The sequence below is a fragment of the Phocaeicola sp. RTP21198st1_B8_RTP21198_201120 genome, from assembly GCF_040929485.1.
GTDB lineage: Bacteria > Bacteroidota > Bacteroidia > Bacteroidales > Bacteroidaceae > Phocaeicola > Phocaeicola dorei.
On the sequence record NZ_JBCOCI010000015.1, the window covers coordinates 1 to 57,671 of the forward strand.

A 57,671-nucleotide genomic window follows, 5' to 3' on the forward strand; every position below is an offset into this window, starting at 1 on the left:
TCTCAAAAAGAAAAATTGTATTTAAAAGTCTATAGAAGGGCTTTTAAATACAATTTTCTATCTATTTTCTACCGAAAAGAGTACTAATATAGAAAACCGAACAACCATAATGGTATTTTATTATTTATTCCATACTCTATATCATCAGCAACAATATATGCATCAGAAAGTCCATTTATTTGTTGTTTACCTTTGTTTCTACCACCGACTTCAAAAGTATAGCGTCCATCAATAAAGAAATCACTCTCTTTAGAAACGTTTATTTTGTGGCAATAACGCAATTGGTTGGCAAAAAAAGTTTCCCTGACATTTCCAATATCAATTTGACTGGCAGACAATGCATACATTAAATTAGGATTCTCTAAAAACAGTTTATCAGGTTTCTGCAAGCGGCTTATGCCGGAGCCTTCTTTTTGGAGATTCATAGTCAGACAGCTGTCATGGAGGGCATCCAGATAGGCCAGCAATGAATTACGCGAGATTCCTATCCGTTCGCTTAGTTTACTGACATTAGGAATAAAAGGCGCCGACTCTGCAATGATATATAGTAACTGCTTAATTTTAGTTGTATATGAAATATCAACCCCTCTTAACTGTGGAATTTCCAATTCCACAATCAGATTGACCACTTCATTTATTCTTGAATAATAAAGAGCGGGTAATTCATTGTAATAAGGATAATACCCATGTTTCAAATAATCAGGAAAATGTTTCAGAACTTTAACTTTGTCTACTATCCCGACAGATAATGACAGATGATTATCCAATATATTATTTAAAGTTAATATCGGCAATGATAGTTTTTCATTCCAGTTTAAATACTCGCGAAAAGAAAAACCTTGCATTTCATAAACAATTGCCCGCCGGCTCAAATCCGATTTGGCATTTAAGATTTCAAGCAAGGACGAACCTGTAAAGACTACATGAAGTTCAGGTAAGTCATCATAAATATTTTTCAGTTCTTGAGACCAGTTGGGGTATTTGTGTACTTCATCCAGAAATAGATATTTTCCTCCCCGCTTTACAAAATCGGAAGCTAAATCATAAAGTTTATGTTCACTGAACCAGATATTATCCACACTGGCATAAAGTACGGTTTTATCCATTGGAAGGTTCAGTTTGATATACTGCAACAATAAAGTTGTTTTTCCAACTCCCCGGGCCCCCTTTATACCTATAAGACGAGCTTTCCATTCTATCTCATTTATCAGGCTACGTACAAAAGAAGTATTTGTTATAGCCAGTTTCTTGATAAAGGACTCAAATAATCGTTCCATTTCTTCTTTTTGTTTATCACACATTACAAAAATAGTAATAAATTGTTCATCATGATAAACAAAATGAGTTTTTTTTTTAAAGTTGCAGCAATAAAATGCTCACATTACCATTTGTTTAAATAAAGTTCAGACCTTCGCCCAAGTGTACTGCCCTTTTTTATTTGGCTTATGTTAAGTGGCTCTATGACCTATGCATAATATGCTTTGCCGATATCAGAATATCAAATGATTTTGGGTATAATAAAAAAGGAAGAGAATATATCACATAACCTCTTCCTTTTTTATTAATAAACTTGGACTAGCGTCATATTTCAGACTGTTTTTCCATTAATTCAAATTAGGTCCTTCACCAAATTGCGGAGCTTTTTTATCATACCAAACTCGTTCTGTATTTAGTATTGTAGGTTCCGGACCATAGGAATATCCTTGATCTTGATATGCTTTTCTCTTGATATCTCCCATTTTATCATCTACAGTTGGTTGCGTCACTTGAAATCTACGAGGTAATGGATAGTTGCTTACTTTAGGATTTAAGTTCAGCATGGGATATAAATCACTTTCTTTCATAGGACATCCGGAACGACGCATCATGATATATTGATCAGCCGGGAAGAAAATAAAGTGAATATACTGTTGCAAGTATACTTTTTCCAGATTCTCTGTAGTAGATCCATCTAAAGTCAAGATAGGATCATTTAGTAATCTAGTGACTTCATTTTCCTGCAACTTAATGGTTACATCAAATTTGTCTTGCCCAAATGTATTGTCATAATAGGGGATATGATTTAAACCTGCTAACTTGTCATAAGCACGCATTGAATATTCTACTCCCTTTTTCAGATAGGATTCTGCGCTTCCTGAAAAACCGATATCTTGTCCTTGGCTTAGTAACTTAAGTTCTGCCAGATACAAGTTTACTTCTGCTGTGGATAGATACAATCCATACCATGCGTATAAATCTGTAATCTGAACTTTTGGCGCACCTGGAGCAACCGGATAATCTATAATGACTTTTTTGTCAAACATATATTGATTTAATGGAGAATATGGATAATAAGTTGTTTCTCCATTGCCGTCCTTATCTGAAACTTTCCACAGCTTACCAGCTTTGTCAAAATAATCAACATATTCTGGGTGCTGGTCGGCTAAACCGGCTTCTACTTCTGTCGGTAAACCGTAATAACGTACCCAAGGTTCACCAGGAGCTTTCCAGCCTTTGAAAACCTTTTTGCCGTTAACTTCTTCTGATATGACATTTTCCTCTACAAATGAAGGTAGTCTTTGTCCTTTGTCATAGAATGCTTGTACGACGATTGAATTATAATCATTCTTTTCGAAAAAGACACGGATACGTGGATCAAAATGTTCAAGCATGAAGTTGATTAATTGCATTGATCCTGCACCACGGTTATCCATAGAATTTCCACCAGGCATATGACGGTCTGTAGCACTTTTATTATAGAAGAAATCATCTTCCAAACCATCCATAATAGGATACTTGGCAGCGTCTCTTACAATATTCAGTGCCCGATTCTTATCCTCGTTAATTAAACGAACTGCTAGCTTTAAACGGAGAGAGTTGGCAAATTTCAACCATTTGGTATAATCGCCTTGGTAGATGATATCCTGTGAGCCTAAAGACTGCTGTGTTACTTTATTTCCATCAATAGTTACATCATTGGCTAATGTTTCAACAGTTTCTTTCAATTGTTTTTCCCACAAATCAAACAATTCAGCTTGTGTGTCATATTTTGGAGTGAGGGTTCCTCCGTAACGTGCTTGATAGGCTTCTGTGTATGCCATGGAGCCATACATATCAGTATCCCACATAGCCAAGTAAATCATTAAAGGTTGACAAAGTGCTTTTAGATAAGTATATTTTGCTTGTTCTTCTCCCTCTAAAGTTGTATTTACAATATAAGTCAGTTCATTTACTTGGTTCATTACATTGTAAACTTGTGATCCCATTTTGCCTGAATTGGACATAGTAGTCATCAGGTTTTCATTACCTCCTGTTGAAGCTACTGTTTGAGACCATCTCAGCATATTATTGTAATCGTAATACCAAGCAAAATAGTCATGACCATCAAAATTTGCTAATGCTTGAGTAAATAAATAGCGAGGGTCTGGTTTTGAAACGATAGTTGGATTGGTATTGATATCGGCAAAATCATCTTTGCAGCTGCTTATAAAAGTACAGCTGCCAATTAAAAAGCTTGCCATTATATATTTTAATTTCATAATCTTCAATTTTTTATAAGTTTAGAATCCTACATTTATAGTCATTGTGTAATTAGCTGTATATGGGTCGAAACTACGAATACGGAATTCACCGCTCAAATTACCACGCACACCTTCAGGATTTACGTCGTTAGGTAGTGAGTTATATAGATATCCTAGATTACGTGCAGAGAAACTTACTCCCAATCTTTTTGCTCCAATTTTGCCGGCAATATTTGATGGGAATGTATACCCAACGGTAATTTCACGTAAAGCAATATATTTCAAATCATGTATCCATCCGTCATTTGTTACACCTGTTGCCCATTGGTTGGCATAATTATAATACGATGCAGCATGCATTGGTTCAAGAATTCCATTTTCATAAGCTTGTTGATAGGACATACCTCCTACATCATGAGTTTTACCATCTATACCTGTAACTTGAGTCCCCGAAGCAAATATTCCTTGAGGGATCATACCATCATGATAAGTAACACCGTAACTTCCTGATTGACTTCCATCCGCATTTAAATATTGGCTGGTCCATGTCATACCGCCATGAGCCTCATCTCGGAATTTTAAAGAAGATTCTGTCCATCCATAAGCTGTACCATAACGATTACCATAAACAGCTACTTTACCACCAAAACGCATATCCAAGGCCATTCTGAAACTTAAGTTTTTCCAAGTTAATCCGGTCGAAACAGAACCTAAGAAGTCTGGATTCATATCACCGATCACTTCATTTTTCAAGCTTCTATCAGCATAGGCAGAACGGTCAGAATCACTCCATTTCAGAATGATATTGCCGTTGTCATCTCTTTTAGGAGTTATATCGGAAATCAATACGCCATAAGGTCCGCCAACTCTGGCTGCCGATTGGATACGCATGTTACCCCATCCTGTAGAACCACGTAAGCCAATGTATTCGGCAGCGTCAGGGTGTAATTCGATAATCTTGTTATTATTCTTTGTAAAGGTGAAATCTAAGTTCCATTCCCAATCTTTATTACGGAAAGGAATCGTATTTAAAGCTATTTCTACACCACTGTTTTGAATATTACCAGCGTTAATTAACTGATTGCTAACACCAGAAATAGATGGTGTAGAGATGTTCATAATCTGATCTCTTGTATTTTCTTTATAGTAAGTTGCATCTAGGTTGATACGATTGTCTAGGAAACGTAAATCCAGACCAACTTCCCAAGCGTTTTTCCGTTCTGGTTTTAAGTTAGGTGAAATGGCTGTGCTTGAGAATGAATTTGTATATACATAGCTACCATCTATTAACTGTAAATTACCTACATTGTAACCGGAATTAATAGTGTAAGCACCTGTATCATTACCTACTTGTGCCCATGAACCACGAATTTTTGCAAACGAAATCCATGAAGGCATTTTGTCTTTGAATGTTTCACTGATCAGCCAAGAACCGGAAACTGAAGGATAGAAGTATGAGTAATTACCGTTCTTATTAGCATAAACTAATGCTGAAGACCAGTCATTACGCCCGGTTACATCTAAATATAATTGATTTTTCCAAGAAGCATTGAAAGCAAATACTGCAGATAACATCCGTTTAGTTCCTTCTATTTTTCCGCTTGCTTTGACCTGTCGTTTACTGTTGCCTATGAAAAATTGCCCAGGTACAATCAAACCATCAGTTTCTACAGAATAAGCAGTCTGATAGTTGTTGTAATATTCACCACGAATAAAACCACCCAAATTGAAATCTTTTACTGCTTTATCAAAAGTAAAAGTTCCTGCAAAGGTGGTTTGTTCTTTAGTTTGTTGTGCTAATTTATAGTTACCTCCTTCGTAAGCAACTCCGGTACCAAGTTCTTTATTTTCTTCACGAATGTATACATAGTTCATATTGCCTTCTCCTTTGAAACGGACCCAATCGGCAATTTTTACATTGACTTCTAAAATAGGACGTACTACGGTTTCTTTACGGTTGTAGTCCATATTGTCAATATTAAACCAATAACTTTTGCTGGATTCGGGTACATTGGCATAAGTATCTCCAGAACGTGCAATACCACCTTGTTCACTTAAATATTTATCACGATAGTACTTAGCATCATATAATGGGGTTAATCCTTGGTAGAAATATTCACCTACGGCACGAGCAGCATTGCGTGGCTTAGAATTGGCGAAACTGACAGATGCGGCAACATCTACTCTATCACTGATTTTATGGCTACCTTTTACCAAGAAAGCGTAACGTTCAAATGTATTATTAGGAGTGGTGGCATTCACTTTCTTGTAAGAAACAGAACTATAGAATGATGTTTTTTCATTACCGCCACGTACTGATACATTAGTATTAGTGTTAAAGCCTAATTGATACATATCTAACATATTATTTTTGATTGGAGAATAAGGTACTTTACGGCCATCATAATCTTCAATCATTACCGAACTGTCGTAGGGGAGTCCCCATCCTAAAGTAGACGCTCCGATTAATGAAGGTTCTCCCTTTGCGTTGGTATAATAAGTAGGAATCCAAGTATTACCATTTTCTCCATATCCGATTCTACCTGGACGGGCTCCAGGTCCATATACAGTTTGAATACTGGGTTGTTTGTAGGCGTGGTCGATACCTAATGTTTGAGTAACATCTACACCGAATCCTTTGAACTTTCCTCCACCTTTGGTGGTAATAACTACGGCGCCGTTCAAACCTCTAGAACCATAAAGCGCTGTGGCTGCGGCACCTTTCAGTACAGATACTGTTTCAAAGTCATCCGGGTTCAAGTTTTTCAATTCATTACCATAATCAATTGCATCAATTTCTTCACCATCCATATCACGTCCTTGAGTGGAATTATCAAGAATGACACCATCGACAACGTATATAGGCTGGTTATTGCTTCCTAAGGTTGACGCACCACGAATTTGGATTTTAGCAGAACCAAAGATACCACCGTCTGAATTAGATATCTCTACACCAGCTACTTTTCCTTGTAATGATGCAACCGGATTGACTGTATTGGTATATAACTCTTCACTTTTTAATTCGGTTACTGCATAACCCAAAGCTTTTTCTTCACGCTTCATTCCTAAAGCGGTTACAACTACCTCACCCAACAATTGAGTATCATCTTTCAAAAGAACATCTAGAGGTTTTCCGGTCCATTTTATTTCTTGAGTAGCATAACCAACGAAAGAGATAACAATGATATCCCCTTCCTTTACATTACTTAAAGAGAAGTCACCGTCAAGCCCTGTGATAGTACCATTCGTAGTCCCTTTCACTACTACAGATGCACCGATAACACCTTCTCCCGTAGCATCCTTGACGATACCCGTACATGTCCCTGTCTGTTGTGTGATTTTCACATCGGTAACGCCGGGATTGGCGACCGCGTATGCTGCTCCGGTAGAGGCACCCATTAGGAACAGCAACATACTGACTGATTTTAGTCGTTTTAACATAGCTGTGATTTTTTTTAAGTTTATTGAAAATCAAGTAATTCCGTTTCATTAGTTCCTTCAGAACTACTCTTACAGCTATGTGTCTGATAATCAGAACATATTTACTTTAGTGGTTTTAAGATGATCTTTGTCCTTGAATTTACAAACAGGAAATAAATTTGTGATTTCTACCTGTTTTCTACTAGCTATTATCCCGTTATCATAGTCAAATTTAAATCAGGATAGGGTTAATGAATACTGCATTGCAATACTTTTTGTTCTATCACCACATATCGCTGGGCTTCAATATTATACGGTGACAGAACTTTCAGCATTCCCTCGAAATGGTTTATCAGTTAGAGCCGGTTCAGCAGATACTGGTCGCCATAGTGGGTACGTAATTTTTTCACTCCCATCAGGGCTAAATGTTTTCCGAAGACTCTCATCTTGACATCACGCATGGTTTCGGGACTGGCCCTTTTCATCACTTCATAAATCTGTCCGATAGTCCATCTTTGAAACTTCTCCCCATCCTGGGGCAGACTGAAGCAGCTATAAAAAAGGCTTTCCTCTATGGGGCGGCGCAAAAATGCGTCATTACGTAAACTGACAGCCTGTTCTTCTGTGGGTGAGAGCCAATAGCGGCGGTTATGTTTTAGTTCATCTCTTAACTGAGCATAAAGTTGTTTATAATTGATGCGAGGCAAACGGATACTCCCTTTGGTCATCACCGGATAAAAACGGCGGTTACCGGAGGAATCGGTCAGCAGATCGCAAAAATTGGAAGTGCCAATAAATGAACTAAGGCGCGGTTGCTGGCTATAGCTGCTTTGAAACGGACGGCGCATACTAAGACCGCTCATTTGGACTAGATTCTTCAGCCGTGCCAGTTTACCTTCTTCCATCCGATTGAATTCGTCTATATTGATAAGAGCCAAAGAGCGCATTTTGCGCAGGGCATCCCCCTCGCGAGTTACATCGAAGTCATCGGTATAATATCCACGTAACGCTGGTGGAAGGAGCGACCGGCAAAAGGTAGACTTCTTCAGTCCCTGAAGGGGATTAACCAAAATGGGAATCAAGCAGTTGCCATGCATCCGGTTTTTACCGCTCCATTGCATCACCATGCCCAGCATCCAGATATGAAACACCTCCACCCATTGCGTTTCATCGCTTACCGAGCGTGCCAGCTCGCTTACTCTGTCGTGTCCGTCCCAGTGTGGCAGATGTTCCAAATAGGCTGTCACGGGGTGAAAAGAAGGAATGCGTGACGAACCCAAATAACGGCGCATATCACGGTCCATACAGTTCACACCTTCTTCTATTGCATTAATAACCAATGTATTGAATTCTCGCTCATCCACCACACGGTATTTATCGAACTTGTGCTTGTCATGAAATTCGCATTGTTCTGTTATTTGGTTGTAACGAAAGGAATAATGAGTGGTGAGGAACGAATCAAGCCCTTTCATGGCTTGTTTCAGTTTTGAGTCTTTTTCTTTTTCCATTAAATCTGTTTTTTATTGATTTGAGGTGTGAAGATAGTTCTGCAAAACAGAGTTTTGCAAGAACTTTGCCCGACAATTTAAAATAAATCCAACGTGTGAAACATTTACGGCAGAATCTTTGCAAGAGGACGAAAGAATCCGTATCTTCGTCCGGAAGAATCTGGGTTCTCACTGACGTGAATATGCCTTCTCACTTTAGTGAAGAGCCGTTGCCACACAGGTGAAACTGCCGCTTCACTAAGGTGAAGCAACGGAATGTTTTGTAAGTTTTGTAAGTTTGCACGATAACATCCTATAAATAAAACAAATACATAGTACATTATGTCAGACATTAAATTTGATATCTATGAATCTCCGGCAAATGACGGGGAAAAGAAAAAATACCATGTGAGAAATACCAACAAGCAGACGATTCACTCGAAGGACTTGATACACGAAACTACACTTTATACTTCAGTAAGCCGCTCGGACTGGGCGGCAGTGGTAGAGGGACTGATAGATATTCTGTCCGAGAAATTAGGTGACGGCAAGCGAATCCATATCAACGGATTAGGGTATTTCTCTGTCAGCATCGGCTCCACAGAGAGTGAAAATCCTAAGAAAATGACCCGTGGCACAGTACAGATAACAGGAATCAACTTTCAGCCCGAAAAAAGTTTCAAGAAGAGTATTATAAACCGGGCGCATTTTGTAAGAGAACGATACAAGGTGCACACGGTGGACTTGTCGCCTATCGAAGTAGACGGGTTGCTGAGTGAATATTTTAAAGATCATCGCAGCATCACCTGCGCCCGGATGCAGCAGGTCTGCGGAATGACTCGTTCTACCGCTTACCGTCGCCTGCAAACATTGACTCAAGGAGAGCATCCGTCATTACAACGCGAGGGCTACAAAAATGCCACTGCCTACATACCGGTTAAAGGGCATTACGGACGTTCCTACACCGCAGATCGCTGGTAACGAGTCGGATAGGGTGAAGGGAGGATTTTGTGTTTCATGTAAAACGAATTGTTATATCATACTTTAAAATAAGAAAAAATGAAAAGAACCATCTTGAAAGACGTAGGAATCGGCTTGTGCTTCCTGCTTAGCACCGGAACGATCTACGCGCAGAACTACCCTAGAAAAGTGAAGAATGCGCAAGGTATCGAGGTGACCTACCAATCGAATTACAAAGGGAGAGTCCGGCCGGGACATTTGTTGATGACCGTGTCCGGTGACCGCGTATCATTGACCAACGTATGGCCGGAGCAAAATGACCGTCCCGATCCCCGCCCGGAAGACAAGACACCTGTAACCGACAGTTACATCGACTACACCACCCGGCAGGCATACCGCAGGGCTGAACTCCCCAACGGACAAGTGATATCTGCGGTCACTCCCTTCGAATTCGGCAAAGGCTTCACGCAAACGGGCGAAGGAAAACACTTAGGGATGAACTGCAAAATTTTGCGAACATCCATCAATTCCAACACTATCGAGGTATGGTATACCAACGACATCCCTTTTCGTGGTACTCCGCAAGCCAATGTGGGTGTACCTGACGGATTGGTACTGAGGGTCGTGCGAAACGGTGACATGATTCAAGAGGCTACCCATATTACCCCACTGAAGAAAGGAAAGGATGTATTGCCACAGTCGTGGGGGAAAAGCATGGATGCGGCCGACTACCAATATACCATCAACCAAAGTGGAGTTATCACAATTCCGGTCTTCGACCAACAGAGCATCTGCTTCAACAACACTAAATTGCCCGAAGTACTGAAAGAAGGTGTACAATACAGTGCTGGAGGCGGCACCATTCTGTTAAAGAAAGTGAAGTTACCCGACTATGTGAAGAATCGCACCGTCTTTGCGGAAGTTGTTCAATACTCGGACGGCGATGCTTACGACCGCATCGGTTCTGTCTTTCTGATACCGGAAAGCAAGCGGCTGTCTTTTCTTGATGCCATGCGTGATTTGAAAAAAGTTCCCTCTTTTCACTCGGAAAATATGGATTACCACGGGCTGATTTCTACAGCGGAGTATGATGTGCCTTTAGAATTGATGCGTTTCTTCACCGGTTTCGGTGTGCGCAAGTTCAATTATAATAAGGTGAAGGGGCAGGACTGGGTGGACTCCGTACTTTACAAAATGGAGGTAACCCCACTGGCCGAAAAGTTGGAAGGAGAAGCTTGGATTGGCGCTTACATCGGCAACTGGGATGCCAAAGGGCATCGTCTGTCGTTGAAACTGAAGTATTATCCTGATGAAGAACATCGGGTTTATAACACTCTTCCGCTGTTCAATACAGTGAATTATCTAGAGCAGGCAGGACAGCCTTATCCGATTTTCATGCGTCAGGATTCTCTGATCGTAAAATTCACCTTGAAGGAGCCTGCCAAGAATGCCCGTCTGTACTACCTCACCACGGGACATGGCGGTTGGGGAGGCGGTGATGAGTTCAACCAGAAACCTAACACCCTCTATTTGGACGGTGAAAAAGTGATCTCTTTCGTACCTTGGCGAGATGACTGTGGAACTTATCGTAACTGGAATCCTTGTTCGGGTAATTTCTCCAATGGGCTGAGTTCTTCCGACCTGAGCCGTTCCAACTGGTGCCCGGGTACGGTGACCAATCCCGAATACATTTATTTAGGTGATCTGGAGGCGGGTGAACACAGCATCACCGTAAAAATACCACAGGGTGCTCCTGAAGGGGAAAGTAATAGTTATTGGTGTATCTCGGGTACACTTATTTATTAATGTAAATTCTTTTGTCCTGCGGTAACAGAAATGTTTCTGTTATCGCAGGACAAGGAGTGTTCCAACTTTTCTATCTCCTCAAGGGACAACTTTGTGCCCTATGCAATTTGCCCCATAGCAAGTTCAAGGACTTAAGATTACGACTACGGCTTATTGGGACTTCTTTCTCTCTTTCGCTATTCCTTTCTATGTTCTTCTATTCCTTCTTCCAACTTGGCAGAATCCAACATATCATTCTGAACCATCAAGACGTTCATATACTCGTCGTATGTATGGCATTCCTAAGGAAAGCATATAGCACAGCAGCCAAACACAGGTTCAATCAAAGCGAATATACCCTTCCTGCAATTCTTTCACATTTTATAGATAAAAGGTATATTTTCTCTAGCAATAGACAAACAGCATGAACTGACATCACCTGTTTTCTTTTGGTTCTTATCTCAATAAACGTTACCTGTTTTCTACCAACTACCAAACAAACGGTAAATATTCAATGAAAAAACAATATAAATCATTTCAAGAAAGTTCCGTAAAAGTTACCAGTTCTCTCTTTAAATAAGATGCTTTGAACATCTCAAACGTTAAAAATCAGAGCATATTAAAAATATTTTTCAAGAGACCCTTTATATATATTAAAATTGTTATATATTTGCATCGTTAATCTAAATTAAATTGAAAAACATAGTTCTGAAGGAACTAATGAAACGGAATTACTTGATTTTCAATAAACTTTAAAAAATCACAGCTATGTTAAAACGACTAAAATCAGTCAGTATGTTGCTGTTCCTAATGGGTGCCTCTACCGGAGCAGCATACGCGGTCGCCAATCCCGGCGTTACCGACGTGAAAATCACACAACAAAGTGGTACATGTACAGGAGTTGTCAAGGATGCTACGGGTGAAACTGTCATTGGTGCATCTGTAGTAGTGAAAGGTACGACTAATGGTACTATTACCGGACTTGACGGTGACTTTTCTTTGTCAAATGTAAAAAAAGGAGATATCATTCAGATCTCTTTTGTCGGTTACATTACTCAAGAGGTTCTTTGGAATGGTACCCCTTTGAATGTTATTTTAAAAGATGATACCCAGACTTTGGATGAAGTGGTAGTCGTTGCATTTGGAACGCAGAAGAAAGTGAATGTGACCGGTGCTGTATCTACTGTCGGAGCGAAAGAGATTGCGGCACGTCCTGTTAGTTCTACGGTTGAAGCTCTGCAAGGAGTTGTTCCTGGCATGAATATTTCAACAAGTAGTGATGGTGGTTCATTGAAAGGTAACAAAGAATTCAATATTCGTGGTACAGGAACTATTGGTAAAGGCTCATCAGTATCTCCTTTGGTGCTGATTGATGGAATGGAAGGGGATATTAATGCTATTAATCCACAGGATATTGAGAATATTTCTGTTTTGAAAGATGCTGCTGCGTCTTCTATTTATGGTTCACGTGCGCCGGGAGGTGTCATTTTGATTACTACTAAAAAAGGTAAGTCAGGAAAACCATCTATTAATTATAATAATAATTTCCGATTTAACTCTCCATTGAATATGCCTCATATGGCAGATTCATACAGTTTTGCATTAGCTATCAACGACCAGCTGACCAATGGAGGACAGTCGCCAATGTATAGTGAGAAGAAATTGCAACAAATTTTGGATTATCAGCATGGTAAATCTACACAATATATGTGGGCTACGGATGCTGGACGTTGGAATGCATTTGATGACCCAAATCGTCAGGATGTTATGCCAACCGCTAATACTGATTGGTTGCATGAGTTGTTTGGTGATAGTTTTACTCAGGAGCATTCAATTAGTGTAAATGGTGGTACGGATGTAATGCAGTATTATATGTCTGCCAATTATCTGGATGAAGGAGGATTATTGAAATATGGGGATGATGGCAGACAACGCTATTCATTTACTGGTAAAATCAATGCGGATTTGGCAAAATGGTTGAAAGTAGGGTATAGTGTTCGTTTTAATCGTATTGATTATAGTTCCCCTTCCTTTGCAAGTGCCGGCGAGAATAAGGAAAATGTATTTTATTTTGATGTATGCCGTTATTGGCCTGTAATTCCTGTTGTAGATCCTAACGGTTTTTATACCGCAGAGTCTAAAATTTACCAATTGACTGAAGGGGGACGTTATAATACTCAGAATGACGTTGTGGCACAACAACTCCAGTTTCTTATTGAACCAATTAAAAATTGGAAAACCACTATTGAATTAAATTATCGTAGTAATTATAATTTCTCGCATACGGATTATCAAACGGTTTATGCTTATGATGTAAACAAGAACCCATATGCTATTGCCAACACAACTTCGGGAGTAACAGAATATGCATATAAAAGCAATTTCTTTAATCCGAATATCTTTACAGAGTATTCATTGGAGTTAGAAAACGGGCATAATATGAAAGCAATGGTCGGTTTTCAAAGTGAGTTGTTTAAACAACGTGATATTACTGCAAAACAAAATAACATAATGTCTGGCATTCCTACTTTAAATACAACTACGGATAATGCACGTGCCAGTGGTGGCTATCAGGAATGGGCAACAGCCGGTTTTTTTGGTCGTATCAATTATGATTACAAAGGTCGCTATCTGGTTGAGGCGAATCTGCGTTATGACGGTTCTTCACGTTTTTTACGCGATCAACGTTGGAATTGGTTCCCTTCTTTCTCTTTAGGCTGGAATGTGGCACGTGAGGCCTTTTTTGAGAAGTATACTAATATTGTCAATACATTGAAAGTTCGTGGCTCATGGGGTGAACTTGGTAATCAAAATACAGATAATTGGTATCCTTTTTATCGCATTATTGATTATAAACAAAATAATGGCGGTTGGTTGGTCAATGGCTTGAAACCTAATACTGCAGCCGAGTCCAGTCTCGTTTCGGCATTGTTAGGTTGGGAAAAGACCCAAACTTTAAATATTGGTTTTGATCTTGGTATGCTGGACAATCGTTTTAATTTGAATTTTGATTATTTCCAGCGTAAGTCAATTGATATGGTTGGGCCGGGACAGGAATTACCAACAATCTTAGGTATTGCCGTTCCAAATGTGAATAATCTGAATATGACTTCGAAAGGTTGGGAATTACAAGTAAGCTGGCGTGATCAGATACGTGATTTCAGATATGGTGTCACATTGGCTTTATCCGACAACCAGGTTGTAATTGATAAATATCCTAATCCGTCAAAAGATTTAGGCCAAACATATTATGATGGGGCACATTTGGGAGATCTTTGGGGATATCAGACAATAGGAATAGCTAAGACTCAGGCGGAAATGGATGCGCATCTGGCGAAGGTGGACCAATCTTCTATGGGTTCCAACTGGGGAGCAGGTGATATAATGTATGCCGATTTGGATGGTGACGGTGTGATAAGTGCAAAAGATAATACAGCAGACAATCATGGAGATAAAGTTTTGCTGGGTAATAAGACACCACGATATAACTTTGGCTTGAATTTGGATGCGGCTTATAAAGGCTTTGACTTGAAAGTGTTCTTCCAAGGAACATTGAAACGTGACTATATGCCGGGATCGGGTGCTGAAAGTATGATGTTTTGGGGAGCTGTAGGGTATTGGCAGACCAATTTTTTTGAGCCTCACTTAGACTATTTCCGTCCTGCTGATACAACGAGCCCGCTAGGAGCGAATGTCGACGGGTATTATCCACGTCCTTTAGAAAGCGACAAGAATCGTAAAGCACAAAGTCGCTATATGCAAAATGCTGCTTATTGTCGTTTGAAAAACGTAACGTTGGGATATACTTTACCGGCAGATTTGACTAAAAAATTCTACGTGAATAATTTACGTTTCTTTGTGTCTGCAGAGAATTTGTTTACTATAACCAATCTGTGTGATACTTTTGATCCTGAAACAATAGGTGTAGGCAATTGGGAAGGATGTACTTACCCATTGTCAAAGACTATTTCATTCGGATTAAGTGCAACCTTTTAATAAAATAAGATCTATATGAAAAATTATATTCAATATTTAACTATCGGAGCTTTGCTGATGGGCAGCCTGACAAGTTGTAATGACTTCTTGGATAGAGAACCATTGGATAAGGTTACTCCTGAAAAATTCTTTTCTGCAGAAGCGGATTTAGCAGCTTATGCCATAAATAACTATAAGTTTGTTACTGTGGATGATAAGTATGGCATTAATCTTTTTGGAAAAGATAATGATACAGATAATCAGGCAAGCGGAACAAGTAATTCGTTTTGGATTCCTGGTGAGAAAAAAGTTGCTGCCGACCGTGGCGAGTGGAAATGGGAGGATATTCGTTCATGCAACTACTTTTTTGACCAAGTATTACCAAGATATGAGGAGGGAGCTATAACTGGTAACCAAGATAATGTGAAACATTACATTGGAGAAATGTACGTGAACCGTGCATATAGCTATTTTCAACTTTTTACAAAATTTGGTGATCTGCCTATTGTCACAACGGCACTTCCCGATATTCAAGGTGAATTGGTGGAAGCTAGCAAGCGCCAACCGCGTCATAAGGTTGCTCGTTTTATTATTGAAGATTTAAAAAAGGCGGAAGACATGTTGTTGAATAATCCTCCGGGTGGTAAAAATCGTATTTCTAAAAATGTAGCTTATTTGCTTCATGCTCGTGTAGCTTTATATGAAGCTACTTGGGAAAAATATCATCGTGGTACAGCTTTTGTACCGGGAGGAAGCGGATGGCCGGGTAAAGATGCGCAAGGTTATGATGCTGATGTGGAAATTAATTATTTCCTTGATGAAGCGATTGCTGCTTCGAAGTTTGTTGCAGACCAAATGGTAGGCAATTTAGCAGAGAATACAGATACTCCGGAAGGAATGAATGCTTCATTGGTTTCTATCAATCCATATTATACCATGTTCTGTGATGAGAATATGGAAGGGTATAAGGAGATTCTAATGTGGAAAAAATTTGATGAATCATTGGGGGTAACCAGTAATTTGCAGATGGAACTTTGTCGTAATGGTGGTGGATCAGGCTGGACACGTGGTATGGTCAATTCATTCCTTATGCGTAATGGTTTGCCTGTTTATGCCAGTGGTTCGGGGTATAATCCCGATTGGGAGAAGGAAGGTGTAGTTGCTACGGTACAGAATCGTGACTCTCGTCTTGGTATATTCACTAAAAAGCCGGGAGATGTGAATTATTATGGTGATGATGGTACACCCAGTATTTGTCAAATCAGTTTGATATTCGGTGATGCGGGCAGTTTAGCAACAACAGGTTATATTGTAAAGAAGGGTAAACATTATTCAACTCATATGGCGAATGACCATTCTGCCGGTACCTCTGGAGGTATTGTTTTCCGTGGTGCGGAAGCTATGCTTATCTATATGGAAGCTTCATACGAGAAGAATGGAACTGTTGACGGAACGGCAGATGGATATTGGAGAGCGTTACGTACACGTGCAAAAGTAGATCCGGATTATAATAAGACAATTGCCGCAACTAATATGCTGGAAGAAGCAAAAGGGGATTTTGCCGCTTATTCACATGGAACTATGATTGATCCGACTTTGTATAATATTCGTCGTGAGCGCCGTAATGAACTTTGTGCTGAAGCTTTCCGATGGGATGATTTGAAACGCTGGAGGGCACTTGATCAGTTTAAAACGACTCCTTATCGCACGGAAGGTATGCGTTATTGGGGTAGTGTATATGAGGAACAATTAAAAGATCTTTGTATAGTAAATCCGTCAACAGGAAATATGTCTTCTCCTGAATCAAGTGTGTATATACTTCCATACGAAAAAATATTGGAAAATAATACCATTGCAAAACAAAAGGGATTCCTCTTTACTCCTGCCCATTATTTAGAGCCCATTGGGGTGGCTGTATTCCGTCAGACTGCATCAGATCCCAATGACTTCACCTCATCTTCGGTTTATCAAAATCCAGGATGGAAATATGAGGCTAGTACAGGGGCTGTTTCGGTCGAATAAGAATATATATTGATATTATTTTGTAGGGAAGTCTTTTTGGGCTTCCCTGCTTTTATTTAAGGCATTTATTTCTTAAGCGTGTATTTTGCCTTTTGAAGGTAGGCATCGCTTATCTGTCTGAAGGTGTGATGAAACATTATAGTGAAGAGTATCATGAATAAAGAACTTCATAGTCGAGGGCATATGTGATGCGGTGATCTATTGTTATATTAATGCATAAAATAAACTATTTTCAAGTGAATATAAATAAAATAAAGGTGAATGATAATGTGTGATGATTTAATGTTTTATTAAATAACGGAGGTTATAATAAAATATTTTTGTTTATGTTCTTAAATATATCAAATATATTATATATTTGCAGCGTCAATCTTGGTTTAGTTTAAGAATAATATCTTAAACTGGTTGATTTTTAATAAATATTTAAAGAATCACAGCTATGTTAAAACGACTAAAATCAGTCAGCATGATGCTGTTCCTAATGGGTGCCTCTACCGGAGCAGCATACGCGGTTGCCAGTCCCGGCGTTACCGATTTGAAAATCACACAACAGAGTGGAACTTGTACAGGTGTTGTCAAAGATGCTACAGGGGAAACTGTTATTGGTGCATCTGTGGTAGTAAAAGGAACTACCAATGGTACCATCACAGATTTTGATGGTAATTTCACTTTAAATGATGTAAAGAATGGAGATGTTATTCAGATTTCTTTCGTTGGTTATATCACTCAAGAAATGAAATGGAATGGAACTCCGCTGAATGTTATTTTGAAAGATGATACTCAAACTTTGGATGAAGTTGTTGTTGTCGGCTATGGTGGTTCTCAAAAACGTGCAGCTTTGACTACTGCTATTACTAAAATGGATGACCAGGTCTTAAAGAAGGCGGCTTATAGTAATGTGGGACAGTCATTACAAGGATCTGTATCGGGATTACGTGTTGTCAATACTACAGGGCAGCCAGGTAGCTCACCTAATATAACTTTGCGTGGGGGAGCAACAATTACGGGGGATAATAGTGCCGCATTAATTATTGTTGATGGAATAGTGCGTAATAATATGGCAGATATTAACTCCTCGGATATAGAATCTATCCAGGTTTTGAAGGATGCTGCATCGACGGCTATCTATGGTGCTCGTGCTAATGGGGGTGTTATCTTGATTGAAACGAAAAAAGGTAAAGAGGGAAAAGTAGATGTTAATTATAAATTCAAGATGGGTATGAACTTTGCCCGCAAAGGATATGAATATCTGAATGCTGGTGATTATTTGTATTATACTCGACTAGGATTTAAAAATGCTAACCAAGCGGTAGCAGGATATAGTGATGGATGGAATCCTGATACTCAGAATGGTTGTGGTACAACTAAAAATAACTATGATGTACGTTATTTGGAAGGCAATGAGGATTTGGTGAATCAAGGATGGCAGACGATGACTGATCCTTACTCTGGTAAACAGTTGGTTTATAAAGATTATCATGGAGCTATGGATGATGAGATTTTTAATTCACCTGCGTTGATGCAAGATCATTATATCAGTATCAATGGTGGAAATGATAAAGGAACTTTTGCTGCCAGTTTAGGGTATTATGATGAGGATGGTCAGGTCGTTGGAACTGGTTATCAACGTTTTAATGGCTCCTTGAACGGCTCCTATAAGCTCTTCCCATTTTTGACAATAAATGCAGGAACTACTTATTCCTGGTCTACACAGCCTACATTGTCATGGACAGGTACTTATGAGTTCTTTTATCGTACACGTGGTATGCGTCCTACTTGGAATCCTTGGAATGAGGATGGTAGTCCTAATTCGGCTGATACTAATATTTCCGATGGTAATCCCGCTTATTTCAGAGATAAATTACTGTATTCTGACGGAACGAATAAAAGCACTTATAATATAGGATTTAAATTGGATATTCTTCCAAAGAAATTAGTGTTAAACGGTAACGCTTCTTTGTATCGTTATGATTACATGGTGGAAAAATTTAATAAAGCGTACCAATTGGAGAATAAAGATACAAATACAACACGTGAGGCTTCTGTGGAGCAGGAACGTTATACTCAACAGCAATATAATGCTACATTGACTTATACCGACACTTTTGCTGATAAGCATAATTTGGAGGTCATGTTAGGGGGTGAATATTTTACTTATGATCAGTTTAAGCTTGCGGCAAAAACTCAAAATTCTCCTACTGATGATATCCCTACTTTAAATGTAGGCGCAACTCGCACTGAAACTAGTACTACTAAGAGTGCTTATCGAATACTTTCTAGTTTTGGACGTCTGAATTATAACTATGAAATGAAATACTTACTTTCTGTTGTGTTCCGTTATGATGGTATTTCTAAATTGAAGGATAATAGATGGGGATTTTTCCCTGGAGTTTCTGCCGGATGGAATATTACAGAAGAGCAGTTTTGGAAGGATTCCAACGTTTCTGATTTGATTTCCACCTTTAAACCTCGTCTTAGTTATGGTGTGAATGGTAATGTGAACGGTTTAGGTAATTATACGGTATATGGTGAGTATGCAACAACGAAACCTTATGGTGGTGAAACCGGTATATACAATAGTGCATTGGTTAATACAGGGTTACGTTGGGAACAGAGCCAAAGCTTTGAAGCCGGACTTGATATTGGTTTCTTCAATAATCGTTTGAGCTTTATTCTGGATTATTATAATCGCAAGACAAAAGATTTGCTTACCGATCTTGCTTTACCAGGGTATACAGGATTTGATAAGATTGCTACTAATTTGGGTACTCTTCGTAATTCTGGTTTTGAAGCGGAAGTACGTGCTAATATCATAAATAAAGGTGGATTCACTTGGGATATGACAGCAAACCTTTCTACTGTAGCTAATAAAATTATAAAATTGCCTGACAATAAGGAGGTTAATAACCGTGTAGGTGGTGCTCAGGTATGGGATCCTAATAAAGGAGAGTTAGTATGGGTTGGCGGCCGCCAGGAAGGTGGAAAGTTAGGTGAGCTTATTGCCTATAAACAAAATCATATTTTTAAAGATTGGGATGATGTAAAAAAATATGCAAACAATCGAATTGATAATGTCGCAAATTTGTATGGTCCGGGTAAGGCAGCAGAATATGCAGGTAAACAAGGTTGGAAACCTATTGAACCAGGAGATGTTTGTTGGGAGGATATGGATGGAAATGATGTGATAGATTCATATGACCGTTATGTCGTTGGTAATATATTTCCTAATATAACCGGTGGATTCTCTACTACATTCAGCTATAAAAATTGGTCGTTGTATGGACGTTTTGATTATGCATTAGGACATACATTGTATAATGATTTAAAGGCTCGTACATTGGGCCAGTATCAAGGCACATGGAATATTATAACTGATGTGAAAGATATGTGGACAGAAGATAATCCGAACACAGATTTATCTAAATATTATTTTGGCGATCAGAATATCAAAAAGAATATCACACGTTCTAATAATGGTTTAACTGCTGCTGATAACAACAATTCTCATTATTATGAAAAGGGGGATTATTTGTGTTTGCGAGAGCTTACATTAAGTTATACATTACCGAAATCACTAATCAGTAAATGTTTCATGACGGATGCTTCTGTTTATGTCACAGGTCAGAATTTGTTTTATATAACTGGTTATGAAGGTACATCTCCGGAACCGGCTGTAAGTACAGAATATGGTCGTGGTATTGATAATGGACGTTATCCTACTCCAAGAACTGTATTATTTGGTTTATCTGTTTCATTTTAATCAACAAGACTCATTATGAAAAAAATATTAGCATATTTAATGGTTGGCATAGCTTTTACCGGGTGTAATTCTTTGGATTTGGAGCCAATAAGTAGTATTGCCGATAATAAATATTGGCAGACAGAAGCACAGGTGGATGCTTTTAATGTGGGGTTACATTCTAAGTTTAGAGAGAAATGTAGTTATAGCATTTTTCTTTTTGGAGAACCTCGTGCGGATTATTATTTTGGAGAGTCAACATTTGGTAGTGCTACCCAGGGTAATGAACGTATGTGGAACAACAGTTTGAACGATGTGAATACGGTTGTTTCTAATTTTGGAAATTTATATGAGGTGATTAATCAGGCTAATCTGATGATAAACAAGGTGGAAGGTATGTCGATGAATGAAAGTACCAAGAAATATTATCTGGGCGAAGTTTATGGTATCCGTGCTTTCCTTTACTTTCAGTTGTTACGATCTTATGGAGATGTAGTGATATGGACCGATTTCTCGGAAGGGTCGAGCTTGGATCTTGGAAATTTAGCAAGACCAGCTTCTTCTGCTGCTGACGTAATGAAATTGATTGTTGATGATTTACAGGCTTCAGAAACTGCTTTTGGGGATAATTATGGGTTTAGAAATGATTCTCAGCGTTATTTTTGGTCTAAAGCAGCTACCATGATGTTGAAGGGTGAAGTATATATGTGGAGAGGAAAACACATGGGAGGTGGTAACGAAGATTATACAACAGCGAAAAATGCATTGCAGGAAGTGAGAAATCAAACCGATAAATTTGGTTTGTTGGAGGATTTCTCTGAAGTATTTTCTTATGATAACAAGAATAATAAAGAGATAATATTTGCGATTCGCAATGCACGCGATGAATATAATATGTGGGGGGATGTAACATATAATAATAATATGTTTCCACAGCAAAATATATTATTCGGATATATGGATGAGAATGGTAATCCCATTAGTTCATTGGGTGATAAAGTGAAAGTGAATGGTACGATCCGTTACCCGGTTAATAAGGATGTGTATACTAAATGCTTTAATGATAACGATACCCGTAAGCGAAGCACACTTCAGGCTGCTTATGAAAAAAAGGAAGATGGAACTTTATCTCTTTATGGGTTGTATCCGGCCAAGTTTTTGGGTACATTGCTTGATGGGGCTGATACGCGTAGTCCATTGGATGATTATCCTGTTTATCGGTATGCAGATTGCTTGTTGTTGTTAGCTCAAGCTAAGGCTTTTTTAGGAGAGGACCCTGTGGAAGAAATTAATGCAGTACGTAAACGTGCCTATGGTGAAGATTATTTTAATGCACATCCGGAAGTACAATATCCCAATGATAATGATGCCGCACTTTATGCGGATAATAAGTCTGTAAAACCGGATAATGCCGGTGCAATGGAAGCTGTTCTAAAAGAACGTATGCGTGAGTTTATGGTTGAAGGAAAACGTTGGTATGATCTGCGCTTAGCAGGTGATGAATATGTATTGGAACATACTACAGCAGAAGCAACCCGTTTGCTTTGGCCTATTGATAAGAATACATTGACTAATAATTCGGCATTGAAGCAGACACCAGGATATGAATCTAGTGGAGGAAAATAAAGTATTAGTTATATAATAAAAGAAGGTGTCTGAAATGGACAGCCTCCAAAAGTTAGACATAAAACTTTTAGAGGGCACTTCACTTTTCGGACACCTTCTTTTATTGAAACCGTTTCAAGACTTTTAGTATATCTTTGGGCTTTTCTATCTTAATCTTTTCTGTTTCAATGAACTCTTTGATAAGTTGTTGCTTATCTTTTGAATACAATTTCAGAAGTGAATGGATATTTCGAAAGCTTCTCAACTTGCCTTTAATCTGAGTGTAATAAACATTTTCCGTTACCATTTTATAGACCGAAAGGTCTAAATTCTGTTCACCGTTAACACGTTGGAAGCGTGTATTGACATCAATTGCTTGAACACTGCCATGAGTAACTGTTCCCATAGCTCCTTTCTTCCCGATATCTTTTGGCTTTACTTTCCAGTCTATAAAAAGAGTGGTATGCTGATCAGTCATCACTTCCATAAAATGTCCCTCAAACGGAATAAAGCGGTGTATATCAATGACTACTGTATCAATATCTTCCAAATTCTCTATAACCATGTCTGTCGATTCATTCAAAAAATGCATTTCCTTGTTTATACAGTCATAGTTAAATTTCCCTTTGGCAAACTGTTTGTTTTTCAATAAAACTTTTCCTGGAGTAAATTCCTTGAAGAAATAGCCGGCAGGTTGTTGGGCATTTATCAACGTTATGCTTCCCAATGCCAGAATTGCAATAAGAATTCCTTTTGTATTCATAGTGATGGAGATTTTAATTATTCATACTAGTCCTTTGAGCCAAATTGCCAAAAAACGATCGTATACTATATATCCTTGCTGCTCTTTTAAGACAAACTCCTTATTAATTAAAGACTTTAATGCTACATTTATGCTGCTGGCTCCTTTTAAATCATATTTCTTTATGAATGTGGCACTGTTAATCTCATTTACAATTTCCTCTTTGGCTATAGCTTTCAGCAACTGAATCTGATTGGAAGTTAAAAACTGGAAATAGGTTTGATAAGTATATTCTTCCTCCTGTATGATTTCCTGGATGAGTGTATGCAACAGCTCTATGGTCGGAGTCTGCTGTGGCAATGAATACAATCTGTTTAAAAGATATTGCATATACCACGTATGTCCTTTTACCGATTGATAAATTTCATGGAAGATATCTTCCTGCAAAGTTTTTTTCTTTTCATCAAACAGTTTCTTGGCAAACTCCCGGTAAGGAGTATAAGGAATAGGGGCCAGGAAAAGTTTCTGCGTAGATTGGTAAAAAGGTCTTTTGATGGAAAAGAAGATAGACTCCATCAAATGCTTTTTGCTGCCCGAAAAGATAAAATGCACATTCGGGGTGAACTGGATATACGATCTCAACAGGCCTTCCACTCCTTTCTCCGGATATTCCATTATTTGCTGGAATTCGTCAATGGCTATATAACATTCTACTCCCGATTGGTTTAGGTAGGTGAAAATCTCTTTCAAGGTTTCTTCTGAACGTTCCGGAATAAAGTCGAGTGTTACAGATGGCATTCCTGTAATTTCATCGGCGCTGATGACCGGACGGCAACTTTTAAAGAATGAGAATAGCGATTTTAAGGTACTCTGTGATAAGGTATCTAATTTCCCCAACACACTTCGTCCCAGTAGAGATACAAACTCCTGAAGATTCTGGGTTGAAAATATATCCAGATAAAAACAGGCGGCAGATTTATTTTCTTTTTGAATATAGTAAAATACATTCTTTATAGTCCTGTCTTTCCCATACGGCGCGGACTGATTAATGTAATATTTTTGCCATTCTTTAATGCTGACATTAAAGAAGCTGTTTCTTTTTCGCGGTCACAAAAATAGTCGGGCCCTTGGTAACCGGTTATTAAAAATGGATTAGTAGAAATACTCTTCATTGCAGTTTTTATGTTACATAAAACATGTAACGCAAATAACGCAATAAAGTTTGGATTGAGCAAATATAAGAGTTGTATTTTTGTTTTGCCTATTATATTATGTTCTGACTTGACATGGTTCATGGCAACAATTTAATATGGCAATTACAAGATATCTAAAACAGAAGTTATGCTGATAATGATCATGTTTCATGGATAAGGGCATAAATACCTGGAGCATTATGATCCTTTGAAAAGCATCAGGAACAGAAAGCAGGAAGAGGGTATGACAGTCGGCTCCAGCTATACATACCCTCTTCCTGTAATGAGGTAGATTCCTTATTTCATCTTATACACCAAAGTCCCGCCCTTTAGGATATCTTCATGCGAGATATAATTCTTTGTATAAGGTTCACCGTTCAGTGTAATACTGTCAACATACTTGTGTTCCTTTGATAATCCTTCGGCAATGATCGTGAAAGTCTTTCCATCGGCCAGGTTCAATACAATTTCAGGCATCTGTGGGGCGCCGAATACATAATTGCCACTTACCGGATCTACCGGATAGAACCCCATAGCAGAGAACATATACCATGCTGACATCTGTCCGCAGTCATCATTGCCACAGAGTCCGTCGGGTTCGGGATGATATTGCGTATCAAAGATTTCACGGATCAGTTCTTGGGTACGTTCGGGGCGACCTGCCAACGTATATAAATAAGTAATGTGATGGCTGGGTTCATTGCCGTGTGCGTATTGACCGATCAAGCCGGTAACATCTGCCTGGGTGGTTTCCAGTTTCAAGGTGAATAAAGAATCCAATTTGTTTAAGAATGCTTGTTCTCCGCCGAATAACTCAATAAGCCCCGGCACATCATGTTGCACATGCCAAGTGTACTGCCATGCATTACCTTCGGTATAGTCTCCACCGGTACTTTCCATGTGGGCAACCTGACTAGGGTTGAAAGGAGATTTCCAACTCCCGTCAGCATTGCGGGGACGCATGAATTGCGTTTCAGTATCGAACAGGTTCTTATAAAAATCGGCACGTTTGGCAAAATAAGCGGCATCTTCCTCTTTACCCATACGTTGGGCCATATCGGCTGCGGCGTAATCATCATATACCGATTCCAGCGTAGAGGATACTGATTCTGTCTTAATCAAGTCAGTAGGGAAATAACCGTATTTCATATAAGTTTCCCAATCGGATTTCAGTTTATGAGATACGGTTTGGGTATTTTTGATAGCATTGAAGGCACGCTCGGCATCAAAGCCTCGGAAGCCTTTGCGGTAAGCTTCGGCGATAACTGAAACACCGTGGTTGCCAATCATGGTATATGTTTCTTTTCCCCAAAGTCCCCAGATAGGCAGGAAGCCCTGTACTTCAGCCTGTTCTACCAATGAATTGACGAATCCATCTACTTTTTCAGGAACCATTAAGGTGTAAAACGGATGGGCGGCACGGTAAGTGTCCCATAAGGAGAAAGTGGAATAAAAAGCTCCGTTACCGGCTTTAACGATGGAATCGGCTGCATTACGGTACCATCCGTCTACGTCCGAGATTTGGTTGGGCTGTATCAGGGCATGGTAGAAGCTGGTATAGAAGTTGGTCTTCTCATCATCCGTACCGGTTATTTCAATGCGGCTCAGATAATTATTCCATTCGTCGTGTGCTGCTTGCTTCACTCCTTCAAAATTCCAGTCGGCTATTTCCGCTTCCATATTCTTCTTGGCTCCATCCACGCCGGTGGTGGACATGGCTACTTTCATCAGCAGTTCCTCTCCCGGCTCCATGTCAAAAGTAGCGATGATACGTTTCCCTTTTTCTGTTTCGGCCATGGGCAGATACAGGGTATCTATGACGGGACGATTGAACTTCATAACAAAAAAGTAATCCTGGTTCACCCATACGCTGTTGCGTACATGTCCGGTCAAAGTTTGTGCATCTTCCCAATTGGTTTCGCAACTTTGTACTTGCGAATGATATTGGTTTTCGTTCCACGCAGGTCCGTGCTGAAGGTCAATCAATACAGATGCCGAGTCGGCGTTATGATAGGTATAACGGTGTAGGGCGGCATGGGGAGAGGCGGTCAGTTCGGCTTTCACGCCGGGATCAGTCAGCTCTACGGTGTAGTATCCGGGAGTCGCTGCTTCCTTGTCTTTGGGGAAGTGGCTGCGATAAGCGTCCCAGGCACGGGCGCGTGTGCCGGTAACTGGTATCACCAGGATATCTCCCAAATCCATACACCCTGTTCCATTAAGGTGTGTTTGGGTAAATCCCCATATCAGGGAGTCGGTGTACACATATTCCGAGCAATATCTCCAGCCGATAGCTCCGGTTACGGGGCTTGTCTGGATCATGCTGAAAGGACGGCAGGCACCGGGAAAGGTGTGTCCGTTGTCTGCTGCTCCGATGAACGTGTTAACATACTGCGTGTAGTCAGTTTCGCTTGTCTTCTGCTGTGTTGTGGAACAGCCGAAGAACGAGCCTGCCAATACAAATGCGCAAAGGATAGAATAGGTTTTCTTCATAGATTCGCAATTAATAAATATTTTGTGTAAAGATAAAGAGTTTTCTGGAAAAATGGGTCAAGAAATCAAAACAAGAAACGAATTAATAAGAAGTAAATGAATATCTTGGTACATCTTAAATTAATAAACGACATGAAAAAACCTTAGTTTTGGATCTCTCATGAGGATACTCTCTGCATCATTCATTTTCTTTTCATCAAATCTTCTTTAGATTAATCCGAAATGTTTCAAAGCATTGGCTATCCCGTCTTCATCTACGGAGGTTGTCACGTAGTCGGCCACAGCTTTGACATGGGGCTCGGCATTTCCCATAGCTATCCCTGTGGCTACGTGTTTCAGCATGGGGATATCGTTGCCGCCGTCACCGAAAGCCATTGTGTCTTTCAGGTCAATGTCAAAATATGCCAGCACTTTGTCTATTCCCGTACTTTTACTGTTGCCCCGTGCAATGATATCGGCAAACAATGGATACCAGCGCATCGGTTCGCAATGAGTCAGCACTTTGCCGAATATATCTGTTTCTTTTTCCTCTTCGGCCGTAAAGTATCCCATTATTTGCAGGATATCTTTTCCACGGGCTTCTTCTATGGAGGCGACAGGGGGAACAGGAATTTCAATCAGATCGGAAACAGCCTGTACTCTGTCATTCACTTCAGTGACGAACATTTCATTGCCGTGTACAAAAACGAAAGGTACCGGATATTTCTGTTGAAAAGTTATTAGCCGTTCAATGTCTTCTTGCGGGATGCAACCTTTATAAATGGGCTGGTGGCCGGCAGTAAAACAATAGCTGCCGTTGACTGTGATATACCCGTCAAACTCTAAATCACTCAGATTGTTTATTAAACATTGTGGGCGTCCGGTGGCAATAAATATTTTAATGCCTTTATCACGAAGTGCTTTTAATGCTTCTTGGGTTGAAGCGGGAATTTTATGAGTTTCAAAAGAAACCAATGTACCGTCAATATCGAAAAAAATAGCTTTAACCATACGTTTGCCTGTTGAATATTATCGTTATATATTTTCATTTTGCAAAGATGAGAATTAAAATACATGCACACAAATACGATAAAGGTTAATTTTTGGCTTATTTGACTTTACAGATTGATTTTAATATCTATATTTGTGTTTCTAAAATAACAAGAGAAATGGCAGTTCAGTTTACAAGAATAGCAGTAAAGATAGGTAGTAATGTGTTGGCGCGTAAAGACGGTACACTGGATGTGACGCGTATGTCGGCATTGGTAGACCAAGTGGCGGAATTGCGCAAAGCCGGAGTGGAAGTCATTCTGATTTCATCTGGGGCGGTAGCTTCGGGACGCAGCGAGATCAAACCTTCCAAAAAATTAGATAGTGTGGAGCAAAGGCAACTTTTCTCGGCAGTGGGGCAGGCAAAGCTGATCAACCGTTACTATGAGCTGTTTCGTGAACACGGTATTCCCGTCGGGCAGGTGCTGACTACGAAAGAAAGTTTTGGCACGCGCCGTCATTACCTGAACCAGCGCAACTGTATGATGGTGATGCTGGAGAACGGTGTCATACCTATCGTAAATGAGAATGATACTATTTCGGTCACCGAACTGATGTTTACAGACAATGACGAACTTTCGGGAATGATCGCTTCTATGATGGATATGCAGGCATTAATCATACTGAGCAATATTGACGGCATATACAATGGCTCTCCTTCTACCCCCGGTACGCAGGTGATACGGGAGGTGGAGCAGGGAAAGGATCTTTCGGACTATATACAGACGGAGAAATCGGGCTTTGGCCGGGGCGGTATGCTGACAAAGACTACCATTGCCCGCAAAGTGGCCGATGAGGGTATCACAGTCATTATAGCCAATGGCAAGAAAGACAATATTCTGGTCGATTTACTGCAACATCCGGCAGGGACAGTCTGTACGCGCTTTATTCCGGCAGAAGGCGGAGTATCCAGCGTGAAGAAGTGGATTGCCCACAGCGAAGGCTTTGCGAAAGGCGAGTTGCATTTGAATGAACAGGCCGTGAAAGTGTTGAAAGGACATAAGGCGGTAAGCCTGCTTCCTGTGGGAGTGGTCCGCATAGAAGGGGAATTTGAAAAAGATGATATAGTGAAAATCATAGACCACCGGGGGAGGCAGATAGGAGTGGGACGCATCGGATTTGATTCGGCAGAAGCACGTGCATTGCAGGGGAAACATGGGCAGAAACCTATGGTACACTATGATTATTTGTATTTGGACTGATGCGGTGTGGTAATGATTTAGATAAAATGAAGTGACTATGGAACAGATAAAAGATATTTTTAAACAGGTGCGGCAGGCAAAAGGATCTCTTGCTTTCTGCAAGGAGGAGATCATCAATGACACTTTGTATGCATTGGCCGACAGGGTGGAGGCTGCTACGGATCGGATTCTGGAAGAGAACGCCAAAGATTTGGCGGCGATGGATCCCTTAAATCCCAAATATGACCGTTTGAAACTGACGGCGGAACGTATTCGCGCTATAGCTGGAGGCATACGGCAAGTAGCCACGTTGCCTTCTCCGTCGGGGAGAATACTGAATGAGACTGTGCGTCCCAATGGCATGAAGCTGACCAAGGTAAGTGTGCCTTTTGGGGTGATAGGCATTATTTATGAAGCTCGTCCTAATGTGACTTTGGATGTGTTTGCACTTTGTTTCAAGTCAGGCAACGCTTGTATATTAAAAGGGGGAAGCGATGCCGATTTCTCCAACCGTATTCTGGTGGAGATTATCCGGAATACATTGCTGGATGTAGCCCACTTGTCTCCTTATCTGGTGGCATTGTTGCCGGCAGGACATGACTCGGCTGATGCACTGCTCCATGCCCGTGGCTATGTGGATTTGATTATTCCCCGGGGCGGCAAGGGGCTGATAGATTATGTGCGGCAGAACGCCACGATTCCCGTTATCGAGACAGGAGCTGGTGTGTGTCATGTTTATTTTGACAAGGATGGTGATGTGGCGAAGGGAGCCGCCATTATCCGTAATGCCAAGACACGTCGTGTCAGCGTGTGCAACGCATTGGACTGCCTGATTGTAGATGTGAACCGGCTGACCGACCTTTCCACTCTTTGTAGCGATTTGCAGCAGGACAACGTGGAAATCTATGCCGATGACTTGTGTTATAATTATCTGAAAACTTCTTACCCTTCCCACTTGCTGAAACATGCTTCTACGGATACTTTCGGAACAGAGTTTCTGGACTACAAAATGGCAGTGACGGCGACTATGACCATACAGGCGGCTGTGGCCCACATTTCTATTTATGGTTCGGGACATAGTGAATGTATTGTGACGGAGAATGACCGGGCGGCCGATTATTTTATGAAGATGGTGGATGCGGCTTGTGTTTATGTGAATGTGCCTACTTCGTTTACCGATGGAGGTGAGTTCGGATTGGGAGCGGAAATAGGTATCAGCACGCAGAAGCTTCACGCTCGTGGTCCGATGGGCCTGGAGGAACTGAACACATACAAGTGGATTATTCAGGGGGATGGACAAATAAGACAATAATAATATAAATGAAAGGATTATGAGATACTTTACAAACGTACATGATTTGGGCGACTTGAAGAGTGCCCTTGCCGAAGCTTTCGAAATCAAGAAAGACCGCTACAAATATGAAACCCTGGGAAAGCATAAGACTTGTCTGTTGATTTTCTTCAACAACAGTCTGCGTACCCGTTTGAGTACCCAGAAGGCAGCTCGTAACTTGGGGATGGATGTGATTGTACTCGATGTGAATCAAGGTGCATGGAAGCTGGAAACAGAGCGCGGTGTCATTATGGATGGCGATAAGAGTGAACATTTGCTGGAGGCTATTCCGGTGATGGCTTCTTATTGTGATATCATCGGTGTGCGTTCGTTCGCTCATTTTGAGAACCGCGAGGATGATTATACTGAAAAGATTCTGAATCAGTTCATAAAATATTCCGGCAAGCCTGTATTCTCCATGGAAGCCGCTACCGGTCATCCGTTGCAGGCTTTCGCCGACCTGATTACTATTGAAGAATATAAAAAGAAAGACCGTCCCAAGGTGGTATTGACTTGGGCGCCGCACCCGCGTGCATTACCTCAGGCTGTACCTAACTCGTTTGCCGACTGGATGAACGAGGCCGATGTGGATTTTGTCATTACTCATCCCGAAGGCTATGAGCTAGACCCGAAGTTTGTCCGTGGCGCGAAGGTGGAATATAACCAGATGAAAGCTTTTGAAGGGGCTGACTTTATTTATGCCAAGAACTGGGCATGTCCCGGTGTCACCCATCCTGCCGACTATGGAAAGATCCTGAGCAAGGATATGAGTTGGACGGTAGATGCGGCGCACATGGCAGTGACAAACAATGCTTTCTTTATGCATTGTCTGCCGGTGAGAAGAAACATGATTGTGACCGATGAGGTGATTGAAGCTCCTACTTCGTTGGTTATTCCTGAAGCGGCCAACCGGGAAATTTCTGCTACAGTTGTTTTAAAGAGAATGCTGGAAGGGTTGGAATAACCGGCAGTCGGAATGACGTATACTTTCTTTTTTATTTATCGTTTCACCTGTGTGATGAAACAGTATCACCCATGTGATGAAAATTGATCACCTTAGTGATAAAACTTCATCACTAAGGTGAAACGATAAACCTAAAAAGGACAGCATAGTGATTTCTATCGGACGAAAAACTGTGTGTATCCTTGGCTTGATTATAAGACAGTGCGTGGCAAGATTGCCATTCAAGAGGAAAAGGTATCGCTTCGGAAATAGAAGACCGGACGGGGCTGGAACAAACTTACAGAGATGAAGAATTTATGAAGGATTGAAAAAAAATCCTTCATAATAAGTGACAGTAAATCAACTTGCTAAACCATAATGAAGAATTTGAAGGAAAAAACGGTTAAAAACTTATTTCCTTCCCTAATTCCTTCCAGTCTAGGATACCCTTATCCAGATTATACACTTTGAATCCTTTTTTTACCAAAATATTGGCCGCATTGCGGCTGCGCCTTCCACTTTTGCAATAAACGGCTACGGGACGGTCTTTTTGAAGAAGCTTCTCGATGTTTGTGCCAAACTCATTGTCCAATACATTGATATTGATGCTGCCCGGTATATGGCCTTCGGAATATTCGGCTACCGTGCGTACATCAATCAGTTGGATGGTCTTGTCCTGTATCATTTCCTCAAACTGGTCAGAGGAAAGATTCTTGAATTTGTCACTGTCTTTGCCGGTACATGCCCATAATCCTAGTGAGAATGCGCAGATGAAGAATATGAAATAAATGGTCTTTATCATAAAATGGAATGTTTTGATGTTTTTGTTTGCTAAAAATAAAAGATACGACTGGTCATACCTTCTTTATAAGTATGGATGTTGAATACAATCTTATCGCCTTTATGCAGCTTGCCGGCGTATGCCCATAAGGGAACAGACAGATAGACTTTACGGTTGAAACCTTCGATGTCATTATTCCTGTCATGATAGAGTGTCAAGTATAATGTTTGTTCTCCATCTTTGTTCTCCAGTTTGTTCTCAATAAAGTGATAGCCGTGCTTCTGATCTTTGACTTTGACTTGTAAAATCAGGTTCAGGTAATTCCCACCCCGCCAGATGCTTTGAATGGCCACCGGATCGGTCTTTATCTCCTTGAATTTAGATTCGGGCAAGGGAACAGGAGAAATAACCAGTTGGGTATTGTAAAGCATGGCTTCTTTTTCTGCTTCTTCCGAGTCTGTCAATGGAGCGTACATGGTAACCGTGCGGTACGTGGTGTCTGGTGCCAGTCCGTCAAGACCGGTACGTGACTGGATGCGCCACTCTGTCCCTTCGTCCGTTATCAGATATCGTCCGGTTCCTGTATGATCGGTTTTCAAGTCGATCATATCTGTCAGAACATTGGGATATACATAATCGTCTTCACCGCATGCGCCGAGAAGCAAAGAAGCTAGAAAAGATAAAATAACGACTTTCCTCATGTTTGTAATTTTCTTTTTCAGGGTGGACTGTAAAATCCACCCTTTACGGTAAACGTTCTTATCCTTTTGCCGCTTTCAGGTAATTGATGAGCGGATTGGCATACATAGTCAGCAAAGCATGGCGCAGGAAAGAGGCATCTTTATTGTGAAGGTCTACTTTGGCAATCTGTTGTTCCATGTAGTTTTCAAAATGTTCTTTTTCTTCTTCTGTGTACTCGGCCGTGAAACGGTTGTCTCCCATCAAGAGGTCACACGCCACATAATTACCTGCAAACAAGCGGTAACTGCTGTGTATATGCCGGTCTATGGTTTCCGATATGGCGGTAAACAAATCACATTTAGGCAAATTGTGTTCTTTCAGTTCGTCCAGTTCATGATTCAGACAGGCGGAAGTCTGGAAATGGATGCGTCCTTTGTATCCGTAAAGGCCGGTCTGCATATTGATCAGGTCGTCTTCGGGACTTTTCTGGAAATAGGGATCATCCCGTTTCTGTTGTAATTCCTTGGCTTTCAGGAAATCGCATGGGTCATATTCATAAGAGATAGCGAGCGGAACGATGTTCAGTTCTTTCAGTCTTTCGGTGACATCGCCTTCACCTGCCATGGCCATCATTTTCAATACACTGTCTTGGGTACGGTCATTGGAATCTTTGGCACGTCCCTGACGTTGCGCTATCCATAAATTCTCATGTTTTTCCTTCATGGCGAAATGCATGTAGCGCGACATCAAAGCAGATGCTTCCAGTTTCTGCCGCATGTTGAGGCCGCGTTTCACGATGAATGATTTATTGACACGTACCAGCTTATGAATCCATGGGTAGATGAGCAGGTTGTCGCCGATGGCGATTTCTACGGTGGTCATTCCTTTGTCTATCAGTAGGATAGATAGAAAAGCCGAATCCAGAATAATGTCACGATGATTGGAGATGAAAGTGTAGTTCCGGGTTAAGTCGGACAAGGCGGAACAGTCGAATGTCAGTCCGTTGGCTGTTTTTTTCACCAAATCCCATAACAGTCCGTAAAAGAACGCTTTTTGGAATTCCAGGTTTGTTTTGCATTGACGCATCTTCATGGCAAGACCTTCGAAAGGTACGCCCGGCATAACAGACTCTACCACTGTCCGGAAAACGGGGTCAGCGATTAATTCTTCATAGATTTGCGGTAACTCTTCGGGAGTGTACGGACGAATCTCGTTAAATTCAGCTGGTATGTTCATAATTTATAAGGGTTAGTCAGTGATGAGTGGCCAGTGGTTAGTGGTTAATAGGCTGCATTATGTGCCGCATGGATATTAATCACTAACCGCTAATCACGAACCACTAAAATTTATTTTCTATAATGTCAGTCATCACATCTTTTATATCCAATCCTGCGGCACGCACCTGTTGGGGAATGAAGCTGGTAGCTGTCATGCCCGGGGTGGTATTGATTTCGAGCAAGTTTACTTTTTCGCCTTCGGTAATGATATAGTCAATGCGGATAAGGCCGGAACACCCCAGAATGTCATAAATGGCCGAAGTGAGCAGACGTACACGTTCGGCTGTATCTTCGGGCAGGCGGGCAGGGGTGATTTCCTGTGATTCTCCATTGTATTTGGCTCCATAGTCAAAGAATTCGTTGGCACTCACCACCTCGGTGATGGGGAATACCACTTCCTTGTCCGAGGTCTTGTAACAGCCGCAGGTGATTTCCGTTCCTCTCATAAAGGCTTCAATCATTACTTCGTCACTTTCCTTGAAAGCTTTTTCGATGGCGGGTTGTATATCTTCCTTAGTCTTTACTTTGGTGACACCGAAGCTGGAACCGCCGGCGTTGGGTTTGATGAAACAAGGCAGACCAATTTTGTTGATTACTTCTTCGTCTGTAATTTCAAACCCTTTACGCAGGATCAGTGATTCGGCTACGCGGATACCGAAGCCTTTCAGGTATTGGTTGCAGGTGAATTTATTGAAAGTCATGGCAGATACCAGTACGTTACAACTGGAGTAGGGAATTCCTAACAGGTCGAAGTAACCTTGCAGGATACCGTTTTCCCCCGGAGTTCCGTGGATGGTGATGTAGGCGAAGTCGAAATGTTTCTTTTCGCCGTTCTCCATGAAACTGAAATCATTACGGTCTATCGGGGTTTTGGAACCGTCCGGAAGGACTACTTCCCACCGATGCCCTTCCATCTCTACTATATATAGGTTATAACGCTCTTTGTCAATGAAAGAGTAAAGTCCCTGTGCACTGCGCAGGGAAACGACAAGTTCGCTGGAATCTCCTCCGGCTACTATGGCAATAGTACGTTTCATAGTTCTTCTCTGTTACTGATATAGTTTCTCCACTTGTCTATCAGGTTTGTCATATCCTCGGGCAGCGGAGAGGTGAAGAACATCTCTTCGCCTGTACGGGGATGGACAAAGCCCAGCGTCATGGCGTGTAATGCCTGGCGGGGGCAGGTCTCGAAACAGTTGTTTACGAATTGTTTGTATTTACTAAAATGAGTTCCTTTTAAAATTTCGTTTCCGCCATAACGCTCATCATTGAACAGCGTGTGCCCGATGTGCTTCATGTGGACACGTATCTGGTGGGTGCGTCCCGTTTCAAGCACACACTCTACCAGCGTGACATAGCCCAGACGTTCCAGTACCCGGTAGTGGGTGACGGCGTGCTTTCCTTGGGCGGGGTCACTCAGTACAGCCATTTGCATGCGGTCTTTGGGGTTGCGCCCTATATTCCCTTCTATGGTTCCTTCATTATTTTCTACGATACCCCATACCAGAGCATTGTATTTACGTTTGGTGGTCTTGTTGTAGAACTGAAGTCCCAGATGAGTCTTGGCATCGGGGGTCTTGGCTACCACGAGCAGGCCCGAGGTGTCTTTGTCTATACGGTGGACTAATCCCACTTGCGGATCGTTAGGGTCGTATCTGGGGTTGTCTTTCAGATGCCATGCTATGGCGTTGACCAGCGTACCGTGGTAGTTTCCGCATCCCGGATGCACTACCAGTCCGGCCGGTTTGTTGATTACCATCAAATCGTTGTCCTCATAGACTATATCCAGTGGAATATCTTCGGGAATGATATCATTATCATAACGTGGACGGTCCATCATCACCGTCAGCACGTCGCAAGGCTTTACTTTATAACTGCTTTTCACCGGTTTGCCGTTCGCCATGATGAGGCCGGCGTCGGCAGCCTTCTGAATACGGTTGCGCGAAGAGTTGACAAGCCGTTCGAACAAATATTTGTCCACGCGCACTTGTGACTGTCCTTTGTCTACTACTACACGGAAATGTTCATACAGTTCGGCGGGGTTGTCCACTATCGGTTCCACATCATCCAGTGTGTCGTCTAGTTCATCCACATATTCTTCTCTCATCATCACTGTGTGTTAAGTTTAAAACCAGGATTCGTCTACCACAGGTTTGTCATCGTTCGCAGTTCCGGATTCATTTACCAATGCAGAATCTTCGGGCATGGTTTCATTGCCGTTGCCTACCGTGAGGGTCAGTACGGCTTCGTGAGGAATCTTTTCTCCGGCTTTCAAGTCGCGTCCTCGGTATTTTATGCTGTATACCCAGTCTTTTTCGCCGCTGATATATTCAGGTTCGGTTATTTTAAAACCTAACGCACGTAATTTAGCTTCGGCTTGGCGGAGAGAACTATTATCCATGATATCGGGAATGGCTACCTTGGGGGCGCTGTCTGCATTGACGGTCAGATAGACGGTTCTGCCCGACTTCACCTTGGAGCCACCGGCGGGATTCTGTTCCAAAATAGCACCGGGGGCTATTCCTTTTACATAGCTGGAGTCTATGACGATTGATTTTAGTGACTGCTTGTCGAGTTCATTTTCTGCAATCCGCAGATTCATTCCTTTTACATCGGGCACTACCACTGCTTCGCCGTGGCGTGTATAGTTGTCCAGCCATTGAAGGGTTCCCAAAGGTGCTGCCACAATGACCACTACCATCGCTATCAGATTGAGCCAGAAGAAGCGGTTATTCTTGAATGAAAAGAATTCTTTGAATGTTACCATATCTAACTTAATTATTTCGGGTCAAAGATACGACAATTTCATTTCTGTTCCTACATTTAGTTATGAATATCATATACTTTTTGTACCTTTGCATCCCGAAAAAACAACCTGTTTCCTGTCAGAGTAAATAAAATTGAGGTAAAAAGAAGATGAACGAGACAACAAATGAACAAGAGGTGCTGTTATTGCGCCGTAAACTAGACCTTTTATTACGTACCGGCAAGCTGCTGATGGAGAGCGCGGCAGACACTAACCGAATTGAAAGAAACATGAAGCGCGTGGCCGCTTATCTGGGTATTCCGGAAGAGAAACTGCATATTGATATCCGGTGGACGATGCTGATGGTCAATGTGAGTGACGAGAAGCACTCTTTTTCCAAGTTTCAGAAATGCGAGAAACATGGTATCAATATGGAAGCCATTTCAAAAATCAGTAAACTTTCGTGGCGTGCCATTGAGCAGGATTATTCATTGGATAAATACGAGGAAGAACTTGAGAAGATTGCTCGTCAGGAGCGTAATTATACCCCTTATGTCGTGGCAATCTGTACCGGGTTTGCTTGTGGAGGGTTCTGCAAGTTGTTTGGTGGTGACTGGATTGCTTTTCTGATTACGGCTATTTGTACTTTTGTGGGGTTCCGTACCCGTGCCCGTTGCATTGAGTTCGGTATCAATGTATATATGAGTATTGCGATCTCTGCATTTTTATGTACTTGTCTGGCTTATGCGTTTTCTTTTTCCGGTTTATCTTCCACTCCGTATCATCCGTTGCTGGCCTGTACTTTATATATAGTACCCGGTGTGCCGCTGATAAATTTTGTGGACGATATGATTGACAATCACTTGTTGGTAGGTATTACGCGTGCAGCCAACACGGTAATGATGGTAGGAGGCATGGCGTTTGGTATCGCTTTTGCCTTGAGGCTGCTGGTGATGAATGATGTGACTATCGACCAGAAGTTCAGTGAACTGAGTATGGTGCCGCACGATGCTTATTGGGTATATGCTGTTGCGGCTGCAATTGCGGCTATGGGATTCGCTACTATTTTTAATGTGCAGAGACGTTTGTTGTGGGTGGTGGCTGTAGGTGGAATTATTGCAGTATGCACCCGTAACTTTGTAAACTTTGAATTAGGATATGGTCCGGTGATCGGTTCGTTTATGGGAAGCTTTGTCGTGAGTTTGATAGCTGTCAAAGCCGTTCATTGGTTTCATGTCCCTAATCATGTGCTGACTATTCCTTCTGTCATTCCGATGGTACCTGGTGTCTTGATGTATCGTTCGTTGCTGGCGCTTATCAATATGCGTGGAGTGGTAGGGGAAGTGACACTTGCTTTTTCCAATGGTATTAACTCGGCGCTTATTATTTTCTGTATAGCCTTGGGGGTAGCTGTTCCTAATATTTTTGCCCGGCGTTACATTGCTAAGGACCGTCAGCGTTTCCTTACACAGATGTTGGCAGAACGCAGAGCTCGTGGTAAATTTATTGAGTGGTAGCAGGTGTATGTTTACGAAGTAGTATTCATTAAAACTTGATAGACAAAGAAAAAGGATTTTCCATTGCGGAAAATCCTTTTTCTTTGTCTATCAAGTTTATGCTATTAATTTCTGGGTAAGGCTTCTTTTACTACCATTGGACGGCCGGCATATTCTACACCGTTCAACTGTTTGATAGCGTTTGAGGCTTCTGAAGTTTCCGGCATTTCGACAAAAGCGAAACCTTTTGATCTTCTTGTATCACGGTCAACGATTAACTTGACTGAGCCTACTGTTCCATACTCTTCCATAACTTCTCTCAAATCTACTTCCTTAACGTTGTAGCTAAGGTTTCCAACATACATATTCATAACTGTCAATATAAAAAATTAATAATCTAACAACGAAATTTCAAGAAGCTCTAAATCAGGAATGAATATACTCAATGTGGGTAACTGAGAAGATACATGATGAGAATAAAACTAGAATAAATCTCTAATTGTTTGTTGGACAAAGTAAACTCTTTCATTTGGATTATGCACTATATTTCTGCTTTTATTCCATATTATATATCATTTATTATTATAAATGGTCGGAAATTAACACAATATGGAATGAAAACAGGGTTTTATGGGGTTATTGAGTGCTGACAGGCGGTTTCTCCCTGTATTGAGTAGGGGAGCAACCTGTATGCTGTTTGAATACAGTACTGAAATATCTGGCGGTTGAGAATCCTGTCTTATCTGCTATGTCATTGACGCTGAGTTCTGTATGGAGAATAAGCCAGATAGCTCTCTCCATACGTATTTGGGCTATATAGTCATTGGCTCCCATATCTGTCAATGCTTTTAGCTTATTGTATAAAGAAGCTCTGCTGATTCCTATTTTGTCGCAAATGAATGGAATACCCAACTGTTCGTTATCCAGATGTTCTGTGATTATCTGGTTCAGGCGATTTAAAAATTCTTCATCGGCAGAACTGAAGGTGCCTTCCTCGGGTGGCGGCAGAGGGCCGATGTCTGTATAACGGGTACGCATCCGTTCCCGGTTATGCAGTTGGCTACAGATAATCGCATATAGCATACTTACTTCAAAAGGTTTTGTGACGTAGGCGTCTGCTCCGTTTTTATAACCATATAGTTGGCTTTCTTCGTCATTACGTGCAGTGAGCAGTATAACCGGGATATGGCTTATTTCCAAATCTTCTTTTATTTGTTTACATAGCTCATAGCCGTTCATACGGGGCATTTGGATATCGCTTACAACTATATGAGGACGTTTTTTCCGGCAAAGACGCAATGCTTCCTCTCCATCGGCGGCTACCCATATTGTTTTAAACCGGTCTTTCAGGGCTGTTGCCAGATAATCGGTCAGGTCTTTGTTGTCATCTACTACTAATAAGGTATGGTTTGGGGCTGTTTTATTTTCTTCCTGTTGTTTGGGAATACTTTCTGTTTCTTGCGTGGGTGCCAGAAGTGTATTCAGATATTCTTGTGGGTGCAGCGTGATATTTCCCGGTTCGGTATTTAATGGAAGTTCGAACCAGAAAGTGGCTCCCGGGCTTCCGAAATTCTTGTTGTCGTAGGCTCCAATGTTGCCTCCGTGTTGTTCGACCAGTATTTTAGAATAGGACAATCCGATTCCTGTGCCGGGACGACTGTTGTTGCCTTGGTAAAAGCGGACAAAGAGATTGTTGGTATCCACATCTTTCAGTCCCGGACCTTGGTCGGAAATGGATATGCGTACTCTTGTCTTGTCTTCCGACAAACGGGTTGAAATACTGATTGTACTCTCATCGGGAGTATATTTCAATGCGTTAATTAATAGATTGGTCAGGATAGTAGTACATTTTTCTTTGTCGAAGCACAAGGTCTGAATCTCCGGTTCAGGTTGATAGACGAGCGTGATGCCCCTGACGGAGGCTTCTGGTTTAAAATCGGAAATCAGTTGCTCTGCCCATTCATCCAATTGTATGCTCTGGACATGGAGTGTGCTTTGTCCTACTTCCATCTTGCGAACATTCAGAACAGTATTCAGAATGTTCTTCATCCGTTCAGATTGTTTACAGATGCTTTGGATCAACGGATAATTTTCGTTGTCGGCGGTAAGTTTATCCATTAGTTGTTTCAAGGGTGCATGTATCAAGGTCAGTGGAGTCCGGAGCTCATGGCTGATATTGATAAGAAAGCGTACTTTTTCTTCGTATACCTGCTGCTCATGTTCTTTCATTGCCCACTTTAACTTGGTTTCTTTGTTACGCAATAACAGGATGAAAATGAGGATAACGCTAACGAAGATAAAAAGGGTGCAACTTAGGATGAACCAGCCAGATTTATACCAAGGAGGCAGTACTATCAGGGTAAGAATATCATAGTCTGCTGTCCAGTCACCGTTGCGGGTACTGCAGGCGGCTTTTATGTGATAACTGCCTGTTGGCAGGCTGCTTAAGTTTATTTCCGGTAAATAAGAATAGATGTTTTGTCCGTTCAGTCCTGTAATGGTGTATCTATACATGGGTTTGCGGAAAATATCCTTATTACGGGTGATGATTTTGATGATGATCGGTTTGCTTTTTTCATTGACACTGAGTTGGTGGTCATTTGATATCCGGTCGTAGACACGTTCTCCGCCCACTAGGATGTCGGCCAGTTGAAGAGTGGGGAGAAGTGCCGGTTCGTCAGGTAAGTGCCGGTTGATATGTAGTAAGCCGTTTACACCTCCCATATAGATATCTCCGGATGAAGAGAGTAACCGGGGTTTCTCCAGATATTCGTTTTGTACCACTCCGTCCGGTTCACCGAATAAGATGAATTTCTTTTCTTTAATCAGATATGCGAATAATTTTTCTTCCGTTCCTATCCATACACGCCCTTGCCGGTCACAAATGAGTGAGCTTATTTCATTAATCAGGGTATTGGGGACAAGGGTGTATTGCTTGGTAACCGGATTATAATAACTTAAACCATAGTTACTGCCTATCCATAGCAATCCGTTCTCGTCTAGTGAGACAGAATTGAACACGGTGTCTGTTTGACAGGTAAATATAAGCTCCAGTTCGTTGAGGCTGGAGTTGATTTTATAGATATGTTCCAAATCGTGCAGATAGCAATCCTCTCCTGTGCTGTTTATGGGTAACAATGTACCGACAATATCAGTGATGCCTTTTCCTTTGGTGATGGGAATGAATTGCTTTTTACCAATATGGTATTTATAAGGTGTTTCGGATAACATCAAAATGGTTTCAGGAGTATTTTGATATACATTGACTGTTTTTCCCCGATGACATAAAATATCATTAATGCTGTCGTTGATAATGACAAGTGGCTGATATCGGTGGGTTTCTTTATGAAAGACAAACAAGCCTTGGCTGAATAGCGAAACCAGTAGATGTTTTTTGTCCATGCCGGTGATGGAAGCTACCTTTTCTTCCCAGGTAGAAAGTATGTGATGAAACTTTCCGGTGGCCGGGTCGAAGAGGTTGATACCGCCTCCGTCTGTTCCGATCCATATTTGGTTGTCATTGTCTTGATAAATGGACAGGATTGTTTTCTCGCTCAGCCCGTAATTCTGTCCCGGCAGCACGTCTTGATAAGTTTTCATTCCTACCTCTTTAATATTGATTAATCCGTTGCGTACACTTCCCGCCCACATATTGTTGCTTTTGTCGTTATATAGACAAAGAATAGAGTTGGCAGGCAAGGAGTAACGATCTCCCGGAATATACCTCAATGTCGATATCTTGCCGGTCTGCGGATTGAGAATATGGATTCCTCCGCCGTCTGTACCCATCCATATTTGTCCATTATGCTCTTCTAATGATAGCACTACATTGGTTTTGAGAGGAGAATTTTGTGTATGATAGGTCTGTAATTGTTTTCCATTACGGCCATAACAGCTTACTCCCTGATTGTAATGAGCTACCCATACATTTCCTTTTCTATCAATCAACAATGAGATAATCTGTTCACTGTTGAAGGGAACAGGACGGGTGTTGCCCGTAGCGATATCAATAAATAAAGCTTTTGCCCATCGGTTGGTGGCTAGGAGAGTGTGGGAATCCCATTGGTAAAGATTGGAAATATGATACTTGCCGTTCGGTTTCAACGTATGGAACAGGTTGATAATATGGTCTTCATAGTTGTATTTGTATAGTCTTCCTCTTCCCCCGAAGATTACTCCGTCCTCCCATAGGCAAAGAGAACTGGCTATTACCGGATTGTTGTCTTTATCCCGCACAAGGATAAAATTGTCTTCTATTTCATTGTAGCGGAATACTCCCTTTTCTGTGATGACCCAAATGGTATGTTCTTCATCTTCCAAAATATGTGTGACATTACCGCGCAGATATCTTCGCTGTTCGTAACCGTCGAATCGTCCGATTCCTGAGCGTGTCCCTATCCAGACATATCCTTTTTCCTGACTGACTTCCATACAGCGTACCATGGAGGAAAGTCCGTTTTGAGAGGGAATTTGTTGGAAAAAGTATTGTTTGGCTTCTGATATAGAATGTAATAGAATGAATAGAAGGAGCAAGGACAGGATTCGTATGTTGTGGGCAGATGTTTTCATTACTTACTCAAGGTTTGGGAACAAAAATAGTTGATTGTCTTGAATAACACAACAAAAAGACGATGAATAATGTGGACAACCGATAAAAATCTCTTTTTTGCTGATTAATCCCTGTCTGCTCCTTCGTTTCCTTTATTTTTTTATAGCATCATAAACAGCTTTTGCCATCACCTTCGCTCCTTCTTCATTGGGATGGATATGATCGGGGAATAATTCCGGCATTCCATCCATTGCGCTGTGAAGGTCAATGACAGGCAGCTTGTTTTTCTTGGCAACCTTCTTAATCATAGGTATAATCTCTTTTGAGATGATATCATCATTAATGCTTTCTCCGGTAAGATATGCCTTTGAAGGATAGCATAGATAGATTTCAGGTTGTGAGGGAAGGGCTTTAAAGGCGTCAATCATGGTTTGTGTATCTTTTATGAAATCTGCTTTATATACCCAGTTAAATGACTTGCTGTCATTAGTTCCTAGTTTGATAACAACGATATTGGGGTTGAACGCCAATGCTTGTTGATAAGCTTGTTCTTTCATATAAGGGTGATCACCTTTATTCAGCATAGTACGTGCGCTGACTCCAAAGTTTTTCACCCAGTATTTATCTCCTAACAAACGGCCTAGAACGGCGGGGTAGCTGTCGTGGCTCCGGTTTTTGATTCTTGCTCCGTAAGTAATGCTGTTGCCTACACAGGCTACACGGACAGCATCTTTACGGGGAGCTTTGAAACTGCGCAACCAGGCAGATAAATCGTTTAACATCTCATTCTTGTAAATGAAGTTTTCGCGGATACCCCAGCCATGTCCGCCACTGGCATAAATATGGAGTACGGCTGGTACATGATTCTTGTGTAGCCCTAGGTAATAATTTACTCCATTGGCAGGAGGAACTGTCTTGTCATCGTCACTGTAGGCGATAAAGGCGCGGGGAGTTTCTTTGGTTACTTGTTTCTCATTGGAAAATTCGGTTTCCAGTTCGGCGGAAGCGTCTTTACCTAAAAGATTATCGTGAGACCCTATGTGAGTATAGGATTTATCCATGGTGATGACAGGATAGAATAGGATTTGAAAGTTAGGGCGGAGTTCGGGGCGGGTATGTGTGGCGATGGTTGAAGCTAGATGCCCTCCGGCAGAGGAGCCCATTATACCTATATCATATGGATTCAGATTCCATACATCGGCACTGTCGCGTGCCATTTTCATGGCAGCTTCGGCGTCCGAGATGGGGAGAGTGCGGTCACCATGAGGCATCCTATATTTCAGTACAATCAGTGCGATGCCTTGTTTGTTGAAGTAAGGTGCCCAGTCATAGCCTTCGTGGTTGACAGCCAGTCCGCCATATCCGCCACCCGGACAGGCTACTATGGCACGGCCTGTCGCTAGCTCGGGAGCCGGAAGGAAGACGCGGAGCGAAGGGGTGTCAATATCAAACGGTTGGGGAGCCTTTTGGGCGGCCAAGGGAAAAGAGGCTGATAAGAAGAACAGCAGGATTGTTAAAATAGAAAGTTTTAGTTTCATAATATATTGATTAATGGATAAAAACATATTTGGAGATACAAAGATACTTGTTTTTGTATTTGGGTCGGTTGTCATTGTCTTTAAAAAAACAATAGCCAGGTTTCCGACTTTGTTTATTCCTCCTCCAAAATTGACTATTTCTCGGTGAAATGGACCTTTTTAGCTAATTTTGGACTTAAAAATAGTGATTATTGTACCTCTTATACCTCTGTTTTCCTCTACATTTGCCACAAATTAAAATAATGTTAACTATCATAAATTACTAATTTAAATTTAATTCTATGAAGAAGAACCTCTTTAACGTTTTTCTAGTGTGTGTCTTCTGTATGGCAGCAATTCCAGATATGTTTGCCCAGCAGATAAAAGTAACAGGTAAAGTTACTGATAGTACTAACGAGGGGATGCCCGGTGTGAATGTACAAGTGAAAGGTACAACCACGGGAACCATTACAGATTTTGATGGCAATTATTCTATTGATGTCCCTGACTCCAAATCTACATTAGTGTTTTCTTTTATTGGCTATGTGACCCAGCAATTGCCGGTAGGAGGGAAAAAAGTATTGAATGTTCAGTTGAAAGATGATACTCAGACATTGGATGAAGTAGTGGTAGTGGCTTATGGTACGGCAAGAAAGAGTGATTTGACCGGTGCTACCGCCAGCTTGCGTCCGGATGCTAACGATGCTTCTAAAACAGCTTCTTTTAATAATCTGTTGCAAGGTAAGGTGGCGGGGCTGAATGTAACTTCACCTATGGCTGCTCCGGGAGCTGCCAGTTCTGTGACAATTCGTGGCGCTAACTCATTGCGTGGAGATAACCAGCCTCTGTATGTTATTGATAATGTCCCGCAATCTTCCACCGGGGAATTTGCAGAATCGGCTATGGGTGGCGGTGATTTCCAAATTGCGCAAGATCCTTTAAGTGCTTTGAATCCTGCGGATATTGAAGATATCACTGTATTAAAAGATGCCTCGGCTACGGCAATTTATGGTTCCCGAGGTGCGAATGGTGTTATTATCATTACGACTAAAAAAGGGAAGGCAGGTAAGGCTAAAGTAAACGTGACTGCAAACTTTACTATTGCGGACGCCCGTAACCTGCATAATATGTTGAATCTGGAACAATACGCTGCTTATGCCAATATGAAGGCTAATTCCGGCGAGGAAAAGTACTATCCGCAAGCAAATGGCGAGATGCATTATGTGTATGGTGAAAACTTGGATAAATATAAGAAAGATCCTACCAACCCTGAATACTATCGTGTCTTGAGTTATAAGAACTGGCAGAAAGAAGCCTATTCATCCGCTTTCTCTCAAGTTTATTCTGCATCGGTCAGCGGAGGATCGGATGCAATGACTTATTATGTTTCGGGTGGCTTTAAGGATATAAAAGGTATTGTAAGTAATACAGGTATTAAACAAGGTGATTTGCGTGCAAACCTTACGGCTAACCTTTCAAAGTCCGTTACTATGGCACTTGCTCTGAATGGATCTATCAAACAAAATGATATGATGACCGGAGGTAATACGACAGGTGGTATTGCCGGTTCATTGGCACGTACAGTACTGGATACAGCTCCTTATGAAATTCCGGCAGACGACCCGACATTACAAACGGACATGGATGCAAAAACTACTGTTTATAGCTGGCGGGATGACTATGATGATATAACGGATGATAAAAGCTTTGGCGGTAGTCTGGATTTGAAATGGAATATTTGCAAATATCTTTCGTATAATCTTCGTGCCGGGGGAAATGTGAATATAAACGAACGTGCTCGTTGGTATGGTATGCAGCTCACTATCGGTGCTAATGATCAAGGTGTGCTAGCCATGGCTAACTTGAATAAGACCAATTATAATATAGAAAACTTATTGAATTTAAATATTGACTTGGCGAAAGGTATTCATCTGGGAGCTACTGCTGGTGTAACTTATGACGGACATACATTCTTGAATAAGAATGTGAAGGGTACTCGTTTCTCTAATTTTGACTTACGTACAAAAGGGTTACACCTTGCTTCTGTGAAGACTCATGAACAACCTACCCAAAAGGATTATCAGTTACTGTCTTATCTAGGTCGTATCAATCTTTCTGCTTATGATAAATATTTGCTTACTGCATCTGTACGTGCGGACGGATCAAGTAAATTCAAAAAGGGTAACCGATGGTCTTACTTTCCTTCCTTCTCTTTAGCTTGGCGTATGGAGCAGGAAGAATTTATGAAGAATATTAACTGGTTGAATCAAATGAAAATACGTTTAGGTTTTGGTGTTACAGGCAATCAGGGCATTAATCCTTATGCTACTTTCTCTGATTATTCACAAATAATAGATTATGCAAAAGCCACAGGGGATCAGATTTTGGCAATGGCGGTAAGCAATTTGCAGAATGACGGGTTGAAGTGGGAACGTACATCTTCTTGGAATGTGGGTTTTGATTTTGCTTTTTTCAACAGCCGTCTGTCAGGATCAGTAGATGTATATCAGAAAAAAACTAATGATTTGCTTATTTCGCGTTCATTGCCTGCTTCCAGTGGTTTTGCAAGTGTGATGTTGAATCAAGGTTCGTTGAAAAACAAAGGTGTTGAAATTAGTTTGAATGGAGATATTCTCCGTAACTTGAACGGTTGGAGTTGGAGTTTGGGCGGAAACATTGGTTTTAATAAATCAAAAATTGGTGATCTGGGTTTTGCACCGACAGATTTTGGAACCTTGAAAAATGTGCGTGGATATCAGGGAACTTCTATAGGGGATCATTTTGGTATTGCTAATCTTTTCATTGCAGGTGAGGCACCGGGATTGTTCTTCGGATATAAGACTCAAGGTATTATTCAGCCGGAAGATATTGTAGATGGAAAAGTTGCTTATACGGCTGCTGACGGATCAACCAAATATTATTCCAGTTCTGTGGCCAATGACTTGGGAGCCGGTAATATAAAAGCGGTGGATATGAATGAGGATGGTGTTGTGGATGAAAAGGATAAAACCATTTTAGGCAATCCGAATCCGGACTTTACTTATGGTTTCCAAACTCGTATTGCCTGGAAAGACCTGTCTGTCTCGGCTTCTTTTAATGGTGTGCATGGTAATCAGATATTGAATACGAATATCCGTTATTATACTCCCTCTCGGCAAGCTGGTAATTTGACACAAGAAGCATTCCGGAATATCTGGACGGAAGAAAATCATTCAAATCTTTATCCGTCGGCTACGGCGAATGTAAAGAACGTGGTTTATGACCGTTATATTGAGGATGGAAGTTACTTGCGTTGTTCGGATATCACTTTGAATTATACATTGCCAAAATCTTGGATGAAGAAAATCGGCTTTCAGAATATAGGTGTATTTGCTTCGGTTAAAAATGCATTTGTCATCACTAATTACAGTGGATACGATCCGGAAATCAATTCGTTTGCTTTTGATGGATTACGCCCGGGCATTGATATGAATGCATTTCCAAGCCAACGTTCTTATGTCTTTGGATTAAATGTGGCCTTTTAAATAGTTTAACCGATAATTTTTTTGTAAAATGAAAAAACTAAAATATATATTTTTATTAGCAGGTGCTTTGTTATTGGCATCCTGCGAATCGTGGCTGGATGAAGACCCGCAATATACGATAAATACAAAAACTCAGTTTAGTACTGTGGAAAATGCCAAACAGGCTTTGATGGGATGTTACGGATATATGTCGGCTGATAATGCTTATGGCCAGGCATGGCAGGAAGTAACATTTGGATATTGTGGTTTTGGATGGTCACAAACAAATGGCAGTTCTACAGATTTATTGGTCTCTATGGACGGAGGAATTGATGAAACTATAAACACAATGGCGTGGAGAGGGATGTATAAAGTGATTGGTGAAACAAATGCATTCATTGCCAATATTGCCGATAGTCCGTTAGAATCGGCTGATAAATTGCCAATGGAAGCGGCTGCTCGTTTTTTGCGTGCATTGGCTTATTACAATTTGGCAGTTACCTATGGAGATGTACCTTTAAAGACCACTCCCTCTGCTCATGACGGAGTAGCTGTTCCTCGTTCTCCTAAAAATGAGGTCTTTGAATTGGTACGTACTGACTGGGAGTTCGCTTATGAGAATTTACCGGAAAAAGATGATGACGGTTTTGCAACGAAGTGGGCAGCGAAAGCGTATCTAGGAAAACTTTATCATACTTTGGGCTGTCAGGGTGATAATACGGCTTGGGAGAAGGCGAAAGCGTGTTTTGATGAGGTAATGTCTAAATACCGGCTGGCGGATAAATTCAGTGATTTGTTTGTTGATTATGTACAAGGTTCTCCGGAATCTATTTTTCAATTGAATTTTGCACTTGCAGGTTCTACCACCCGTAACCGGGGTAGCTGGCTGGTCGCTCCTAATGGCTCTTGTAATGGGCAGGCTTGGGACCGCATACGTGCTTCAAAAGCTTTGTATGATTATTTTTGGGCTACTTATCCCGGTGATCCACGTATTGAAAGCACATTCCTGACTTATTGGAAGTCTTATGCCGGAGTAGGAAAAGGTGAGAAACCTAAAGAGGAGCCTATAGCTTCGGCACGCGATACTGTATATGCATATCCTTATTTTACATATACCATTGGAGGAGAAGAAAAACCTGCCGGATGGAAGAAACCCAAGTTGTATGTAGGACGGATTCCTTACGAGAAATTAGCTGATCCGGCTAGTCCGAAAGCTGAAGAACTTTATGCTATGATTGCCGATACGGCTACTGCGACTCCCGCTGAAAAAGGGTATTTGAAAGGCTTGTTGTCTTTGTTGGAAAATGCGACAAAAAAGCCATCTACCAATACAAAGTCATGGCCCTATTTCAAGAAGCCGTGGGATCCTGAGCAGAGTGGTAATAACAGTCATAAGAATTTAATTTTGTATCGTTATGCAGATATGTTACTGATGGCAGCGGATGTATATAATGAATTGGGGCAGACTGATAAGGCGATAACATTTGCCAATGAGGTGCTGAAGAGAGCGCGTCAATCAGGAAACGCGTCTCAGCCGGCTGACTGGAGGAGTGGCTTGTCTAAAGAACAAGTGCGTGAGAAAATTTATTTTGAACGTATTTTTGAAGGTGCCGGTGAACCGGAAATGTATCAGAAAATGCGTTTACGCGGCACAGAGTTTCTGAAAAAGGCTTTTGAGGTCAACAATGGGCATGGAATTATTCAAGAATCAGTGGCCAATAATCCTAAACGGAACGGCAATTGGGGAGAACGTATTTTTAATGATGGAAATTTGAATGATGAAAATTTCTTGAAGAAAAATTTATTGCTCCCGGTTCCGAAAGATGAGATAGACACCAATTCAGCTCTTGACTATAGTGACAATAATTATGGTTATACTAATTAAAGAAACATGATAGAACGCTTTATTCAATAGGTCTTTATTGGATTTTTCCGGATGCAGGGCGCACCTGCGCCTTGCATCTGTTTTTTTCTTGTCTGTAACCTGTTTCTGGACATTCTCAGATATAAAATAGTCATTTCCAGACAAGAAACAATAATATAACTTGTATCTTTGCGGATGTTAATTCTTTGCTTATTTAAATTTATGAATATGAACAACCTACAATCAGGATTATTTTTTTCTTTGACCGGCATTACTGCTGTGGCATCTCTGTCATCATGCGCTTCACAAAAGAAAACTGAGGAGCAGAAACCTTACAACATCGTGTATATAATGACCGATGACCATACTGCCCAGATGATGAGTTGCTATGACAAGCGTTATATGGAAACGCCCAACCTTGACCGCATTGCTAATGATGGAGTGCGTTTTACAAATAGTTTTGTGGCCAATTCATTGAGTGGTCCCAGCCGTGCCTGCATGATTACCGGCAAGCATAGTTGTGCTAATAAATTCTATGATAATACCACTTGTATATTTGATGGTTCGCAACAGACTTTTCCGAAGCTGCTGCAACAGGCCGGATACCAGACCGCCCTTATCGGAAAATGGCACTTAGAGAGTTTGCCCACAGGTTTCAATTATTGGGAGATTGTACCCGGACAAGGTGATTATTATAATCCGGATTTTATTACGCAAGACAATGACACCATTCAAAAACATGGGTATATAACCAATCTCATTACTGATGATGCCATAGACTGGATGGAGAACAAACGAGATAAGGACAAACCTTTTTGTATTTTAATTCATCACAAGGCTATTCATCGCAACTGGCTGGCAGATACTTGTAACTTGTCTTTGTATGAAGATAAAACTTTTCCGTTGCCCGATAATTTCTTTGATGATTATGAAGGACGCCCTGCGGCAGCGGCACAGGAAATGAGCATCGTGAAGGATATGGATATGATTTATGACCTTAAGATGCTTCGCCCCGATAAACAAACCCGTTTGAAGGCTCTTTATGAAAATTATATCGGACGTATGGATGAGGGGCAGCGTGCGGCATGGGATAAGTTTTATGGTCCCATTATTGATGACTTTTATAAAAAGAATCCTCAGGGTAAAGAACTGGCCGATTGGAAGTTCCAGCGCTATATGCGTGACTATATGAAAACAGTGAAATCGTTGGATGATAATGTAGGCCGTGTACTGGATTATCTGAAAGAAAAGAATATGCTGGACAATACCTTGGTGGTTTATACTTCAGACCAAGGCTTCTATATGGGAGAACATGGTTGGTTTGACAAACGCTTTATGTACGAAGAATCCATGCATACTCCGCTTATAATGCGGTTGCCCAAAGGTTTCGACCGGAAAGGTGATATTACAGAATTAGTGCAAAACATAGATTATGCACCTACTTTTCTGGAATTGGCAGGTGCTCCTGTTCCTGAAGATATCCAAGGTGTTTCGTTGCTTCCACTGTTGAAAGGAGAAAAACCTGCTGATTGGCGCAAATCATTGTATTATCATTTTTATGAATATCCGGCAGAACATATGGTGAAACGTCACTATGGTGTACGTACAGAGCGTTATAAATTAATTCATTTCTATAATGATATTGATGTATGGGAATTGTATGATTTACAGGCAGACCCTACGGAAATGCACAATCTTTATGGTCAGAAAGAATATGAATCGGTTGTGACGGAGCTGAAGACTGAATTGGCAAGATTGCAGGAGCAGTATAATGATCCGGTACGCTTTTCACCCGATAGAGACAAAGAATAAGAAAAATAGCATATATCATGAAATACGCTTGTTTGATTTTGCTATGGTCGTTATTTGCGACTATGGCCTTACCTGTTGACAACCTAATCCAATCTATATCTATTGTTCCCTGCCCGGAGAGTATTACTCCGGGTACAGGTTATTTTACTTTCTCCGGAAAAACAGACTTTACGGTAGAAAATGAGGAGCAGGCAGAGGTTGCACGCTGTTTCTCTGCTCTTTTTACCCAGGCGGCCGGATTTACTCCTTGTGTGAAGGTTGGAGAAAAGAAGGGAAAAATCAGTTTCCTTACCGATGACGCATTAAAGAGTGAGGCGTATCATCTGGAAATAACTCCCAGGCAGATAATAGTTAAAGCTTCAGATACAAAAGGTTTCTTTTATGCCTTGCAGACTATTCGTCAGTTATTGCCTGCTTCCATTGAGGGCACAGCGGTGGCGGAAACTGCGGATTGGAGCGTGCCGGCTATGACAATCAAGGATGAACCTCGTTTCGGATATCGTGGATTGATGGTGGATGTGGCCCGCTTTTTTATTCCGAAAGAGAATCTGCTTCGTATTATCGATTGTATGGGAATGTTGAAAATCAATACCCTGCATCTGCATTTGGTGGATGATAATGGTTGGCGTATTGAAATAAAGAGATATCCTTTACTTACGGAAATCGGTTCACGGCGTGTAGATCGTCCTGGAAAATCTTTTCCGGAGCGTCGTAATCCCCGGCAGGGTGAACCGACTGTAGAAAAAGGATTTTACACACAGGAGGATATCCGTGAGATAGTGGCGTATGCCGCCCGACATCAGGTTGAAGTGATTCCTGAAATTGAAATGCCGGCTCATAGTAATGCTGCGTTGGCTTCTTATCCGTTGTTGGCTTGTCCTGTGGTCGATAAATTTATCGGTGTCCTTCCAGGATTGGGAGGAAATCATGCGGATGTGATCTTCTGTGCAGGAAACGATAGTGTGTTCACTTTCTTGCAAGGGGTGATTGACGAGGTGGTGGAGTTGTTTCCCTCCAGGTATATTCATTTGGGTGGGGATGAGGCTCGGAAAACGCATTGGAAGGAGTGTCCGCTTTGTCAGGAGCGTATGCGACAGGAAGGCTTGGAGGACGAAGAAGCGTTGCAAGGTTATTTTATGGCGAGAATGAGTAAATATGTACAAAGCAAAGGGAAAGAAGCCATGGGCTGGGATGAACTGACCAATACCCGGATTCCCGACGGAGCAATTATTTATGGTTGGAGAGGCTACGGTCAGGCTGCCGTCAAGGCAGCGGAGCAAGGGCATAGGTTTGTCATGACTCCTGCACGTATCATGTATTTGATTCGTTATCAGGGACCGCAATGGTTTGAACCTTTGACCTATTTTGGGAATAATACATTGAAGGATGTATATAGGTATGAACCGATACAGAAAGAATGGAGTCCGGAGGTACGTTCCTTGCTGATGGGAGTACAGGCTTCTATGTGGACTGAGTTTTGCAATAAACCGGAAGATGTGGAATATCAGCTGTTCCCTCGTCTGGCTGCTTTAGCCGAAGTGGCTTGGACACAGCCTTGGCATAAAAATTGGAGAAGTTTTTTGGTAGCAATGGATAAATTCAACGAGCATCTGTCTGCTAAAGGGATTGTGTTTGCCTGTTCCATGTATAATATACAACATACGGTAACCCCTGTAAATGGAAAGCTACAGGTGAAACTGGAATGTGAACGTCCTGATGTGGAAATCCGTTACACAATGGATGGTAAGGAGCCGACAGACCGGTCTCTGCTATATAAGAGCCCGTTGATGGTGACCGGTACACAAACTATAAAGTGTACGACTTATAGAGCAGGTCGGCAGATGGGAAAAACATTGACATTGCCTTTGGTTTGGAATAAGGCTACCGCCAAACCTGTTTTAGGAAATACACAGGCTGGGAAGATTTTAGTAAATGGTATACGTGGCAGCTTGCGCCAGTCGGATTTCGAATGGCATTCATGGGAAAGCAGTGATTCTGTCGCTTTTACTATAGATTTGCAAAAGAAGGAGTCGCTTCGTTCTGTATCAGTGGGATGCATAACGAATTATGGCATGGCTGCCCATAAACCGGCAGATATTGAAGTGTGGGTCTCAAATGATAATCGGGATTATCGTAAAGTATCCGGTAAACAGTTCACGGATGGAGAGATTTTCCGTGAAGGGACTTTCAAAGAGGATGTGGTACTTGATTTGAATAAGGAAATTGGCCGTTATGTGCGGATTATTGCTAAAGGAGCCGGAGAGTGTCCTGCAACCCATGTACGCCCCGGACAAGAGGCAAGGATTTATTTTGATGAGGTAATGATAGAATAAATAGATATATGAGAAATACATTATTATATTTTTTGGCTGCTCTGGTTATATTTCCAGTAATGGCGCAACAACAACCCGAATGGCAGAGCCAATATGCTGTCGGACTGAACAAACTGGCCCCTCATACTTATGTGTGGCCTTATCAAACCGTATCTGATATCCGTAACGGAGATTATGAATCTTCTCCTTATTACATGAGTCTGAACGGTAGTTGGAAATTCCATTGGGTAAAGAATCCCGATAACCGTCCGAAGGATTTTTATAAACCGGAGTTTTATACAGGAGGATGGGCGGATATTCAGGTTCCCGGCAATTGGGAACGTCAAGGATATGGAACAGCTATTTATGTAAACGAAACCTATGAGTTCGATGACAAACTGTTCCATTTTAAAAAGAATCCGCCTTTAGTTCCATATAAAGAGAATGAAGTCGGTTCCTACAGACGTACCTTTACAATTCCTGCCGATTGGGAAGACCGCCGTGTGGTTATCTGTTGTGAAGGAGTGATTTCTTTTTACTATATTTGGGTGAACGGACATCTGTTGGGCTATAATCAAGGTTCAAAGACACCGGCCGAATGGGATATCACTGATAAATTGAAGAAAGGTGAGAATACGGTGGCATTGGAGGTTTACCGTTGGAGCGCCGGATCGTATTTGGAGTGCCAGGATATGTGGCGGTTGAGTGGTATTGAACGTGATGTGTATCTTTACAGCACTCCTAAACAGTATATAGCCGATTATAAAGTAACCTCTTCTTTAGACAAACAACAATATAAAGAAGGTATTTTCGGTTTGGAAGCTACCATTGAAGGGCCTTCTACTTCCATGACTACTTTTGCTTACCGACTGGAAGATAAAACCGGTAAGGCGGTTCTGCAAGGTGAATATCCTATCAAATCGAAGGGATTGAGCCATTTCTTGAAGTTGGATGAACAAAGTTTGTCGGATGTGGAAGTCTGGAGTGCTGAGCATCCGAATCTTTATACACTGATCTTGGAATTGAAAGATGTAACAGGTAAAGTAACGGAACTTACCGGATGTGAAGTAGGTTTCCGCACTTCGGAAATTAAGGACGGACGTTTTTGCATCAATGGTGTGCCGGTTTTGGTAAAGGGAACGAACCGTCATGAACATTCCCAATTAGGACGGACTGTAAGCAAGGAACTGATGGAAAAAGATATCAAATTGATGAAACAGCATAATATCAATACGGTCCGCAATTCGCATTATCCTACCCATCCTTATTGGTATCAGCTTTGTGATCGTTATGGACTTTATATGATAGATGAAGCTAATATTGAATCGCATGGCATGGGGTATGGACCTGCTTCATTGGCCAAAGATTCCACTTGGTTGCCTGCCCACATGGATCGTACCCAACGTATGTATGAGCGTTCCAAGAATCATCCGGCTATCGTCATCTGGTCATTGGGGAATGAAGCCGGAAACGGTATTAACTTCGAACGTACATATGACTGGATGAAGTCAGTGGAGAAAAGTCGTCCTGTACAATATGAACGGGCCGAACAGAATTATAATACCGATATCTATTGCCGTATGTATCGCAGCGTGGAAGAACTCATGGCCTATGCCCGCCAGACAGAACCTAAAGTCTATCGTCCTTTCATCATGACAGAGTATCTGCATACTATGGGTAATAGTGGCGGAGGATTAAAGGAATATATGCATGTATTCGAAACCGAACCGATTGTTCAGGGAGGTTGTATCTGGGATTGGGTGGATCAATCTTTCCGCGAGATAGATAAGGATGGTAAATGGTATTGGAGTTATGGTGGGGATTATGGTCCGAAGGATGTACCCAGTTTTGGCAATTTCTGTTGTAACGGGTTGGTCAATGCAGTCCGCGAACCGCATCCGCACCTCATTGAAGTGAAGAAGGAGTATCAATATATCAAATCGGCACTGACCGATCCTAAGAAGCTGACAGTGGAAGTTAAGAACTGGTATGACTTTACCAATTTGAATGCCTATACGTTGCACTGGCAGGTCATGGGGGATGATGGGAAAGTGATAGCAGAAGGAACTCGAAAAGCAGACTGTGCCCCTCATGAGGCTGTAACATTCTCTTTGGGTGCTGTAAAGTTGCCTTCTACGATTCGTGAGGCTTATTTAAATCTGTCTTGGACGCCTGATAAGGCAACTCCCTTTATTGGAACTCATGACGAAGTGGCCTATGACCAGTTTGTACTGTCTGCCAACAAAGGGTACCGTGCGCCGGAAATCAAATTGGCTGATAAGGTGAAGATAGATATTGATCCTGCAACCGGCGCTTTACGCTCTTATATATATAAAGGTAAAGAGATGCTTTCATCTCCTGTAGTTCTCAGCCTTTATCGTCCTGTTACGGACAATGACAGTAGGGAAAAAACAGGAGGAGCCAAAGTTTGGAGGAAAGAAGGTTTGGATAATATGATTCAAAAAGCTACTTTTGTCAAAGCATCTGAAACTGGTGGTAAAGCGGAAGTAGAGTTATGGAATGCTAAAGGCGTAAAGTTGGGAATGGCTACCTTTGTATATACCTTGCAGAGCAATGGTGCATTAAAAGTAAAGACAACTTTCTTGCCGGATACTTCTGCTGTTACTTCATTGGCTAGAGTGGGCCTGGCATTTGAAATGCCGTATGCCTATAACAAGGTTTCTTATTTGGGACGTGGTGAACATGAAACTTATATAGACCGTAATCAGTCTGGATGTATCGGAATTTACCATACAGATGCAGAACGTATGTTCCATTATTATGTGAAGCCCCAGGCTACAGGAAACCGTACGGATGTGCGTTGGATGGAATTGGCGGATGAGGCAGGAGAAGGTTTGTCTTTCCGTTCGGATAAAGTGTTTCAGTTCTGTGTTATTCCATTTACGGATTCTAATGTAGATAAAGCTACTCATATTAATAAACTTGAGAGAACAGGGATTATAAATGTTCACTTAGATGCGGAACAGTCGGGGGTAGGTACTGCGACTTGTGGTCCGGGGGTATTGCCGCCATATCGTGTTCCGGTGGAGAAGCATACGTTTGAGTTTATGATTTGTCCATTAAAATAACCTAGTAATAAAGAAAAATGAGAAAAACGATTCTAACCGCAGCCTTACTTTGTGCTTTTCTGGGAACTCAGGCACAGGAGTATTATGAGAAACACGTAGCTTTTCCGGCAGGAGCGACTACGGCACAGAAGATAGATATGGCTTCCCGCTTGGTGCCTACACCGCAACAGTTGGCATGGCAACAAATGGAATTCACTTGTTTCCTTCATTTTGGTATTAATACCTTTACAGGCCGTGAATGGGGAGATGGTAAAGAAGATCCGGCCATTTTCAATCCTACCGAATTGGATTGTGAACAATGGGTAAGAGCTCTGAAGGAAGGTGGCTTCAAAATGGCTATCATTACTGCCAAGCATCACGATGGTTTCTGTTTGTGGCCTACCCGGACAACCAAGCATTCGGTTGCTTCTTCTCCATGGAAAAACGGAAAAGGGGATGTGGTACAGGAACTCCGCAAAGCTTGTGACAAGTATGGATTGAAATTCGGAGTTTATCTTTCTCCTTGGGATCGTAATGCGGAATGTTACGGACAAGGAGAAGCTTATAATAAGTTTTTCATCGAACAGCTGACTGAACTGCTTACCAATTATGGAGAAGTGCACGAGGTATGGTTTGATGGAGCTAATGGCGAAGGACCTAA

At 41.4% G+C, this 57,671-nt stretch carries 32 protein-coding genes and 1 pseudogene (1 of these 33 running past the window's edge); 16 read left to right on the forward strand and 17 right to left on the reverse strand.

What is annotated here, in order from left to right:
* Nucleotides 1-83 precede the first annotated feature (83 nt).
* The 4 genes from AB5935_RS08700 to AB5935_RS08715 all read right to left on the reverse strand — a co-directional run bounded on the left by AB5935_RS08700 (nt 84) and on the right by AB5935_RS08715 (nt 8,428).
* A complete protein-coding gene (locus tag AB5935_RS08700) occupies nt 84-1,277 on the reverse strand; it encodes an ATP-binding protein (RefSeq protein ID WP_038612637.1) in 1,194 nt (397 codons plus the stop codon).
* Between the two features lie 327 nt (nt 1,278-1,604).
* The gene (locus AB5935_RS08705) at nt 1,605-3,518 is read right to left on the reverse strand and encodes a SusD/RagB family nutrient-binding outer membrane lipoprotein (protein ID WP_007832971.1); all 1,914 of its coding nucleotides are present in this window, start codon (nt 3,516-3,518) and stop codon (nt 1,605-1,607) included.
* Nucleotides 3,519-3,539: 21 nt separating this feature from the next.
* Nucleotides 3,540-6,941: a SusC/RagA family TonB-linked outer membrane protein gene (locus AB5935_RS08710; protein ID WP_038611653.1), complete on the reverse strand. Its 3,402-nt coding sequence runs from the start codon at nt 6,939-6,941 to the stop codon at nt 3,540-3,542.
* Between the two features lie 335 nt (nt 6,942-7,276).
* On the reverse strand, nt 7,277-8,428 hold the full coding sequence (locus tag AB5935_RS08715) for a VapE domain-containing protein (RefSeq protein WP_008656990.1): 1,152 nt from the start codon (nt 8,426-8,428) through the stop codon (nt 7,277-7,279).
* A 321-nt stretch (nt 8,429-8,749) separates the two neighbouring features.
* Here AB5935_RS08715 and AB5935_RS08720 point away from each other — a divergent pair, with 321 nt between their 5' ends.
* The 6 genes from AB5935_RS08720 to nanU all read left to right on the forward strand — a co-directional run bounded on the left by AB5935_RS08720 (nt 8,750) and on the right by nanU (nt 22,514).
* Nucleotides 8,750-9,388: an HU family DNA-binding protein gene (locus AB5935_RS08720; protein ID WP_007832967.1), complete on the forward strand. Its 639-nt coding sequence runs from the start codon at nt 8,750-8,752 to the stop codon at nt 9,386-9,388.
* A gap of 78 nt (nt 9,389-9,466) precedes the next feature.
* A complete protein-coding gene (locus AB5935_RS08725; RefSeq protein WP_038611656.1) occupies nt 9,467-11,173 on the forward strand; it encodes a PNGase F N-terminal domain-containing protein in 1,707 nt (568 codons plus the stop codon).
* Nucleotides 11,174-11,920: 747 nt separating this feature from the next.
* A complete protein-coding gene (locus AB5935_RS08730) occupies nt 11,921-15,148 on the forward strand; it encodes a SusC/RagA family TonB-linked outer membrane protein (protein ID WP_007840918.1) in 3,228 nt (1,075 codons plus the stop codon).
* A 15-nt stretch (nt 15,149-15,163) separates the two neighbouring features.
* On the forward strand, nt 15,164-17,149 hold the full coding sequence (locus AB5935_RS08735) for a RagB/SusD family nutrient uptake outer membrane protein (RefSeq protein WP_005845767.1): 1,986 nt from the start codon (nt 15,164-15,166) through the stop codon (nt 17,147-17,149).
* A 439-nt stretch (nt 17,150-17,588) separates the two neighbouring features.
* Nucleotides 17,589-20,909: a SusC/RagA family TonB-linked outer membrane protein gene (locus AB5935_RS08740; protein ID WP_005845769.1), complete on the forward strand. Its 3,321-nt coding sequence runs from the start codon at nt 17,589-17,591 to the stop codon at nt 20,907-20,909.
* A gap of 15 nt (nt 20,910-20,924) precedes the next feature.
* Complete coding sequence (gene nanU, locus AB5935_RS08745; RefSeq protein WP_005845771.1) at nt 20,925-22,514, forward strand: SusD family outer membrane lipoprotein NanU; 1,590 nt, start codon at nt 20,925-20,927, stop codon at nt 22,512-22,514.
* 100 nt (nt 22,515-22,614) lie between these two features.
* Here nanU and AB5935_RS08750 read toward each other — a convergent pair whose 3' ends face one another.
* The 4 genes and pseudogenes from AB5935_RS08750 to AB5935_RS08765 all read right to left on the reverse strand — a co-directional run bounded on the left by AB5935_RS08750 (nt 22,615) and on the right by AB5935_RS08765 (nt 27,908).
* Nucleotides 22,615-23,256 (reverse strand): hypothetical protein, encoded by a 642-nt coding sequence (locus AB5935_RS08750; RefSeq protein WP_007832979.1) that lies wholly within the window; start codon nt 23,254-23,256, stop codon nt 22,615-22,617.
* A gap of 21 nt (nt 23,257-23,277) precedes the next feature.
* Nucleotides 23,278-24,407: pseudogene (locus AB5935_RS08755) on the reverse strand (AAA family ATPase).
* A gap of 318 nt (nt 24,408-24,725) precedes the next feature.
* A complete protein-coding gene (locus tag AB5935_RS08760) occupies nt 24,726-26,918 on the reverse strand; it encodes a GH92 family glycosyl hydrolase (RefSeq protein WP_368327393.1) in 2,193 nt (730 codons plus the stop codon).
* 207 nt (nt 26,919-27,125) lie between these two features.
* Nucleotides 27,126-27,908 (reverse strand): Cof-type HAD-IIB family hydrolase, encoded by a 783-nt coding sequence (locus tag AB5935_RS08765; RefSeq protein ID WP_007840909.1) that lies wholly within the window; start codon nt 27,906-27,908, stop codon nt 27,126-27,128.
* A 158-nt stretch (nt 27,909-28,066) separates the two neighbouring features.
* Here AB5935_RS08765 and proB point away from each other — a divergent pair, with 158 nt between their 5' ends.
* From proB to AB5935_RS08780, 3 genes are read left to right on the forward strand one after another with little or no spacing between them, the layout of a single operon-like run.
* Complete coding sequence (proB, locus tag AB5935_RS08770) at nt 28,067-29,149, forward strand: glutamate 5-kinase (RefSeq protein WP_007840906.1); 1,083 nt, start codon at nt 28,067-28,069, stop codon at nt 29,147-29,149.
* A 37-nt stretch (nt 29,150-29,186) separates the two neighbouring features.
* Nucleotides 29,187-30,440 (forward strand): glutamate-5-semialdehyde dehydrogenase, encoded by a 1,254-nt coding sequence (locus tag AB5935_RS08775; protein WP_007840903.1) that lies wholly within the window; start codon nt 29,187-29,189, stop codon nt 30,438-30,440.
* Between the two features lie 19 nt (nt 30,441-30,459).
* On the forward strand, nt 30,460-31,425 hold the full coding sequence (locus AB5935_RS08780; protein ID WP_007832990.1) for an acetylornithine carbamoyltransferase: 966 nt from the start codon (nt 30,460-30,462) through the stop codon (nt 31,423-31,425).
* 382 nt (nt 31,426-31,807) lie between these two features.
* Here AB5935_RS08780 and AB5935_RS08785 read toward each other — a convergent pair whose 3' ends face one another.
* The 6 genes from AB5935_RS08785 to AB5935_RS08810 all read right to left on the reverse strand — a co-directional run bounded on the left by AB5935_RS08785 (nt 31,808) and on the right by AB5935_RS08810 (nt 36,910).
* Nucleotides 31,808-32,206 (reverse strand): rhodanese-like domain-containing protein, encoded by a 399-nt coding sequence (locus AB5935_RS08785; protein ID WP_007832992.1) that lies wholly within the window; start codon nt 32,204-32,206, stop codon nt 31,808-31,810.
* Nucleotides 32,207-32,235: 29 nt separating this feature from the next.
* A complete protein-coding gene (locus AB5935_RS08790; RefSeq protein ID WP_007840901.1) occupies nt 32,236-32,886 on the reverse strand; it encodes a NigD-like protein in 651 nt (216 codons plus the stop codon).
* A gap of 58 nt (nt 32,887-32,944) precedes the next feature.
* The gene (locus tag AB5935_RS08795; protein WP_007832995.1) at nt 32,945-34,102 is read right to left on the reverse strand and encodes a 1-acyl-sn-glycerol-3-phosphate acyltransferase; all 1,158 of its coding nucleotides are present in this window, start codon (nt 34,100-34,102) and stop codon (nt 32,945-32,947) included.
* Between the two features lie 103 nt (nt 34,103-34,205).
* On the reverse strand, nt 34,206-35,180 hold the full coding sequence (locus tag AB5935_RS08800; RefSeq protein ID WP_007840899.1) for a D-alanine--D-alanine ligase: 975 nt from the start codon (nt 35,178-35,180) through the stop codon (nt 34,206-34,208).
* Nucleotides 35,177-36,250: an RluA family pseudouridine synthase gene (locus AB5935_RS08805; protein WP_007848698.1), complete on the reverse strand. Its 1,074-nt coding sequence runs from the start codon at nt 36,248-36,250 to the stop codon at nt 35,177-35,179. The genes AB5935_RS08800 and AB5935_RS08805 overlap by 4 nt, the downstream gene beginning before the upstream one ends.
* A gap of 18 nt (nt 36,251-36,268) precedes the next feature.
* The gene (locus tag AB5935_RS08810) at nt 36,269-36,910 is read right to left on the reverse strand and encodes a PASTA domain-containing protein (RefSeq protein ID WP_007832998.1); all 642 of its coding nucleotides are present in this window, start codon (nt 36,908-36,910) and stop codon (nt 36,269-36,271) included.
* A 149-nt stretch (nt 36,911-37,059) separates the two neighbouring features.
* Here AB5935_RS08810 and AB5935_RS08815 point away from each other — a divergent pair, with 149 nt between their 5' ends.
* Nucleotides 37,060-38,406 (forward strand): threonine/serine exporter ThrE family protein, encoded by a 1,347-nt coding sequence (locus AB5935_RS08815; protein ID WP_007833000.1) that lies wholly within the window; start codon nt 37,060-37,062, stop codon nt 38,404-38,406.
* Nucleotides 38,407-38,510: 104 nt separating this feature from the next.
* On the opposite strand, the gene AB5935_RS08820 is transcribed toward AB5935_RS08815, so the two are convergent.
* From AB5935_RS08820 to AB5935_RS08830, 3 genes are all read right to left on the reverse strand, one after another.
* Complete coding sequence (locus AB5935_RS08820) at nt 38,511-38,756, reverse strand: RNA recognition motif domain-containing protein (RefSeq protein WP_007833002.1); 246 nt, start codon at nt 38,754-38,756, stop codon at nt 38,511-38,513.
* Nucleotides 38,757-39,021: 265 nt separating this feature from the next.
* Nucleotides 39,022-42,954, reverse strand: coding sequence for a two-component regulator propeller domain-containing protein (locus AB5935_RS08825; protein WP_368327394.1), 3,933 nt, complete (start codon nt 42,952-42,954; stop codon nt 39,022-39,024).
* A 132-nt stretch (nt 42,955-43,086) separates the two neighbouring features.
* Nucleotides 43,087-44,472 carry a GDSL-type esterase/lipase family protein gene (locus AB5935_RS08830; RefSeq protein WP_007840877.1) on the reverse strand — a complete coding sequence of 462 codons (1,386 nt, stop codon included), beginning with the start codon at nt 44,470-44,472 and terminating at the stop codon, nt 43,087-43,089.
* A 281-nt stretch (nt 44,473-44,753) separates the two neighbouring features.
* Here AB5935_RS08830 and AB5935_RS08835 point away from each other — a divergent pair, with 281 nt between their 5' ends.
* The 6 genes from AB5935_RS08835 to AB5935_RS08860 form a co-directional block, all read left to right on the forward strand.
* Complete coding sequence (locus tag AB5935_RS08835; protein ID WP_368327395.1) at nt 44,754-47,975, forward strand: SusC/RagA family TonB-linked outer membrane protein; 3,222 nt, start codon at nt 44,754-44,756, stop codon at nt 47,973-47,975.
* 28 nt (nt 47,976-48,003) lie between these two features.
* Nucleotides 48,004-49,839: a RagB/SusD family nutrient uptake outer membrane protein gene (locus AB5935_RS08840; RefSeq protein WP_038611631.1), complete on the forward strand. Its 1,836-nt coding sequence runs from the start codon at nt 48,004-48,006 to the stop codon at nt 49,837-49,839.
* Nucleotides 49,840-50,046: 207 nt separating this feature from the next.
* On the forward strand, nt 50,047-51,630 hold the full coding sequence (locus AB5935_RS08845; RefSeq protein WP_038612634.1) for a sulfatase: 1,584 nt from the start codon (nt 50,047-50,049) through the stop codon (nt 51,628-51,630).
* A 17-nt stretch (nt 51,631-51,647) separates the two neighbouring features.
* Nucleotides 51,648-53,963: a glycoside hydrolase family 20 protein gene (locus AB5935_RS08850; RefSeq protein WP_008655975.1), complete on the forward strand. Its 2,316-nt coding sequence runs from the start codon at nt 51,648-51,650 to the stop codon at nt 53,961-53,963.
* An 8-nt stretch (nt 53,964-53,971) separates the two neighbouring features.
* On the forward strand, nt 53,972-57,031 hold the full coding sequence (locus tag AB5935_RS08855) for a glycoside hydrolase family 2 TIM barrel-domain containing protein (protein ID WP_038611628.1): 3,060 nt from the start codon (nt 53,972-53,974) through the stop codon (nt 57,029-57,031).
* Between the two features lie 17 nt (nt 57,032-57,048).
* Nucleotides 57,049-57,671 carry the beginning of an alpha-L-fucosidase gene (locus AB5935_RS08860; RefSeq protein WP_368327396.1) on the forward strand. It continues 1,237 nt past the right edge of the window, so only the first 623 of its 1,860 coding nucleotides appear in the window; it begins with the start codon at nt 57,049-57,051; its stop codon lies beyond the right edge, outside the window.

What these genes read in the sequence shown, in the direction of transcription:
- AB5935_RS08720 (WP_007832967.1), top strand. Translation starts at nt 8,750, where the DNA reads ATGTCAGACATTAAATTTGATATCTATGAATCTCCGGCAAATGACGGG.
- AB5935_RS08725 (WP_038611656.1), top strand. Translation starts at nt 9,467, where the DNA reads ATGAAAAGAACCATCTTGAAAGACGTAGGAATCGGCTTGTGCTTCCTG.
- AB5935_RS08830 (WP_007840877.1), bottom strand. Translation starts at nt 44,472, where the DNA reads ATGAAACTAAAACTTTCTATTTTAACAATCCTGCTGTTCTTCTTATCA.
- AB5935_RS08805 (WP_007848698.1), bottom strand. Translation starts at nt 36,250, where the DNA reads ATGAGAGAAGAATATGTGGATGAACTAGACGACACACTGGATGATGTG.
- nanU (WP_005845771.1), top strand. Translation starts at nt 20,925, where the DNA reads ATGAAAAAAATATTAGCATATTTAATGGTTGGCATAGCTTTTACCGGG.
- AB5935_RS08825 (WP_368327394.1), bottom strand. Translation starts at nt 42,954, where the DNA reads ATGAAAACATCTGCCCACAACATACGAATCCTGTCCTTGCTCCTTCTA.
- AB5935_RS08835 (WP_368327395.1), top strand. Translation starts at nt 44,754, where the DNA reads ATGAAGAAGAACCTCTTTAACGTTTTTCTAGTGTGTGTCTTCTGTATG.
- AB5935_RS08700 (WP_038612637.1), bottom strand. Translation starts at nt 1,277, where the DNA reads ATGGAACGATTATTTGAGTCCTTTATCAAGAAACTGGCTATAACAAAT.
- AB5935_RS08840 (WP_038611631.1), top strand. Translation starts at nt 48,004, where the DNA reads ATGAAAAAACTAAAATATATATTTTTATTAGCAGGTGCTTTGTTATTG.
- AB5935_RS08790 (WP_007840901.1), bottom strand. Translation starts at nt 32,886, where the DNA reads ATGAGGAAAGTCGTTATTTTATCTTTTCTAGCTTCTTTGCTTCTCGGC.
- AB5935_RS08750 (WP_007832979.1), bottom strand. Translation starts at nt 23,256, where the DNA reads ATGAATACAAAAGGAATTCTTATTGCAATTCTGGCATTGGGAAGCATA.
- AB5935_RS08710 (WP_038611653.1), bottom strand. Translation starts at nt 6,941, where the DNA reads ATGTTAAAACGACTAAAATCAGTCAGTATGTTGCTGTTCCTAATGGGT.
- AB5935_RS08715 (WP_008656990.1), bottom strand. Translation starts at nt 8,428, where the DNA reads ATGGAAAAAGAAAAAGACTCAAAACTGAAACAAGCCATGAAAGGGCTT.
- AB5935_RS08760 (WP_368327393.1), bottom strand. Translation starts at nt 26,918, where the DNA reads ATGAAGAAAACCTATTCTATCCTTTGCGCATTTGTATTGGCAGGCTCG.
- AB5935_RS08780 (WP_007832990.1), top strand. Translation starts at nt 30,460, where the DNA reads ATGAGATACTTTACAAACGTACATGATTTGGGCGACTTGAAGAGTGCC.
- AB5935_RS08845 (WP_038612634.1), top strand. Translation starts at nt 50,047, where the DNA reads ATGAACAACCTACAATCAGGATTATTTTTTTCTTTGACCGGCATTACT.
- AB5935_RS08775 (WP_007840903.1), top strand. Translation starts at nt 29,187, where the DNA reads ATGGAACAGATAAAAGATATTTTTAAACAGGTGCGGCAGGCAAAAGGA.
- AB5935_RS08785 (WP_007832992.1), bottom strand. Translation starts at nt 32,206, where the DNA reads ATGATAAAGACCATTTATTTCATATTCTTCATCTGCGCATTCTCACTA.
- AB5935_RS08815 (WP_007833000.1), top strand. Translation starts at nt 37,060, where the DNA reads ATGAACGAGACAACAAATGAACAAGAGGTGCTGTTATTGCGCCGTAAA.
- AB5935_RS08820 (WP_007833002.1), bottom strand. Translation starts at nt 38,756, where the DNA reads ATGAATATGTATGTTGGAAACCTTAGCTACAACGTTAAGGAAGTAGAT.
- AB5935_RS08735 (WP_005845767.1), top strand. Translation starts at nt 15,164, where the DNA reads ATGAAAAATTATATTCAATATTTAACTATCGGAGCTTTGCTGATGGGC.
- AB5935_RS08855 (WP_038611628.1), top strand. Translation starts at nt 53,972, where the DNA reads ATGAGAAATACATTATTATATTTTTTGGCTGCTCTGGTTATATTTCCA.
- AB5935_RS08740 (WP_005845769.1), top strand. Translation starts at nt 17,589, where the DNA reads ATGTTAAAACGACTAAAATCAGTCAGCATGATGCTGTTCCTAATGGGT.
- AB5935_RS08730 (WP_007840918.1), top strand. Translation starts at nt 11,921, where the DNA reads ATGTTAAAACGACTAAAATCAGTCAGTATGTTGCTGTTCCTAATGGGT.
- AB5935_RS08810 (WP_007832998.1), bottom strand. Translation starts at nt 36,910, where the DNA reads ATGGTAACATTCAAAGAATTCTTTTCATTCAAGAATAACCGCTTCTTC.
- AB5935_RS08800 (WP_007840899.1), bottom strand. Translation starts at nt 35,180, where the DNA reads ATGAAACGTACTATTGCCATAGTAGCCGGAGGAGATTCCAGCGAACTT.
- proB (WP_007840906.1), top strand. Translation starts at nt 28,067, where the DNA reads ATGGCAGTTCAGTTTACAAGAATAGCAGTAAAGATAGGTAGTAATGTG.
- AB5935_RS08765 (WP_007840909.1), bottom strand. Translation starts at nt 27,908, where the DNA reads ATGGTTAAAGCTATTTTTTTCGATATTGACGGTACATTGGTTTCTTTT.
- AB5935_RS08850 (WP_008655975.1), top strand. Translation starts at nt 51,648, where the DNA reads ATGAAATACGCTTGTTTGATTTTGCTATGGTCGTTATTTGCGACTATG.
- AB5935_RS08795 (WP_007832995.1), bottom strand. Translation starts at nt 34,102, where the DNA reads ATGAACATACCAGCTGAATTTAACGAGATTCGTCCGTACACTCCCGAA.
- AB5935_RS08705 (WP_007832971.1), bottom strand. Translation starts at nt 3,518, where the DNA reads ATGAAATTAAAATATATAATGGCAAGCTTTTTAATTGGCAGCTGTACT.